This window comes from Methanobrevibacter boviskoreani JH1 (assembly GCF_000320505.1).
In the GTDB taxonomy this organism is placed as follows: Archaea; Methanobacteriota; Methanobacteria; order Methanobacteriales; family Methanobacteriaceae; genus Methanarmilla; species Methanarmilla boviskoreani.
In genome coordinates this window covers 1-57,671 of sequence record NZ_BAGX02000021.1, presented here as the reverse complement: position 1 = coordinate 57,671, position 57,671 = coordinate 1, and the positions used below count along the sequence as shown (strand labels likewise).

The following is a 57,671-nucleotide window of genomic DNA, read 5'->3' as shown; positions in this document are numbered from 1 at the left end:
TAGTATAATAAGGAGGATTAAACTTTATGAAAAGCAATTTAATACCTGGATATGAATTTGAATATACACTTGATGGAGTATTAGCATCAGAATATGATGAACAATTACATAAAAAATATAAAATTAATAGACCATATATTTTACAACATATAGAAGAGCTTGTTAGTTTACCTGATGCTTGTATTCCTTTACTTATGACCCATCATGAGAAGGTACATGAAAGATTTATGAGAGATTTGGATGTTGATGGAAAAGGAACATTAGGTTTATATCAATGGGTTAATCTTTTTGGAAAAATGTATGAATATGACATTGAAGATATTTATGAAGATGATGTCCGTATGGCTTTGGATTTGATTAAAAAATATCCGGAACATAAAGATCTTGTTAAATTAATTGATGAGGAATAAAAAATAAGATGATTTTTGTGCGGGGATAAGTTATGTCTGTAATACTTTTTGGTAATGTTGATGAGGATGAAATATTTTTTTCAGATTTCATAGTGAAAATTGATTATGGTGATAAAAATAAGGGAGAATTTGGGTTTATAGGATGTTCTGATGCATGTAATCGTAGGTTTAGATTGTTTGATAAGGAGGGTAATCTTATTGAAGAGGTAATTGATGATAATCCTTATCAATTTGATTTTCCATATGAAGATTTAAATGAGGTTTTTTCAGAAAACAATAATATTATTTATTAATCCTGCAAAAGCTTTTTTTGTAATTAATAATTAATTTAATTATAATAATTCTATTTTTTTGATTAATGTAGAAAAAAGATGATTAAAAAAAGTTGTGATATGGGGGAGGTATATATTTTATGTCAATGAATGATGAGGAAAATGTTAAAAAAGAGGAAATAATATTTTCAGATTTCATATTAAAAATAGATTATGGGATTAAAAATCATATAAAATTTGGGGAAGGAGGACATGCTAACACAACTCAACGAAGATGTGTATTATTTAATAAAAAGGGTAATCTCATTGAAGAAATAATTAATGACAATCCTTATGTAAGAAAAATACCAAAAGAATGTATTAAATAAATATTATTCCTATAAAATTCTAAATTTAATCTTTTTTGTAATTAATTGTTAATTACAATTTATTTTTATTATTATTTTTTTTGGGTGGTTCTATTTGTCCACCTTATATTATTGAAGGGAAGAATATATATGAAATCCTTTTTTTTGTTTATACTATTATAATGTTTTTCATGTTAAAAAGCTCTTTTTAGGATAATTCTTTTTTTCTTCCCTTCAAACTCCTAATTTTAAAATAAATAATTAAAAACAATTATAGGGTGATTTGCATTGAAATCACTACAACAAATATCACAAAAAAGTGATAAAACCAACGAACTACTTTTTACTGCACCGGTAATGATTCCTGGAGAAGCGGACTGTGATTATAATCGCGGTGAAAAACCTTTTACACCTGAGGAAATCCGTGAAATAGCTGTAGCCTATAAAGACTATCAGATTGTAGACCGTGAACATGAATATTTCCAGACTGGAGAAAAAATTGGTGTTCCTGTTAAATCTTGGAATTAAAATAAGACCATTATAGGATTGAAAATAGTTTATACTTAAATTGAATAATTTGAATTATCAAATTAAAATAAGACATTATATGATTAAAATCATATTCCACAATATATGATTTATAAATCCGATTATTAAAATAATATATTTTTGGATTAAAAGTTTAAAATAAAATTTTAATAAAAAATAAAATTATAATTAAATGGATTATGATAAAATAAGTATATAGAAAAAATAATATAAGTTAAGAAATATTTAATTAAAAATTAAAAAATTATTGGAAAAATTTTAATATTTAATTATTAACCAAATTTTTATAAAATAGTTAAAAAATATAGAAAAAATACCGAGTTTAAATAGAAAATTATATAAATAATTAAAAAAAAGATATAAAACTATAAAAAGGGTGTGAATATGAGACTTAAAATTTTATTGAAATCTAAAAATAATAGATTGAAAATACCTTTTAATTATAATCACATAATATCAGCCATTATTTATAATAAAATTGCTGATTTAGAGTTTTCTAAAAAATTACACTCTTCTAATTCTTACAAATATTTTACTTTTTCTCAAATACATATACATAATTTTAAAATTACAAAACAAGGCTTTTTATCTCAAAATGGGATGATTGACTTTTTAATTTCTTCTTCTGATGATTATTTAATCAAAAGTCTTGTTGAAGGGTTCCTCGATGATTTAACTGTTAACTTCATTGGTGAAGATCTTTTTGTACAGAAAGTAGAATTACTTCCTGTTCCAGATTTTGCAGATAAAATTAATGTTAAAACTTTGTCTCCGATAATTGTAAGAACTAAAAAAGAAATTAAGGGTAATCTAAAAGTTTGGGATCTTGCGCCCGGGGATCAGTTCTTTAGAAATCTTGAGAAAAATTTGATTAATAAATATTTAAAGTACAATGATTTAGATGGAACTGATAAAAAAATTAAGATTTATTCAGAAATGAGAAATGTAAAAAGTAAAAGAATTTCAATTGAAAAAGGTGATAAAAGAACTTTTCATAGGGCTTATATGATGGATTTAATATTGGAAGGAGATAAAGAATTGTTGAAATTTGCATACGATGCTGGTTTAGGCGAAAAATCAGGATTAGGATTTGGTATGATTGATTTAATATAATATGGGTGAATTATTTTATGATTTATGATTTAATCGAATATGGTAAATGGTTATCTGAAAATAATTTAGATGATTTTGGAAAAGATACAAAAGATAAAGATTATATATTATTGGTTAATTTTGATAATTATAATTTTGAACTTGTTGATTTTTATAAGAAAGAATCATTTGATTTTAATAAATATTTTAATCACTCAATTTTTCATAATGATTTTTTTATATCTACAGATCAAAGATTTATGATTCCATCTAAATCACATTTATTAGGTTTATCTCCATTTTTTATAAAATTAGATAATGATTTTTTAAAAAATAAAAAATTTAGTGAAAAAAAATTTATCAATTTTCAAAAAAAAATTGAACGTTCAGTTAAATCTAACAAAAATAATAAAGAATTTAATGCTGTATTAAATAATATTTACAATGATTATAATAATTTTATAAATTCTTGTCCTTTAAATAAGCTTGAAAAGTCATTTTTTTTAAAATTTTTTAATGATTATTCTTATGATAAAATTTCTTCATTAATAATTGATTATTATAGTTTTATTTTGGAAAAATCTGATGAAATTTCTAAAAAGATTATAAATTTAAAGCAATCCGAGGAATTTATAAAAAAAGATGAATCTAATTTTTATTTAGCTTGTTGTTTTAATAATGAATTAGATTTAATTAATGATATATTTATTTTTTATTCAAAGATTTTTAAAAAAAGAGAAGAAAAAATTAAAAATTTTGAGAGGGGGCACTGTTCATTTTGTGGAAAAGAAAGTATAACTTATTCTTCAATAGGAAGTTATGCATTATCTAAATCTTCTTCATTTAATTATTCAAATAAAATGAATAATGCACATTTAAGAATATGTAATGAATGTAATTCTTATTTACGTACTGCAGAGAATAATATTAAGAAAAGTTTAAATGCACCTATAATGATTATACCTAAATCTAAAGGAAATAAAGAGTATAGTTCTTTTACAAAAATATCAAATACAGATAAACCTTCATTTTCAAAAATTAATGAATTTTTAAAAGATAATTCAAATGATTTTAACTATGATTTGATTTTTTACAGTGAAAGTAAAGGCAATACTTATATAATAAATAAATATGTAGAAAATTATCAAGCATTTTTAGTAGAATTTAATAAAAAAATAAAATTATATAATGAGGGTAATTGTTGCAACTATTTATTAAATGAGCCTTTAACTTTTGATATTACTAAAGAAAAAAATTATATAACTAATCTTTTTGACTTAGAATACATTTTTAAATCATTTTTTGTTAATATTAACAAAGAAGGGGTTAAATATCCAAATTTATTTAATTTTTATGATATATACTTAAATGATATTAGTGGAGAGAAAGGTATTTTTAGGGGTTTTGATTCTAAAACAGTGTCAATATTTGTTAAATATATGAATAGTATTTTTAGTTTTATTTATGAATTAAATAGTGATTCTTTAAACAGAAAAATGTTGAATGAAATTGTTTTAAATCTATTACTAAAATATCAAAAGAACACAAATAATGAAAATTCGTATAGAAATTCTATTATCCAAAATTTAAATTATTATTATATGTTGAATAAAGAATTTTTGGAGGATAAAATGTTGAATGAAGACAATATAAAAGAATTAAAAAATATTTTTTCAAAATATAATATTAAGAATAATGACCAGAGTTCAACTGAAGATGAAGAAAAAAAGATTTCAGCTGAGGATGAAGAAGAAATCTTTAAATTAATTGAAGAGGATTGTTCATTAAAATATTATTTATTGGGACAATTTATTTCCTTAATTGACAATTTTAAAAGGAGTAACAACAAAAATGGGGAAGTTTTCTCCAATTTTATTTTAAATTGTAATAAATATAATGTTTTAAAATTATTTGCAACCGAAGTCCTACAAAAAAACAATTATTATATTGAAAAAATGAATAAAAAAGGTAAGTTTATTTTTAAAATATTAGAAAAAGATTTAAACTCATTATTTGATGAAGATGAATTTTATTTTGAAGATTATTTATTATTAATTTTTACAGGATATTATACAGAGAATATATTATCTTCAAGTTATGGTTCTGAATAATCTTATTTCAATTTAAGATTAAACTTTTTAAATTTTTCAATAAATTAATAATATTGGTGAAATGCCATTTAATATAAAAATTAAAATTAAAAAAATATAAGTGATATTATGGAAACTGATAAAGAATATGTTAAAAATTATTATCAAGGAATATATTTAACTGAAACCATTTTAGGAAATCCTAATGGGGATTTTGTAGATAATTCTCCAAGAAACTTTGATGGAGAAATATTTACAACTGATAAATGTATAAAATATAATGTTAGAAAATATATTCATGAATCTGTTGAAGATTTGGAGAATAAAGAAAATATTGTATTTTTCTTCCCAAGATTAGTTAAAGGTGCAAAAAAAGAAGAAAATAAATTTAAAACCCGTGACGATGTATATGAATTTTTTAAAAAAGAAGATAATCCTTTTGAATCTTTAATAAAATGTTCACCAGATGTTAGAATGTTTGGAGGGACATTTAGTTTTACAAAGGATTCAAAACAAATATATGGACCAATTCAATTAACTTATGGTGTTGATATTAACGAAGCACAAATTAAACGTATTCAAATTGGTGCCCCTTTTGCAACAACTACTGGAAAACAAAAAACTAATGGTTCAGAATCAATTGTTGATGATGCAATAATTTCATATGATATAACTATTAATCCAAATGTTTATAAAAATTTATTATTAAAGTCTGATTTAGAGTTATTTAAAAAATCTTTATGGTTTGGAACTAATTTAAGGAAGTCAACAAGTAAAAAAACTGATTCAAAATTATTAATTTTAATTAAATTTATTAACAAAGATAATACTATTTTGAATATTGGAGAATTAAAAGAATTGATTGAAGTTTCTAATAAAAAACAACATAAAGTAAATCATGAAATTCTCAAGTTAAATTGTGATAAACTATTTAAAAAATTAGAAAAATACTGTGATTTTATTGAAAGTATTGATTTATATTATGATTCTGAGGATTTAATTTTGGAATATGGTGGAGAAACTTTAGATGAAAAAACCGATTTTAAATTAAGAGATAAAATTTCATCTAAAGATCCAATTGATTTAATTAAAAATTAAATTAAGGTAATTTGTATGGAAATTATAGAATTAGATATTTGGAGTAAATTTGGTTGTTTTACTAAACCTTTTTCAAATAGTGGTGGAATGTTAACCTATTTTATTCCACCAAAAACTTCTATAATAGGTATGATTGGTGCGATTTTAGGTTATAAATTTGATGATTATATAACTAATAATGAAGGTATTAATACATATTGTATTGAAAAACTTAATGACATTAAAGTTTCAATTCAACCATTATTTCCCCTAAAAACAAAAAGAGTAACATTTAATCAGGTTTCTAATAATGGCATAAGTAATATTAGACAAGATGTTTTAATCAATCCTTACTATAAATTATTCATTGTTTTCCCTAATTCATTAGAATCTGAAAAAAATATATTTTTAGAAAGAATTAAGTCACAACAATCCGTCTTTAATTTATATATGGGGAAAAATGAATTTATGTTAAATTACAAGTTTATTAACGTTTTTAAATATGAAACATTTAAACTAGATAATTCTAATAAGAATGATTTTTTTTCCTCAGGAAATGGAATTTATGGTTCACTTAACAGAAGAGATATAAAAAATGCAGTATTAAAATCTAAAAAAATTAATAAGAAAAAAGTATTATTTTCTGGTGGAAACTCCAAAAAATTAGAAAGTTTTTATGAATATTTTATACATGATTATCCTATAAAAAGAGAAAATTTTGTAGAATTTGAATTTTCACCAATTTCATTTTATTCTATAAATAAAAATGAAGAATGCTATTTCTCGGATATTGAATTAAAAGATAATTGTTTTTTAGAATTATATAATATTGGAGATAAAAAATGGATTTCTTTGATTTAAAATATGATTTTGATTCATCATTTATTAAATTAAATGATGATTTTTTTTATTTTTATGCACATACTAACGAATACCTCATGAATCATATTCAAAAAACATCATACATTTTTGATAATTTATTAGATAAAAAAACTATTGAAGACTTTTATGAAAGATTTAAACAAAAATATTTGATAAATTTTACTTTTGAGGATTTTAATAAAGTTATTAAATATACTGTTTACTTGCATGATATTGGAAAAATTTCATTCAATTTTCAGTTAAATCGCTTAAATAAAAATAATGAAAAAATTTTTAATGAACAATCAACTTTTTTAAAGAAATATTCTTTTGAAGATTATATACCTTTATTATGTAAAACCCATTCAATTGTTGGATCATTAATTTTTTTATCTAAATTTAAGACAATTATTGATGAAAATACCGTAATTCTATTAATATTAGCTTATACAATCTATGGACATCATACCTCAATTAAAGATATTTTAAGTAATAAACATTTTTCATATGACTTAAATGATAGTGAATGGATTACATTTTGTATTATATTATTATATTTGGATTTAGCTAGCAAAGAAGATATCGAAAATGAGAAATTTTCACCATATTATTTTAATCAAATACAAGACAATAATTCAAAATATTTAAAAAATGAAATTGAAGATTATGATAGCACATTATCCTATTTTTATATGTATATTTATTCATTATTGATAGTATCTGATGTTTTTGCTAGTAATAAATACAATATTTCAGTTGAAGAGGTTAAAAAATTAAATTTTAATAATAGAATTACATTAGATTTAAAAAATAAAATGTTTTCATCATTCTACAATAAAAAATATAATAAAAATTTATCATATGATAATTTAATAACTGATTCTTTGGAAAATATTGATAATATTAATGTTTTAAGAAAAAATATGTTATTAGAATCATCTTTTAATTTAATTAAAAGTCTTGATAAAAATAGAGTTTTCTTTTTAAATATGCCTACAGGTGCTGGAAAAACAAACACTTCCATGAAATTAGCACTAGATATAATAAATAATACTGAAATTGATAGAATTATTTATGCTATGCCTTTCATTAATATTATTGAACAAAATTTTGATGTAATATGTGATTCTTATGGATTAACAGAAGATAATGGGGAAATTAGAAAGATTTATTCTGGATCTGAAACTTTATTTTCAGATGCAAGTGATGAATTTAAATATGATATATTATTGAATGATGATTTTTTTAACTACCCTGTAATATGTACTACATTTGTCAGCTTATTCAATAGTATAATTAGAAATGACAAAAAATCTAAATATAAATTATTTGCATTAACAAATTCTGTAATTATTCTAGATGAAATTCAATCTTTACCTTTAAAAAACTGGAATAGTTTATATTATATTATTAATGAATTAGCAGATAAATATAATATTTATTTTATTATAATGAGTGCTACATTACCTAATTTTAATAGATTAATATTAGATTCAAAATCTAATTTAAGATATCCTAATATTTCATTAATAGAAAATCCTTCTATATATTTTAATCATTCATTATTTAAAAGAACAGAAATTAAAAATGAAATTAAATCTTTTGAATTAACATCTGAAAATCATACTGAAATTATTGATTATTTATTAGATATTGTTGAAGAGAATTTTGAACAAGATTATAACAAAGGATTGATGGTTTTTAATACAATTAAATCTTCTAGATTAATATATGATTATTTAAGTGAATACTGTGATGAGTATAACTTTGAAATAGATTTATTGAATTCAAGTTTAATACCATCTAGTAAAAAAGCAATTATTTCAAAAATTAATCATATGAATGAAAATCAAAATAAAAAATATATTTTAATAAGTACACAAAGTATTGAAGCTGGTGTTGATGTAAGTTTTGATTTTGTTATTAGAGATTATGCTATTTTAGATTCTATTGAACAAATTAGAGGACGTTGTAATAGAAATGGAGAATTGACTATTCGTTATGATAATCCCTCTAAAAAAGGTAATGTATATTTAATTAAATTAAATGATTCAAAAAAAGATTATTATGAATATATTTATAATGATGAAGAACAAGAAACAAGAATTAAATCGACTGGAAATTTAATTGAAAAATCAGCTAACTATACTTTTGAAGATATTTCAGATTATTACGACAATGTTTCAGATCTAATTAATTTACATAATAATGAAAATGAATCAAAATTTAATTTTATTGATAGGGATAATATCATATTTTTAAATAATGCAGAGTATTCAAAATTATTAGATAAAGAAACAGGAATACATTTAATAGATAATAATCAAGAACAATTTTCTATTTTCATATGTACTGATTTAAATATATTTACTGAATCTTTAAAAATTGAAGAAAATTTTAATATTTGGAAAAAATTAGAGGATAATAATTTTATTGAATTTTATAAAGAAAATAAAAAGGATTTTATTTTCTCAATTAATGAATTAAGATATATTAAGTATATATCATCTAAAACTAATAAAAAATTGTATCATGAAAATAAAATAATTGGTAAAAATCTGTTGGAATATTATAAATCACTTTTTAAAAATAGAAATAAAAATCATGATTATTATAAACTTATTAAAAAGGAATTTTCATCAATATTATACAAATTCATGATTAACATTACTATTAATAAGTATGATCAATTGTATGAAAAAATAAATGAATGGGACAAATTTAAATTCTTCTATATTTTGGATGAAGAAAATATTGGTGATGGAGAAGAATTTTTTTATTCATTAAATAAAGGATTTAATTTTAAACCTATAATTACTGAAATTTTATAATGATTTACTATGAAATCAATTAATGGAACTCAAATAAATTATTATTTTATTTGTAAAACTAAATTATGGCTTTTTTCCCATAATATTCAAATGGAACAAGAGTCAGATAATGTTAAATTAGGTAAAAATTTACATAAAAACTCTTATAAAAAGGAAAATGAGGTTCTTATTGATAATTTAATTAATGTTGATTTTATTAAGAATAATAATCCAATTGAAATTCATGAAGTTAAAAAAACACAATCTATGAAGAAATCCCATGAATTTCAATTGTTATATTATATTTATTATTTAAAGAATGAAAAAGGTTTAAATAATATTGTAGGTTACTTAAATTATCCAGAAAATAGGAAAAAAATTAAGATTGAACTTACAGATGAAAAAGAAAAAGAATTAAATGATGTTTTAGAGGATATTAATAATATTATTAATTCTAATATTCCAAAACCTAAAAAATCAAGAATATGTAGAAAGTGTGCTTATTTTGAATTTTGTTTCGCTTAAATGAGGAATTTTATGCCTAAGAAAAATTATTATTTATTATCAGAGGGAATATTGAAAAGAAAAGAGAACACCATATATTTTGTTAATCAGAAAGGTAAAAAACCATTACCTATTAATAAAATTTATAGTGTTTATGCTTATGGTCAAATAACTGTTTCATCACAAGTAATTAATCTTTTTGCAAAAGAGGGAATTCCAATACATTTTTTTAATTATTATGGTTTTTATAATGGTAGTTATTATCCAAGAGAATCATTGCTTTCTGGAGATTTATTAATTAAACAAGCTGAACATTATCTTAATTTTAGTAAAAGATTAAAATTAGCTAAACTCTTTGTTGAGGGTTCAGCAAAAAATATTCTTAAGGTTTTATCTTATTACAAAATTGATAATAATATTAAAGATACATTAAAAGAATTAAAGGATGCAAAAAGAATAACTGAAGTTATGAATGTTGAAGGTAGAATACGTTCAGAGTATTATAATTATTTTGATGATATCCTTCCAGAAGAATTTAAAATGGAAGGTAGATCTAGGCAACCTCCTAAAAATATGGTTAATTCTCTAATTAGTTTCGGTAATTCTTTAATGTATTCAACAGTGTTATCTGAAATTTATAATACTCAGTTAAATCCAACTATTTCTTATCTTCATGAACCTTCTGAGAGAAGATTTTCTTTATCCTTAGATTTAAGTGAAATATTTAAACCCATACTTGTTGATAGGGTTATTTTTTATTTGGTTAATAAAAAGATGATTACAAAAAAAGATTTTAATCAGGATCTTAATTGTTGTTTATTAAATGATAATGGTAGAAAAACTTTTGTTAAAGAGTATAATAAACGTTTAGAAAAAACAATAAAACATAAAGATTTGGGAAGAAAAGTATCTTATCAAAGATTAATTAGATTAGAAGCATATAAACTTAAAAAACATTTTTTAGGGATGGAAAAATATGAACCATTTGTAATATGGTGGTAAATAATCTAATTCCCTTGTTAATAAATTAATTTCTAAATAAACTCATAAATTTATTTAAGTAAATAACTTAATCAAACATGAAGTATCAATATAAATAAAATAAATTTAAGTAAATTTAATAATGTGATTATTATGTATGTAATAATTGTATATGATGTTAATGTTGATAGAGTAAATAAAGTTAAAAGTTTTTTAAGAAGATATTTATTTTGGATTCAGAATTCTGTTTTTGAAGGAGAACTAACTAAAAGTGAACTTAAAATAGTTGTTGATGGTTTAAAAAATATTATTGATGAAGATACTGATTCTGTTATTATCTATAAATTAATGATGGAAGAATCTCTTGAGCGAGATGTTTTAGGAATCGAAAAATCTCCAATTGACGAGATTTTATAAACACCTTATATTAATTCAATTAATTTTTTATTAATTAACCATTAAAAAACTAAAAAATTTCAATTATAATAGAATATTATTTAAAATATTTTATGGAAATACATTAATTGATTAATAAATATTCAAATAGAAATTTTTTAATTGAAATTAAATAAATTTTATATCATAAATACATCTTTGAGATAATTAAAAATATGAACATATATTCTTATATTTCCAAGATTATATCAAGAAAGGGTTTAAAAATCAACCGACTTCCAAATATTAAAAATTATTAAAATAAGAATTAATTTTAGGGGAATTTTATGGCTTTACCAAAAGTTGACGACACGTATCTTGAGGTCTTAAATATATCAAGTGATAAAAAGAATACAAACGTACAAAAATTGCAGATATAATTGCAGACCAACGTAATTTTTCAGAAGAAGATATAAAGGATAGATTAGACAGAGGGAAACTTAAATATCAAAACGTATAGATGGATTTGTACACATCTTAAAAAATCTACTCTTATTGAAAGTAAAAAAAGAAGATATGCTTCAATTACTGAAAAAGGATTAAAAATTTTAAATAATTGCCCTGAAAATTTAAACAGAAATATTTTGAAAAAAAAACATTATCCTTAAAATTAATTAATCTAATTTAAAAATAATAATATAATCAAATTATTTTAACCAACTTAAATTAAGGAATTCTTATGGAAGAGTTAAAAGAAAAAATCATTAAATTTCAAAAGGAAAGAGACTGGGAACAGTTTCATAGTCCTGAAAATTTAGCCAAATCTATTTCTATTGAAGCAGGAGAATTATTAGAACATTTCCAATGGAATAATGAATTTGATAAAGAAGAAGTTGCTGATGAATTAGCAGATGTCTTAAACTATTGTATATTAATGGCATATGAATTAGATTTAAATATTGATGAGATTATTCTAAATAAAATGGAAAAAACTGCCAAAAAATATCCTGTTGAAAAATTTAAAGGTATTTCTACAAAATATAATAAGTTATGAGTATAATTTAAAATTAAATGATTAAAGATGAAATTATGTTAGTTTATGAAGCGACTAAAAGTCAATTTATGGATTCAGTAGAATGTGGATCAATAACTGATGAAATATATGATGTTTATAAACAGAAGATAGGTAAAAGTAGTCAATCCCAGATAAGATCTTGGGACAATTCTATGGAGTTTATGTATAAAGTTTTAAATGATGATAACATCCCAGATGATTCTGGAGTTGCTATAGAATTTACTATACCCACAACTTCAAAAAGAATTGATTTTACAATATCCGGAGCAAATAAAGAAGGAAAAGATTCTGTTATTATTATAGAACTTAAACAATGGGAAAAAGCTGAGAAAGTTCAGGGAAAAGATGGAGTTGTGAAAACATTTTTAGGCGGAGGATTAAGAGAAACAACACATCCTTCATATCAAGCATGGTCCTATGCATCATTACTTGAAAACTTTAATGAAACTATTGAAGAAGACGCAATAATATTACATCCATGTGCATATTTACATAATTACAAATTTGATGAAAATGACCCATTAAAAGATGACATATATAAACCATATATTGATAGGGCCCCAATGTATGGAAAAAGAGATACACTTAAACTTAGAGAATTTATAGAAAAATATGTTAAATATGGAGATAAAAATAATCTACTTTATAGAATTGATAATGGAAAAATTAGACCTTCTAAGAAATTACAAAACACATTATATAACATGCTTAAAGGTAATGAAGAATTTGTAATGATTGATGAGCAAAAAATTGCCTATGAAAAAGCTATGGATATGGTTAGAAAATCTTATCTTGATGATAAAAAAAGAGTTTTAATTGTAGAAGGAGGCCCTGGAACTGGAAAATCTGTTATTGCTATAAATTTACTTGTTAATATATTAGGCAATAATAATGAAATGTTAGCATTATATGTAACAAAGAATAGTGCACCTCGTGAAGTGTTTTATAAAAAATTAAGAGGTGGTGATTTTACACAAAGTTACATTAAAAATTTATTTAAAAGTTCTGGATCATTTACTAAATCTAATACAAATGATTTTGATGCATTAATTGCAGATGAAGCTCATCGTTTGAATAAAAAATCAGGAATGTTTCAAAATCAAGGTGAAGACCAAATTAAAGAAATTATTAATGCTGCAAAATGTTCCATATTCTTTATTGATAAAAATCAAAAAGTGACTATGAAAGACCATGGGAGTATTGAGTTAATTGAAAAATTTGCAAAAGAGCAAAATGCTCAAATAGAACATATGAAACTTAAATCCCAATTTAGATGTAACGGGTCTGATGGATATTTATCATGGTTAGATGATGTTTTAGAAATTGAAAATACTGCTAATTATAATTTTTTTGATTTTAATTATGATTTTAGAGTTATAGATGATGTTAATGATTTAAGAGATTTAATCTTTGAAAAGAATAAAATCAATAATAATTCAAGAATAGTAGCGGGGTATTGTTGGAACTGGATTAAAGATGGAAAAAATGATACTAACATACATGATATTAACATAGGAGATTTTTCAATGAGTTGGAATCTTGGAAATTCTTCAACATGGGCTATTGATAAAGATTCTGTTAATGAAGTAGGTTGTATCCATACATGCCAAGGTCTTGAATTTGATTATGTAGGGGTAATTATCGGAAATGATATGCGTTATGAAAATGGCAAAATAATTACTGATTTTACTCAAAGAGCAAAAACTGATCAGTCATTAAGGGGAATTAAAAAATTATATAAAGAAAATCCAAAAGAAGCTTTAAAAATAGCTGACGAAATTATTAAAAATACATATAAAACTTTAATGACAAGAGGTATGAAAGGTTGTTATATTTATTGTGAAGATATGAACCTACAAACATACTTTAAAGAAAGATTAAATAAGGTAATTAAAAATTAAAATTAAAAGAATATAAAAGGAAATAAATATTTTTATTCCCTACCCTTTTTTAGTGATTGAACCATATCGATATTCTTGATTTGTCTAGACAGCAACAGATTTACTGCAAGTGAAACAAAAATCACAATTACAAGTGAATACACAATAGAAAGTGGTGAATATGTGTTTGGATAGTAATAGTTCTCACCTGCAGTATCAAGCATAATCCTTAGAACATATAGACCTAAAGGAACACCTATAACAAATCCTATAATGGATAGGAACAGGTTCTTGGTTAAGAAGATCTTCTGGATAGCCTTTGATTTGAAACCAATGACCTTTAGTGTTGCAAAACTTCTCTCGGATTCAATGAAGGACAACATGCCTAAACTGTATAGGATGATAATGGCCAAAACTAATGAAAATACCAACAATACCCCAACTATAAGATAGAACACGCCGGTCAGCTCATCCCAACTTCTCTCCAGATCATCAACATGGTTGACTGTACTTATACCAGTGAGGTTTTCATCAATGTCCCTATCATAGCTAACCACTGTTGAAGGTGTAAAGTTAATGCCCAGCTCATCAAGTTTATGTGGTGTCATGACCAATCCCTGTGTTGAGGGATCTGCTGATATTCCGGTAACGGTGGAATTGGCCCATTTATCCTGACCATAGATATGCCATTGTATCTTATCACCAACATCCACACCTAAAAGCTCTGCTGATTTAATTGACAAAAGCACACTATTATTGTCATATGAGATTGGATTTTCATACTGATTGTTAGGGGTTATGATACCTGTGGCGTTATAGGACTGCAGTGTCGTAGTTTTCTCGATGCCATTATGTTTAATCTCGATACTTGATGTCATCACCTTTGTTCCATTATACTTATTAACAATAGAATCAATTTGTGATGAGCTTGCATTGTCCTCCAGGACAATCTGGGAATAATAATGGTTGATACCTGTAAACTGCCAGTGTTCCAGTTCATACATTCCATCATTCATACCAAATCCACATATAAGCAGAACCGTACATCCGAGAATACCTACAACTGTTACAAATGACCTTACCTTACTTCTGTTAATATCCCTAATGTTCCATTTAAGATTAAAGCTCAGTTTCTGCCACAGACTTGTTTTATTGATAAACCTTAGTTTTGATATTTTAGGGGCTTTCGGCTCCAGCGCATCTGCAGGTGATTCACGGGTAATGCTATAGATTGCCATCAGCGCGAACAGAACTGACAATACTATGATCGCAATAGGTACCTCTATAAAGCTTATGTCAAAGCCTGGTCCCCAATAGGGCAGGGAATAGAATTCGGACATGGATGGATAGAACAGTTGAGGAAGTAACAATGGGCCTAATATATATCCAAGTATGCTGCCGCTTACAGTAAGTAGCAATGCATAGGACAGATAATGGAATATCAACTTTCTATTTGAAAATCCTAATGACTTCAATGTGCCTATCACTGTTCTTTGATTTGTTATTATACGTGCCATTGTTGTAAGAAGTATTAACAATGCCACAACAACAAATATTATAGGAAACATGTCGGCCATCATCATGTGTTGGTCTATTTCTGATATGACTGTTTTGTGGCTTCCATGATTTTCAATGGATAGGAAGGTATTGTAGTCATCCATGACATCATCCAGGTCATCATGGAACTTTGACGTATTCTCATCTGTTCTGATAAGTATTGTATTATACTGTATGTCATATGGGAATGCCTCATGTGAAAGATATCCGAAGCCCTGGGTTCTGTAGTCAGGGACTATTGACTTTGTAGGTACCTCAAACACATATTCCGGAGAATATCCCGTTCCCCTAACTGTCTTTGTAATCTCGGTTCCATTGAACTTGAGGGTTATGTCGTCTCCTACCTTCAAGTTATGTGCCTTTGCAAACTTATCATCTAACCAGATACCGTCTTCATCACTTAGGTTCAACTTGGAACCTGTAATCGGATAATATTTTGCCACACTATTGTTTTCCACAAACCGCAAGTCAACATCGGGATCATAGCTCATATCCCCCTTTGCAGTTAGAGACAGTTGACGTTCCACACCCTCAACTGATGACATATTGTTAATCTTGTCTACCGAAACACTGTTAAAGCTATCGCCATATACCCATACATTAGCCATGTTTGTTTCATTATAGTAAGATTTTACCTCCTGGTCAAATCCGAATGCCTCTGAGCCTATTCCAACATATATAAATACTGCAAGAAACACCATGAGGAAAATAGCTATAAACTGCAGTTTATGACTAGACAAATCCCTTATTAATTTTTTATATAACATACCTATCAACCCATAAACCAATTTCCTAGGTTAAAACCTCTTCAGCATCAATAGAATCGGCGTTCCCATCATCTAATTTAGTATCGATACTTTCAACAATACCGTTCTTTAGATGTATTACCTTGTCTGCAAGGGATGCGATATCCTCATTATGTGTTACGATAATTACAGTAGTTTTGTTATTCTTACAGATATCATAAAGCAATCCTATAACCATATCACCAGTATTGGAATCAAGTGCTCCTGTTGGCTCATCACATAACAACATGTTCGGATTTTTAACAAGTGCACGGGCAATTGATACCCTTTGCTGCTCACCTCCAGACAACTCAGACGGGAAATTATGATAATGTTCTGTAAGATTCAACTTATCAAGCATGGATTTTCCATCAATCTTTCGGCCAATCACATCACTGATTAGTTCTAAATTTTCAAGGGCCGTTAAGTTTGGAATCAGATTATAGAACTGGAAGATAAAACCGACCTCATGTGCCCTGTATTCCGTTAAGTCATTATCAGAATAGTCTGTAATATCATGATTGTTTACCATAATATTACCAGAGCTTACATGATCCAGTCCTCCAAGAAGGTTTAGTAGTGTTGATTTACCGGAACCTGATGGTCCAAGTATCACAACAAACTCGCCTTTATCTATTGTAAAGTTCAGGTTATTTACAGCTTTTAGAACCTCGTCACCGTTTATATATTCTTTTGTAACATTTTGAAACTCTATAAATCCAGACATCTTTAATACCTCCCATTTTAAAAAAATAAAAAAATAAAAAGAGATACAAATTCAATCTAATTATATGAAAGATTGAATTCAGGTTAATCAAAATTATTTTATGATTTCTAATATATAAAATTTAGGTATACCTAAAAATTTAATTTCTACATAAAGATAGTATGTACAATACCAATAATTGAAGAGGAGATTAAGTCAAAAATAGCTAAAAATTAAAAAAATTTATATTATAAAAGAATATATTCATAAACAACAGTCCGTATTCAAGGGACATTATATAATAAATGTCCTTTAATACTTTTAAAATACTTATTTTTTCTAAAATAATCTAGATAAAAATTTTAAAACTGATTTTTATAAATTTAAGTAAAAATACTGAAATTTAGAGATTATAAATTACATACAAATAAAATATATCCCATAAATTATGAAAATACAAGTTTCAATAATTATAACTTACGTGCAAACAGAATATATCCAGTATGACCATTCATACGGGTTTTAGCACGGACACCCTGTTTTCTAACCTCAATGCCACGTTCCAATTGTTCGAGAATTTCGATATCTGAAAAGCCTAGTTTTTCTGCGGTGTGATATGCCTTCTCAGCCTGTTGGATATATGGTGCATAGACAGCTAGCCATCCGCCTAATTTTAAGGATCTATAAACCTCCCCAAATACCTCATGAGGTTCAGGTAAATCCAAAAATACAAGGTCAATCTCCTCCTCATCAATACCTTCCTTTATATCCTGGTTCTTAATCTCAATGTTCTTAAGACCAAAGTTATTGATGTTCTTTTCTGCAACCTCTGCAAAGTCTTCTCTTATTTCATAGGAGTATACATGGCCTCTCTCGCCTACAATGTTTCCAAAGTTAAGTGCGCTTGCAGCTGCACCTGTTCCTGCATCCACTACCCTGTCTCCTGAGCCGAGTCCAGTATGTGATGTTACTGCACCAATATCCTTCTGATATAATATGGAGCATCTTCTATCCATCAGATCGATGAAGTCTCGTATATTCGGTTTGATGACCTGGAACTCCTTTCCAAGATGGGTGATTAAAGTATCCCCAATTGTTGCTCTTTCCATCTGTTCCTTTTTAATGATTCCTAAGTCACTTTGAAATTCCTGATCTTGAGGAATTAAGTATTTCTTACCTCTCTCATCCATTATAAGTTTCATAATAGCACCTGAAAAACAATATCTTATTATAATAAAACATTAATTCTATTTTTTAAATAAGAATCTAATTTTAATGTTATGTGATGTAGATTCCACAATGAATTTATAGACTATTGATAAATACTGTTTAAATAGATTAAACAATGATTCATTATATAAAATAGATTACCTTATCATATAAAATAAACAATCATTCATCCAATATAATCTAATTAAAACATATCCTGAAAATCAATAGAATATTAATTAATAATTAATTATATTAATTTTTTAAAAACAAAATATTTAAATCTAAACTATATTATATTTTTCAATCCCTTTAAAATAGAAATTTGTTAGCTTATCATATATTATAAAATCAAGTTATAAAATATAAAGTTATATTCTACCTTAAGCCATACATTATTTTCCAAATTATCTTAAGATAAAAAATAGATTAGCTTATCTTATACTATAAAATCAAGTTATAAAATATAAAATTACATTCCACCACCATAAACTTTAGAAAATCAAACCCCCATTAAAGATATAATAATATAATTTAGATTATAAGTAAAAATCAGATGAATTTAAATTAACAATCCCATTAAACCCTAAAAGATTTATAAACAATAATATTAAAAATACAACTATGGCAAATTTTATAAATCATCCTTTACTTAGAAAAGACAAGGTTGAATCAAGGATTTATCAGAAGGTCCTAGCAGCTAATGCACTTAAGAAGGGAAACACCATGATAGTTGCACCAACTGCATTAGGTAAAACCATAGTTGCAGTACTTGTAGCTGCCGATAGATTGAATAATCTGAAAGGTTCAAAGGTACTTGTCCTGGCTCCAAGTAAACCGCTCACTATCCAACATGAGGATTCATTTAGGGAATTTCTCAATGTACCGGTATGTTCCATTACAGGTTCAATCAAACCTGAGGAACGTGAGAAAAGATGGAATGAATCCAGTGTGATATGTGCCACACCACAGACCGTTGAGTCAGATCTGCTTAAAGGAAGATATAATTTTGAGGACGTGTCACTCATCGTCTTTGATGAGTGCCACCATGGAGTCGGATCATATTCCTATGTATATCTTGCAAACAGATATATCCAGGAGAGAGAAAACCACCTGATACTCGCCCTTACAGCATCACCTGGCCATGATAAATCAAAGATAAAAGAGGTATGTGACAATCTGTTTATCCAGGATGTTGTGGTTAAAACAGAGGAGGATCCGGATGTAAGGCCATACTTTAATCCGATTAAAATAGATTGGGTGCCTATTGAACTTGGAAAGGAACTTACAAAGATTCAGGAAGCTTTAAAGAAATCACTTAAAACACGCCTTAAGGCCTTGAAGAACATGAAGGTGATCAACTCCATTACCGTAAATAAAAGGGATATTTTAAAGGCGCGTGGAAAGGTTCAAAATAAAATAGCCACTACAACCAATCCACCTAAGGAGTGTTTCCAGGCAATCTCAATCTTAACTGCTGTAATCAACCTCCAACATGGAATTGAGCTTATAGAAACCCAGGGTGTTGTACCGTTTAACGATTATGTAAACAGGCTTGAGAAAAAGAAAACAAAGGCATCCAAAAATCTTTTTATAGACCATAATTTCCAACGTGCAGTACGTCTAAGCAGAATAGCTGAGGAACACGGCCATGAACATCCCAAACTTAAAAAACTGACCGATATACTTAAGAAGGAATTAGGTTATGACGATGGTCAAACAACCCTTAAGTCCCTAAGGTCTGTTGAGGATTCCAAAAAATCCAGACAGTCCCCAAAAATACTTGTCTTTACACAGTTCAGGGATACACTTGAAATGATTCGCCAAAAATGTGAGGACGAGGGAATCAAAGCCGTAAAGTTCTATGGCCAAGGTACACGTAATGGTGAGAAGGGCCTAACACAGAAACAACAGCATGAAATCATAAAATCATTTAAGGTGGGAACCTATGATGTGCTCCTGTCCACAAGCGTTGCAGAGGAGGGTATTGACATACCTGCAATTGATCTTGTAGTACTGTATGAGCCGGTACCCTCTGAGATAAGAATGATTCAAAGACGTGGTAGAACTGGAAGAAAACATCAGGGTAAAATGAAGGTCCTTGTTACAAAGGGAACCTTGGATGAGGCATATTTCTGGAGTGCAAAACGTAAAGAAAAGAACATGAAACATCAGCTCATTGACAATGAACTGTTCAGCAATCTAAATCTCAATGCAGTTGAGAGAATTGAAAGTGTTAGAAACATAAAGTCTGTAGACAATCTAAATGAGGTCAACAAGGAAGAGGATAAGCTAGACACTAAGAATAGAAGAAAAAAGGTAGTGGTCTATGCAGACTCACGTGAGGGAAACTCAAGGGTCATAAGAAATCTTGACACCATAGGAGTGGATGTCGAGATTAAGACCATGACCGTTGGTGACTATCAAATAAGCGATGACATTATAATCGAGAGAAAAACGGCAAAGGATTTTACAGATTCAATTGTGGACAAACGTCTGTTTAAACAGGCAACATTAATGAGGGAGGAGTTTAAAAAACCATTAATGATTCTTGAAGGCAATGACTTCTATACAGGATTCATTAATCCCAATGCAATACGTGGTGCAATGGCATCCATTGCAATCGATTTTGGAATCAGCATCATACCTACAAGGGGACCTGACGATACCGCCGCAATGATAAAAAGGATTGCAATTAAAGAACAGAAAGGCAAATCCCAGCCAATCCAAATTAGAACCGAGAGAAAACCGGACAATCTATGGGAGCAACAACAGTTCATTGTTGAATCCCTACCTAATGTCGGACCTGTAACAGCCAAGAACCTGCTTAAACACTTCGGATCTGTCAAGGCTGTTGTGAATGCATCTGAAGATGACCTACAGGAAATTGAGGGAATTGGAAAAAGAACTGCAGAAAACATTCATAAGGTCTTAGCATCCAAGTACCTGTATTTTGAAAAATCAGATAGTAAAAATAAGAAGTTGATGTGAAAACTTTGTTTAATATGATAACCAAACCATGAATTTATAAACAATGCTTTATTGATTCCAAATGATGTGTTGAAATATACTTAATGTATGAAAAAAATAAAAAGATCCTTTAGAAAAAAAATAAAAGAGAAAATAGGAGAAATTTAGTATCCGATATTTGCATATGTGCTATATTCCGGGTAAATATTCCAAACACCAAAACCCCACGCACGTTGTGTTGTAGGATCTGCTATTAACCAAATCTTCTGGCTTTTAATCAACACTTGTGTCCATACATGGTTCGGTCCATGACAGTATCTTGCAGGAATTCCTACAGCCCTACATAATGCAACGACTAGATGTGATTGGTCCACACAATTGCCTTTCTTAAGTTCCAAACACTTTAAAGCTCCATAGCGAGTATTTGAATAAAGCTCATATTTAATTTGATATCTGACATAATCATATATCGCATTTGCTTTCTCCGTTATTGTTGACTTGTCTTTGGTTAAATTCTTTGCAAGATCCATGATTTTTTTATTACTCTTCTGAGCAGTTCTTGTTGAAATCAAATACTGATTAGTTGACTCTCCTTTGTAATTAATATTTCCAACATTATAGGACACAACACTAATATTATTATTAGAGGTTGCAGGCAAGTATTCATCATTTCCGCTGAAACTTACTGTAACATTATAGAAGTTAGGAGATAGATTAACGTTTAAATATGCATACCCTCCTTCATCAGTTGCACGGGCATAATCGAATTTACCAAGATATTTATATTTCCAATCCTGCTCTTTAACAAGATAGACCCAGGCATATTTGCTAATTGATATATCTACATTTTGATTTGCAATAGGATTTCCTTTTGAATCTGCAAGTTTTAATTTATAAGTTCTTGGCTCTTTATAAACCATGTATATATTATTTCCGGATATTTGAGTCTTTTCTCTTGTAATGTTCTTCTCAGAAATCATGTTTAAATTAGACTTAAAATTATACCTATTATTTCCAAGAAATGTGCTTCTAATCTCATAGACTCCGGGACCTAATTTGATTTTAATACCGGCTATCCCATCTGAATCTGTAAATACAGGATAGTTTTTATTTAAAATTGTAAATATTAATAGCTGATTTGAAAGGGCTTTACCATTGACATCAGTTAATTCAACTTTAAAAATCTCATCCTCATTATTATAGCCTATAATGTCACCTGAATCCATCTTTACATTAGTTTTACTTGAATTGTTTATACCCTGATTAACATTATCTGATGTTAGATATATCGGGGTGCCTGAGTCATTTAGATCATTGTTTTCTACTGAATCCCTGTCTATAATACAATCAGAACCATTTGAGATTGGAACATATCCAGTTAAATTATTATAGACCAAATAATAATCTAATTTATAGATGTTTAAGCTCTTATTTGAAGATATTGGTTGATAATTATTAGATGTAGTTTCCTTACCTGTTGAATCTACTATGGTTGGCATGTTAGCATAATATTTGAGGTTATATGAATTATATCCATCATGAACCATGAAATTACAATTTTCGGAGAAATCAAAATCATCAGGTAAGATCACAGTGAATTCCTCATCTGCACTGCCATCAGTAGCTTGACTTAAATTAGATGAGGTATTCTGAATATAATTAGAGTCCACACCATCTGCAGTTGAGTTAGTATCATTAACAATATTAACAGAAGAATTATTATTTATATCTGCTGCAGAAACTACATTTAAACTAATAATGATCAAGAAAACCAATAATAGAACTATAGTTTTTCCATGATTAAAAATAATTATCCACCTCGAAAATATGATTATATAAAATTAATATTCATTACATATAAATAGCCAAACCTAAAAAAAAGGATTTTATGAAAACCCGATTTTTAACTTGAAATGCTGCTTAAAATATTTAATTTTGTACTGAATATTCATTTGTTAAATTTTTGTATTTTGATTAATTCTAAAAAAAATAAAAATAAAGTTTTAAGTTAATCAGTCCACCAGAACAAATTACGAAAATCAAGCTTATCTTCTACTTTCTCACCTTTATTTAACATGTCTGTAGATTTGACCACATCGGCAATACAATAGACCCACCAAATAAAGCATACCAACATACAAATACGTGATAGTGTGATATATTCTAAAGAAATAAGATTATTGAATATAAAAAGCAATATCACCTGAATAATCAACATGAAAAATCCTTTCTTTCCAAGACCTAAGTATATCTGGCCTAAACCTGATAATATCACTGAAAGAAAAACAGCTAAACCCCTCTTATGATAGCTTGTAGGAATACTATCTATTTTATCCCCGTTATTTTGACTATTAAATTTATCTATCATATCCTTATTATTCTGATTATTAAAAACAATTATCCTATCTGCAGCCAACTTTGTGCCACATGCGCGGCAATAATTACCGTCTGGATTTTCACATCCGCAGTTTGGACATTTAACCATTTTACATAACACCTGCCTAAAACATTTTTAAAAGTTACTATATACTACTTTATTGGAAGTATAATTTAAATTTTTTAAATAGATTAAAAGGTGAAATATTCCTACCACCAATCTAGATTATGAAAGTCAAGTTTATCTTCTACTTCCATACCCTCGTTTAAAGCTCTTGCAGTAGCATATGCATCCATTAATACTTGAAGCCGCCATATAAAAACAAATGCAGAAATTAAAAAGATCATTAATGGTACCGTAAGATGTAAAACCAAAATTAGAACCAGTATCCCACATAGATTTTAATTTGAACATAAACTTTCTTTGGAAAACCAGGACAAAGTCGACCTACCTGAGATAAAAAATGAAAGTAAAACTGGTTCTATCTCGATATATTGTTTTCCAGGTTTTTTAGAGGACATTACATTTATTTTCCCACCATAAGGATTATCTATCCCAATAGTTTTACCTTCCCTGGAAGTGAACCGATGCATGACAGTATTTCCCACCATCATGATTTTCCCATCTACAATTAGGACATTGAACCATTACATAACCCTATAGAATAGTGAATTTCAAAAATGAATTATGTATGTTTATATTAAAACTAGAATTTATGACTAACATTCTTCAAAAAATTTCCAGATAGATTATTAAATCAAAAAATTTATAATCAAAATATTATAAATATATCCAATAGTTAAGGGGGACTATTTTTAAGTATATAATCAATTTCTATAAAGACAATGAAAAAAATGATTACCAATTGACTATTTTTTAAGTAGAATCCCCCATATCAAATAACAAAGGTGTAGGTAAATGAGCGACGGCTCTTATAAGATTGTAGAAGATGAAATTGGACCTGGTTTTACCTGTGAAAACTGTGGAAGTCAAAGTTTTAAAGTCGAAGGAGATGAATATGTCTGCCAATCCTGTGGAACAAGTTATAGAATAGTTCGAAAACAAGAACCAGTTCAAAATATTAATACAAATCCACAACCACAACAAGCACCAAAGACCATACCGCAACAACAAAAGCAACAGAACACTGCTAACACCGATTCAGATGATGCAGTTGCAGCAGCGTGTTGTTTAGGAATAATTATATTTTGTGTAATAATAGCAATTATTAGTGCCCTTTAAATTTAATATTAATTATTAGAAAGGGAGCGATTAATGAAAATACTTATAATAAATAAATATTGAATCTGGTTTTTACTGTAAAAACCGTGGAACTAAAGTTTTTAAGATTTATTAGGTGATAAAATGGCAATAGATTTATTTAAGGTAGCGAAATATGAGGGTGATGATAAACATTTAGTGTGGAAATATCCATACGAAGACTTTAACACCAAAAGCCAGCTAATTGTACATCAATCACAAACAGCCGCATTCTTTAAAGATGGTAAAATAGCCGATATCTTTGGACCAGGTAAATATGAACTTACATCTGAAAACCTTCCAATATTGAACAATTTTATTAATATTCCAACAGGCGGAGTAAGTCCATTTCACTGCGAATTATACTTCATAAATAAGGCAACTGCATTGAATGTTGAGTGGGGAACCAGTAGTCGTTTTCCGATATTGGATGCCCAGTTCAACATACCAATCAGTGTTGGTGCATCAGGTTCAATGGAAATCAAGGTCAAGGATGACATGAAATTTTTGGTCGAGGTAGTTGGAACCCAGGACGATGTTGATGTTGATAAACTGAAGGTATACTTTAGAAACAAGATGGTTACAAGAATTAAGACCTATCTTGCAAAGCTTATGGAGGAGGTAAGCTATTTCAATGTAACCGCACACCTAGACGAGATTTCAAAAGCGATTCAGGATCGTCTAACTGGAGACTTTGAACAATATGGTATCGATTTAATCAACTTCTATATTACCAATGTGATTATTCCAAAAGAGGATACTGAGAAACTTGAAAATGTGCTTAACAAGAAAATGGAATATGGTACACTTGGATTCAATTGGGCTGATGAACAACTAGCTGATATCTCAAAAAGGTATGCTTCCAATGAGGGAATGGCCTCCAACATGAATGGTATGATTACAGGTATTCCACTTGCACTTGCATTCGGTGAGATGTTAAAGGACAATGTTGGGGAAAACATCAATTCAACCTTTAGTGGTAAATCTCAAAACTTTAACTCCAATCAGAACAACAACGGCAATAATACAAATGACAACAATAATGGAACTAACTCTAACCAGAACAACAATGGTGGATCTGGAGAAGCTACTACTACAATGAAAGAAGGAGAATATGGTTTCTGTAAGGAATGTGGAAAACCTTTAAAAGAGGGAGCATTATTCTGTTCCAACTGTGGAGCCAAGGTAGAAAAAGAGAAAAAATGTAAGAAATGTGGCAATATCCTTGATGAAGGGGACAAATTCTGTTCAAGATGTGGTACAAAAGTAGAATAGATCTAAATAGGGGGACTTTATTATGAATATGGAAGATTTAATATATTTGATCATATTTGCTCTATATGCCGTATGTGGATATCTAAGCTTTGGACCAGGTAACATGTTTATAGTTGCACTGGTCTTTACGGCAATATCAACTGTAATCGTCTTAGTTGTAAACGAATATATTGGACTAGACTTCAACAGTGCACCGCTTCAGGTATTTCTAGCATTATACTTTGCTGTTCAGATTATTGGAAGTCTGATCCTTACTGCATATACCAACTCATTAAATAATTCCATAATAGCTCAGATGATTATACTTGTAGTCTTCGGTATAATAATCATGACACTATATCAGGGAAAACAGTATATTGAAAAGGAAGAGAAGAATAAACAGTGAATGTATCTTGGATACATTTCCATTTCCTTTTCAACTTCAAACCTAAAACAACTTATTTTAACTATTTTTATAAAGACGATTCTTAAAGCATTTACTGATTATAAAGTTGTTTTAAATATTGATGATTAAATTATAGAAGCACCTAATCCTACAGTATAATTAAAACCAAGACTGATTATTTATAATATAAAATTGTTTATTCAATTTAAAAAGAGATAATATATCATTTTAATAGATGTACTAATTTTTCATTCCTATATACAATAGTAAATGTAGATAAACCAAGATAAAAACAATGATTTTATAAAAATTAGATTCTTTATATTATGAAAATATTTAGAAAAACACATCCAAAAGTTAAAAATCATAATTAAAAAAGGAATATAAAAATAGCAAAAACAAAAACAATAGATAATAGCTAAAAATAATTAAAAAAGTAAAATAAGAGCTAAAACAACTAAATAAAAAAAATAGCTAAAAATAATCAAATGAAAAAACTATTAAAAAATATAATTCAATGGAAATTAGTTCCACCAAATTAAGTTTCTAAAGTCAAGGGACTCTTCAACATAAGTTCCCTCGTTAATAGCCTTAGTACATTCATATGCATCAACAATAGCATAGATTGCCCATATAAATGCAAGTATATATCCAATGAAAATAAGGGTTAAAATTCCGAATATTATTTGGATAACAAAGATCTTAAGTCCTTTCTTACCTAAGCCTAAGTATACATGACCTAAACCAACAATAAATAATGATAATATAACGGCAATCGCTACATTTTTATGTTTAGTTACCTGATTATAACCATTGCCATAATTCCTGATTGGGGTCCGGGTGTTCTGATTTGCTGATTGGTTGTTAAATTCCGTATTTATATTCTGATTGGATTGATAGCCCTTACCTGAATCCATGCTTTGAGTATGGGCTATATTGTTTGTTTCCTCTTCAGGAGGCAATTCTGAACCACAGACAGTACAGAAATTACCTTGCTTTACATCACTTCCACAATTCGGACATCTTCGCATCTTTATCTACTTCCCTTAATAGATTAAAGAATTTAATTGTTAAATCCTATTATTCAAATTAACAATATTTATTTAAACTAGTTTTATAATTAATCTTAACTTTATAGAAACTTAAATATAAAATTGTTTATTTAATTTTCAAAGGATTTTACTTGATTTTACATATAAAATGCAATAGAGGGAATTATACAAAATTAGAAATTAAACCGTTAAATTATAAAAATAGCTAAAAAAATATCGATTAATAAAAGCATGTTCATAGTTTAGAAAGTGAGGAATATGGAACTTAGTATTTAATTAAAGTCTTGTCTAAATAGAGATAAACTCCAGAACCAATGATTGTTCACAATGTATAAAACAATTTTAAAGTATTAAACAGAATAAAAAATGCAATATTTGTTTATATAATGTATACAACACCATTAAAGTATCGTTAACAACAATAAATAGTTTTTATAAGGTAAATACTTATACAACCTATAATTTTCATGAAAGAAATTAAGAAGGACATTATAATGGATTATACTTTAATGACTTAAAACGCATACCAAAAAAATAAACTTATTATAAATAAAATGAAATATTCAAATAATGGAGGAAGTTCATATGAAAAAAGACGCTATAATTGATAAATCAAGAATTGAACCAAAGCCTAACACAATTGTATCCTGCCGTAAGGATGGAAAGGATAATGCACTGGTAGTAGGATTTGCATCCAATGCAAGTTTAGAACCATCAATGGTTATGGTCGGTATTGTACCTACCAGATATTCCTATGATATGATAAAGGATACAGGCAAATTTGTAGTCAACATACCTGGAAAGGACTTTGCTGATGAGTTTAATTACCTAGGTACCGTATCTGGTAGAGATGAGGACAAACTAGCAGAGATCAATACTGTCGATGGTGACATTGTAGATGCACCTATCTTAACAGATTGTCCTGTTAACTTCGAATGCACCGTTGTTACCTCTGTAAAGCCAGAAGATGGTACCCATGAATTATTCATTGCCAAAGTAGAGAAGGTACACTGTGATGAGGAGTATCTTGAAGATGGCATAATTCAATGGGATAGAATAGATTTGCTATAATTTTTTAAAGAGATTTTAAGATTCATAGATTTATTTTAATTTTTATCAGATATTAAAATCTTAAATCTCTTTTTATTTAAATAACTTAATTTTTTTATCTAATTTTATTTGATTTGAAAGTGTATGCTTATTCTAAACTTAATTATACCATTTAATTTTCAATTCCAACTATTTTTTACAAAATGAAAATAAAGATATAAAATCACGATTCAAATCAAGATTTAGATTATAAAAGTAGAAAAACAAAATTAAACATCAGATTCAATACTTAACCTATAAAGATAGAAAAAATAAAATCACAACCCCAAGTTCAAAAAGTAGATTATAAAAATAGAAAAATAGGATTAACTTGAAATTCAAAATAGTTTACAAAAATGAAAATAAAAAAAAATTTAAGATTAGTCCTCATATTCAAATTTACCCTCATATTCAAGGCAGCCTTCTTTAAGGCCTTTCTTAATACTGGATACGATACGGGGCCTATCATGCATTATTACAGGGCCGATATGTAGAATTATATCACCAGGCTTTGAATATTTAATACAAAGCTTAGCGCCCTCTTCCATTGTACCTGCAAGAACGCCTTTCGCCTTTTTACCTTCTGCACCATCAAGTATTTCCTGTGCTGCATCCATCTCGATTCTTTGTCTGACCTCATTGAAACCTGTTGCAACTATAACATTTACAAAGTCACCACAGAGCTCACCTACTTCTTTCTTATCCCTTTCAGTTGTTGTATCAAAGTTATCAAGAAGAAGGGTTACCTCATCGTCCTTAAAGTATTCCATAGTAAGTCTCATACCCTCAGTTAGAAACGCTGAATCAAGTATGACCTCACGTCCATTATACTTTCCAATATTTTCCATATGGACTTCAAGACCTTTAAACTTAGATAAGGCGTCAATAATAGGTTCCTCATCTACCCCATATGTAAGTGCTGCGGCGGCTGCCCCTGTTGCATTTTCATAGAAATAGCTTTTCATTTGAAACGGTCCTTTAAAGTCCCCATGGATACTTCCAACACCTGTTTTTAAATCATCCGCATCGTACTTGATTTCAATATTACCCTTGGTTCCAATTCCAACAAAGTTACAGAAAGAGGTATCCCATTCAGGATTCTCCCATCCATAATATAATGTGTCGGCCCTATCGGATCTCTCCTCTATTAAATCCTTTAGGTGGTTACTTGCGATTAAGGTTTCGGAGTTTCTTACAATAAACATCTTCCTTTGGATGTATCTTTCCATAGAACCTCCAAATTCCGATAGATGATCTTCGTGGATGTTTAGGAACAGTCCAACCTTTACATTGATTTTTGGAAATAGGCCTGCAGTTCCATGTGGAAGTTCAAATACACAGATATCACATTCCTCATTCTTGCCATTTACGATTCCGTCCACAATAACCTCACTTACAAGGTTTTGGTTTAGGGATGAACATGACCATACCTTGTATCCTGCAGCCTCAAATATACTTGTTGTAATATAGGTAGTGGTGGTTTTACCCATTGTACCTGTAATACCTATAATATCAAGTGTAATGGCCTCGTTTAAAATGTCTGATACCATTTCATTGGTTATAACCTTAAGGTTCAATTCCTCTACCTTTTTATATGCATATGATGTTTTTGGAAGTGTAGGTGCCATATATACATAGTCGATATCTGTAAAATCCGGTTCGGGATTTCCCAAATCAAGTATTACACCTTCCTTCTCCATCTGCAACAGTCTTGCCTTGAAATCCGGATGGAAGTCCTCAAGTTTCTTTGGATCTGTTACCTCCACATGGTGGCCTAAGTAGTTCAATAATCTTGCAACAGGTCTTCCTGCATTTCCTCCACCTATAATCTTATAATTCATGATAATCCTCTAGTTTTATTTAATATTAATATCTTCAATGTTTATATCTTTAATAGCTAATTTGAGTGTATCTACTCAAGTGTTTAATGAATTAATTATAACTTTAAATATAAATTATTCAAACTGAATTAGGTTTTTAGCCTCATCATATACAACATCGATTCCACTCATATTCGGAACATAGTTTGCTGCTTTAGCTGAGTTTACACCGATGACCTTATATCCTAAATCCTCAATTGGTGCTACAACCATACATGTATCACATACAATATGTCCACCAGCTTCCTCAATGGCTTGTAGGTATCCCATTCTTTCTGCTGCAGCTTTAATGTTTACAGATGTGCAAATCCATAATTCGTTCTTGATTTTCCTATCTTCCACAATTGCTGCAAGATCCTTAATCTCCTCAAGTGATGCGTGTGGACAGCCTAAACATACAAGGTCAGGTACCTCATTTGATGTTGAAAGCTTTGCCTTTGTATCCTCAATATCCTCTTTTGTAATGGTTATGGTCTCTTCCGCATTTCCAATATCCATATTTTTATATTCAGGTGTGATGTTTTCTACTTGGTATAGCGCAACCGCACCTGATGATGCAAGTGCTGCACCTAATGCCTTGAGGTTTTCATTCTTAACCTTCTGATCTTGCAACTTAAAGTATGGTACCCCATCACCTACAACCTGGCCCACTGCATAACCAAGTGCACCGAAGTCAACACCACTAAGCTCGGATTCCACATTCACTACAAGATTTGCCTTCCTGTTTTCATCTAAGTGGAAACCATATAAGGGAGTCTTTCCGACAATGGCTGCTGCAAGAGCACCTGGACCACCTTCACGGTTAGTGCGGGCACCTATAACAGAGTTTACATATGCAACAGCAGATGACTCACTCCAGGATACATGTTCGGCAAACCTTGGAACATTACCAATGAGATAGGGTGTGCATGTACATAATGTTGTGATTCCAAGTTTCCCATATGCATCTACAATATCGTTCTGTTTTCCTGCAAAGAATTCTGAAAAACCTAGCTCCTTCCAATGCTCCAGATCAACACCTGCAGGATTCAATGTTGCCGGAATACTTGCCTTTGCTGACTTGTCAGTTGCCAAATCCTCAAGGTACTCTAAACCTGCCTGGCCTATGGTTTTATAGGATACTCCTGAAACCTGTGCAGAACTGATGTCCACAAATCTCTCTGCCTCATAAATATCTCCTAACGCTATTAAAATATCCATACTTTTTCTAATGGTTTCACCATATTCCCCATTAGACATCTTCTCTTCTTCTGGAGTTAAATACATATTATCACTGAAAATATTAATTATCTAAGTTAGTTTTAAATATGTAAATTATGATTTTTATATTTTTTAGTAGAAATAAATAAATTAAAATGAAAAGAATAATTTAGGAATAATTCCTAATAATGAGAAATTTACTAAATATTGGTTTAAAAAGATTTAAAAAATTATTATTTAATAACCGTAATTTATGATTTTTATATTTTAAATCTTAACATAATTTATAAAAAAAAAGTAAAAAAAAGATGATTATAGAATATAATTTATTAAAAAATGTTAAACATGAAAAGAATTATAAATGAAATTTATAAGAGGCAATAAATCTTTTTTTAGAAGATTCATATAAATTACTACCCTTAAAAATAAAAATAATCTTATAATCTTTCTCAGGTAAATCCTCAGGAGGCACTAGATAAAATCCATCTTTATACTGACAAACTCCACTTGAAACTTTATTTGATAAACTAAAAATTTCAAAATAAACCTTTTCATTGATCAACTCTTTATTTCCAGCTAAAAGTTTGGTCTTGGAAATTAATTTTTTAGGAGTATTTTCAATTTTTACATTAAAACAAGTAGGTTTAAGACTTACTTCAATACATGATTCTAATGAAAAAGGATAATAAAAATCATTACCCCCAAATATAGTTTTAAATTTATATTTCCCAATTGGTAAGTTTAAGTTAGATGTGTAATATCCATTATCATACCGACATTTAAAAATTTTATCAATACCCTCAATACATATAGAAATGTCTACATCGACAATCTCATCATTGCTTTCATCAAATAATTTACATTTAAATAAACTATTTCCAACATAAACATGTTGAATATAGTCAGCTATGAATGAAATATTTGATTTAACAATTAAATCAGCATCCTTACTTGCACCTTCATATATATCATTACCTTTAAAATAAAATTTCAAATCATATTTGCCACCAGGCAAATCAATAGGAGGAATTGTATAAAACCCATCTAAATAATCACATAAACCATCGAATACCTCTTCTCCAAGTTTAAGTATTCTTACTCCAACATCACCATCTTCAATTTCTTCATTATCAGAAAAAAGTTTAGCTTTATAACCTAACTTATCATCATAATGATCCTCAACCAACTCCAAATATGTAGATTTAAGCTTAATTTCAATAGAAAAATTGATAATAAAAGGACTATACAGATGATCACCCTTAAACTTAGCAGTTACATCATATACTCCTGCAGGTAAATTTAAATCAACAGTGTAAAATCCTTTATCATATTGACATTCAAAAACTTTATCAATATTATTAATATAAAGAAAAACAGTTTTATCAATAATCTCCACAAATCTATCTTTATCTATTAATCTACATTTAAACTTAGAATCTCCAACTAAAAAGCTTTTTTTATCAATAACAATATCAGTTTTAGTTTTTTTAATCCATTTCAATCTTTTACTAGACATTTCATATTCACTATTTCCATTAAAACAAAAATCAACCTCGTATTTACCTCCTGAAAGATCAAGTTCAGGCATTACATAAAAGTTATTCACATAATTACAGAAGCCCTCAAAAACTTTTAAAGAGTCTTTAAAAATTTTAACAATAACCTCCTCATTAGGAATCTCTTTACCATCCGAAATAAGTTTAACCTTTAAATTTTCATCTTCTATTACAATGAAGTAAGTGGATTTAATCATTGAATTATTTTTAAGCTGATTTGGCCTAAAAGAAAAATTATGGATTTTATTAAAGGATTTATATTTTTTATTGCCATTAAAATAGAATGTAATATCATAATTTCCCCCAGGTAAACCTGAAACAAAAGCGGTATAGAAACCATTTTCATATTTACAAATGCCACTATGAATATTAGAATTTAATTCAGAAATATTAAAATTAATTTTTTCATTAGGGAGCTCCCCATCTTTTGAAAAGAGTTTAGTTTTAAATATCAAAGATTCTTGATTACGCTCTTCTATAATATCTGTAAAATAGGTAGGTATAAATTCAAAATTATTAATATGAATTCTTTTATTACATGGAGCATATAATTTATAACCTTTAAAATTAAAGTTAACAATACAATCTTTACCCTGTAAATCCATAACGGGAGTTATATAAAATCCCTTTTTATATTTACAAATACCACTATACAATTTATCATCATGTTCTGTAACAGAAAAATAAATTTTTTTATTTGAAAGTTCTTTATTTTCAAAAAAGAGTTTAATTTTATAAATTAATTTATCATGTCTATTTTCATATATAACCTCAAATCGAGTTGGTTTAAGAGTTACATCAATAGAAAAACTATTAAAAGATGGTTTATTTACATAATCACCATTGAATTTAACAATACAGTTATATGTTCCAATAGGTAAATCTAATGGAACTTCATAAAATCCTTTTTTATATTTACATTTAAATGTATCTTTTACACCATTAATAGAAAGAGAAACTTCCCCATCTTTAATTATATTGCCCTTATAGTTCAAAACTTTACATTTAAATTTAAACTTACCAAAAATAAAAGAGCAATTATCTACAATAATACGTGTGTCTGATTCAACAAAGTGACTAATTTTAGTCTGTGATCTTTTATATATCCCATCACCTTTAAAATAAAAAGTTACATTATAAACTCCAGGAGATAATTTAACAGATTTCGTATAATATCCATACTTGTAAGGACAAAAATCATTATAAAGGGTAATTTTATTTAAATGATTATCAATATCAATTCTTGAAATGTTAACATAAACTTCAGCATCAACAATTTCACCATAATCATGGAAAAGTTTAGCCTTAACAATCAAATCGTTATCTTTTATTTGTTTTTCTGCTCTAAAATAAGTAGATTTTAGTTTTTTCATGTTTTTATTTTTAGATTTATATAAATAATTTTTAGAAGTGTTTTGTGAACCCATAATCTCACTCAAATAATTCATTCCAGTCAATATTTTCTAATAATATAAATAAAGATACTTTGAAGAATACAATTTTTGAAATTAAAAAAAATGAAAAATATTAAATTTTATCTTCGTTCAATTTTAAATTACTGTTCTCATCCACAATTATGAAACCATCATTTAATAATGCATTAACACTTGATTCAAGTTTTTGAGACACCCTAGAAGTTAATCTCTTAAAACCTAAATTAATAGAACTTTCTTTAATTAAATCTTCCTTAGATAAAGCCAATTCTATTTTTAAAGTATAAATTATTGACAAAAGAACCTCTTTTGTATAAATCCTATCAATTTCAGGTTTATCTCTATTTCTAACTTTAATTTTACTTAAATCAAAATCTACACCATAATAAAAGTTAACATCTTTTTTAATCTCTTTTTTTGAAATTAAATTAGACAACACTAATGAAACCAAATTTTTAAATTTTTTTGTTGCCTTGTTTCCATTGAAAATTTTTATACGATCATAGATATCATCAATATGAACTGGCCCTTCAACCTTAACCATTCTTAAGATTGAATAATATAAATCAGTATCTAAACTGGAATCATATCTCCAATACGTGTATGGTACAAAGTAGGAATCTTCATCATCATTCAAATCATTATTAGGTTCAATAGTTACATTAATATCAAAATCTGGAGTTACTTCTTTTTTTGTATTAATTGTATTCTTGTTTTTATAAGCATATTCTACAGCATTTAATAACCTTTTTTTAGCAGAATCTCGTGCATGATACCAATCAGTTGACCATATTCTATATAATTTCCATCCTAAACCTTCCAAAACTTCTTGTCTCAATCTATCCCTATCTCTTGCAACTTTGGAAGAGTGATACATGGCACCATCACATTCAATTCCTAAAATATAATTGTCAGGATTATGATTATCAACAACAGCTAAATCAATTCTATAATTTGCACACCCTACTTGTTTTTCAACTTCATATCCATTATCAACTAAGAAGTCATATACTGATCTTTCAAAATCAGAATCAAAATCATTATCTAAGAGGTAACTTGATGGTAACTTACCTGTTTCAGCAAAATAGAGATAATCTTTAAAAATTTTAACTCCTTTAGAGCGTATTTTATCAACAGCCATATCAGAAGACTTGAAATTTGAGAAAATTACACATTGTTCCCTTGCCCTAGTTATAAGTACATTCAGCCTTCTTTCTCCACCATCTCTATTCAAAGGTCCAAAATTTAGTCTTAGTTGACCTAAACTATTTTTACCATAACCAACACTAATCAAAATAATATCCCTTTCATCACCTTGTATATTTTCTAGGTTTTTTACAAAAAATCCTTCCTTACCATCCTCATTAAAGTATTGTTCAAGTTCAGGATGTTGCTTGAGTTTGGTTTCTAATACATCCATAATAACCTGTTTCTGTTTAATACTAAAAGTTCCTATACCTAAACTCTTTGAATTACCATATTTTCTAAATGAATTAAATGCATATTCTACTACATCCTCAGCTTCTTTAATATTTTTTGATCCTTTCTCATAAACAGTATTTGGATTATACATAAATTTTAAGCCCAAATCATCTGAATTTTTAACAGGTGACGGAAATACATATAACTCATTGTTATAAAATGCATAATTTGAAAATTCAATTAAGGATTGATGTCTACTTCTATAATGCCATCTTAAAACCCTACGCTCAAAGGAATTTTCACACAAATGAAGAATACTCTCTAAATCTTTAACATTGTTGAGGTCCTCATCCTCATCATCAATATCCAATGAAGACTCAAAGAACCTTGTTGGTGGTAGCTGTTTAGTATCACCCATAACAATGTAATGTTTACCCCTCATCATTGCGCCAATTGCATCAGATACCTCAACTTGACTAGCTTCATCAAATATTACATAATCAAAGTAAGATTCAAAAATTTCAGGAGGCAAATATTGAGCAATAGATACTGGACTCATCATAAAACAAGGCTTAAGCAATATTATAGCATCAAGAGCATTTGAAAGTAATCGTCTAATAGACATTAAACATCTTTTTTTAGAAAATTGAAATTTTAAAATACCCATTGGAGAACTTTTAGACCATTTTCTATTAATGTTTGGTCTTTTATTAGCTAGAGCCTCTTTAACTCGATATCTATTTAATTTTAAAGTATTTTGATCTAATTCTTTAAATTTTTCAATTTCTTCCTCATGAGTTTTATAATTAAACTCTTCCAAACACTTCTCATCATCAAAAATATCTTTTAGAGCATTATTAGCAAAGTTAAAAAGAAATATACTTTCAAACATGTCAGATTTTATTTTATCTTCTTTAATAATATTAATTAAATTCTCAGTGAATTTATTAGAATATTTATTACAACAATCAACAAACAATTTTAACGGATGTAATTCATCTACATTATTACGTAATGTCACAATTAATTTATTAAAATCATTAAGATCAACCAAATTCAAGTTTGAAACCTCTAATTTATTAGATAAATCTATCTTATCATTTATATTATTAAAATTTTTAAATATTTTAGATTTACATCTTTTAATTCCATCAATATTCTCATTTAAAATTGAAAAATCTCCATTATTAACAAAGTCCAAAGTTGTATCATTGAAAAATCCAGAGTTATAGTTATCATTAAATTCTTTGATTATTTTAAATTCTCTGAGCAAAGTTTCAGACGAAGATTTATAAGAATTCCATAAATCATTAAAATAATATTTACCTTTAGAATCATAAGATTTAATAGTATCTAACAAGTAATTAGCTTCAATTAAGGTATTATGTTTAGAATTAAAAACATTACCAATAATCTTAAACTGATAATCCTCCAAACTATCCCTAATACCCTCCAACTCAGAAACACAAGAAGAATTCTCATCAACAATATGATTCAACAAGTTTTTAAGACAAACCAAACGATTAAATTTACAATTAAAAACATTACCAATAATCTTAAACTGATAATCCTCCAAACTATCCCTAATACCCTCCAACTCAGAAACACAAGAAGAATTTTCAGTGTAAATTTTGTTTAAAAATTCACTAGCCTCGGAAATACTGTTTAAATCATTGATTAAAGATTCGACATTAGTATTAATTTTGTAGTTAGATAATTTTTTAATAATATTTTCTAAATTTTTAAACCATTTTAACAAATTCTCAGATTCAACAACAATTTTATTATCATCAATATTAGATTTAGCATAAGCTAAAATTTTATCCCTTAAAACAGTTAATTTTTGGTTTAATGATAATAAAGTACCTAAATCCTCAACAATTTTATCATCAGAGACTTCCTCAATATAATATCCATGAAATTGTTTTGAAATCTCTTTAAAATTACTGTTAAACTTTCTTTTAATTAAAGAATCTTTACCTTCCTGAAAATATTTAAATTTACCACGGATGTTAGAATCTTTTAATAGAGGGTATAAATTAGAACTTTCAATTGATTCTTTATTCTCTTTAAAGTTAGAAACTAATTCTTCGAAGTCATTGATGTCTGTAATTTTAGTATAATCTAAATATAAACCATCTAAATCATTTAATAAATTTTCTGCATTTATTTTCATTGAATTTAAATTTAATCTTAATACATCCTTATCAATACCCTTAGTTCTTATTTGGAACTTATCAATATCCTTTAACAAACTATCAAAAGATCCAGATTTAAAAGCATCAAAACGACCAACAATACCATCAAACACATCACAATCAACAAAATAAAAATCAAATCCAGAACCAAGAACACCAGACAAATCATCAACACTAGACCTTAAACCATCCAAATCAACATCCAAACCAAAACTATCCAAATCCAAACCCTTAGACTTAACACAAAAATCTGAAATCCTATCAACAACAGAAACTAAATCATCCTCACCATCTAACAACCTATAATCAGAAACACAACTATCAAAATCACCAATATCAAAAGAATCAGAACTAAAAGAATCAGCCTCATCAATCAAAGAACCAATATCATCAACAAGACCCTCAGAACCAACATCCAAACCAAAAACACCAACATCAGACTGAAACTTACCAATATCCTCTAATAAACTCTCAAAAAATCCAGATTTAAAAGCATCAAAACGACCAACAATACCATCAAACACATCACAATCAACAAAATAAAAATCAAATCCAGAACCAAGAACACCAGACAAATCATCAACACTAGACCTTAAACCATCCAAATCAACATCCAAACCAAAACTATCCAAATCCAAACCCTTAGACTTAACACAAAAATCTGAAATCCTATCAACAACAGAAACTAAATCATCCTCACCATCTAACAACCTATAATCAGAAACACAACTATCAAAATCACCAATATCAAAAGAATCAGAACTAAAAGAATCAGCCTCATCAATCAAAGAACCAATATCATCAACAAGACCCTCAGAACCAACATCCAAACCAAAAACACCAACATCAGACTGAAACTTACCAATATCATGGATAATTTCTGGTAAATACTCATCTTCAATTAATTTTAAATTAGGTTTAAGAAGTTCTATTTTTGCAATAGAATTATCGATATCAAAATTTTCAAACTTAGTTATCCCTATTAAATTATGAAGGTTTTCACTGAATTCACTGAATTTATTAGAATAATTAATTAATGATTCGAGATTTTGACCAATTTCATGATAATCAGATGAATTCAATTCCCTAAAATTAGTATCTAACCACAAATTATTATGATATGGACTTATTTGGTCATAATTTATTTTGATTTCATTTAAATTTTCAACAATAATCTCACGATCTTCTTTAGTTAAATTAGAAACAGAACCAACATCAAATCGATATTTTTCCTGATTATTTTTGTCTAGTTTTTGATTATTTAATTCCAACATACCCATTAATTCATAGTAAGTTAAACCAGTTTTTCCATAAGAAGAGTGTAAGATGTTTACATAATTATTTAAATCTGTTTTAACCTCATCTACCTTATTAAAAATAGATTTATCATTAATTTTGACTGAATCAAGCTTAGTAACCCTCTCTAACTCATTCAAAAAATCTTTTTTATTAGTATTTCTTCCATAAAGCTCTAAACAACCATCACCTAAACCTATAGAATCTAATTTAGATTTAACAACCTCTAATGCTGCTTTTTTCTCACTTACAAAAAGAATTTTTTTATCATTTGCCATTAATTCTGCAATAATATTTACAATAGTTTGAGATTTACCAGTACCAGGAGGTCCCTCAACAACTAAATTTTTATTACCCTCTGTTACTTCTTTTAAAACTGAAATTTGAGATGAATCAGCATCAACAACATTAAAAATATCAGATGATTTCATTAAGCTTACTTCTTCCTCATAATCATAACCATAATCTTCAAAATCCCTATCTGATTCATCAACTTCAAATAATGTTTTTATAGAATTATTTTTAATATTACCCCATCGACTTAAATCCAAATCTTTATACATTACAAACTTTTTAAAATCAAAATTATCCAAATAAATATCATTTACAATTCTCCAGTTAGAAGTTTTAGAGTTAATAATATCTTGAATAGATTTTAAATAATTGTTTAATTCATCCTTAGACTCCAAATCATCAAAAGAAGGTAAATCTATACCTTGATCTTTAAGTTTAACCTCTAATGAAATATTATACTTAACCTCTTCTGAGTTCCAGGAAACTCTATACGGGGAGGATACAGAATCCCTTTTGATTTGTAAAGGAATTAAAATAAGAGGTGCTTTGTATTTACTTTCTTGATAACTAACATCAGTCCATTCTAAAAAACCAAGAGCAAGATAAAGGTTATTATAACCCCTTTCCTCGATGGAAGTTTTACTGCCATCATATAATCTAGACAGTTTTTTTCTAAGTTCATCCTTATCATAATCTGTTTGTAAGTATAAATCTTTATGAGATTCTTTAATAAATGAATTGATTTCCCATGTATCATCTACTGAAAAATCATCATCAATATTAGAATTAGACAAAAATTCCATTGTTTTTTCATTAGTAACTAATATACCATATAATTCAGCTATATTCTCATCAACAACTTTAATAGATTTTTTACGTGGTCTAAAATTTAATAAGTTGTTTCTTAAATTCATATCTAATAAATTAGTTCTTAATGATTCAATCTGTTTTTTTATGTCTACAATATCATTAACTTCCAAAAGCATCCCCCTCATATTTGTAATTTTTAATAATAAAGGTTAAGTTTTAAAAATGTAAGGTTTTATACTTATAATCTATGTTAATTAATATTTTAAATTTTCTAATAAAAAAAATAAAAAAATAAGGAACTATTTAAATTATTAAATGTAATATCTTGTTTAAAATCAACAATTTTAAAAATAAATTGCAATTAAAAATCTAAAACTATTCCATCTACAAATTATACTTTTATTATCAAATCAAAGTAAAACAAGTATTTAAAAAGCTTTTTAAGAAACAAATATAATTCTTAAAATAAATTAAATATAATATAAATCCACATTTTATAAAAATAGACAAATAATTAAATTAAAATAAATATTGTTTAATTTATAAAATTAAATAATATTCAAAAATAAAAAAAAGTAGAGTAGTTAAATAGAATTAACTATTTAACTATTGTTTTCAAGTTGATAGGCTATGGCCTGATCAACCAGATGTAAGAATTCGTCTTTAGCCCCATATGGAATCATGGCACCGGCTGCTATATCATGACCTCCGCCCTGGCCACCAAAGTTGGAGGAACATTCGTTAAGTGCCTTACCAAGATTGACACCACGTTCAATCATTGGCCTTAAGGTTCTGCCTGAGACCTTTATGTCCTTATGCAATCTGGACAGGCCCAGTACAGGCTTGTTCTCGTCAAAAAGACCAACGGTCAGGCCTACACTTGCGATGGTTCCCATGACTTTCTTAATGATTTGGTCTTCACTATAGAGATATTGAATAGTGTTAAGCTGTACAGCTCCCTCTTTTTTAACCCATTCCATACCTTTAATAAGTTGAGATCTGTAATTGTTTCTAAGTTTCAGTGCAGTGTAAAGTGCCTCTCCACGTTCACCTAAGGCTAAACTTAAACCCAGACCATATTTTTTGTTTTTTCCACATGCATCAAGAATATCCGAGAAGTCCTCTAAATCCTGTAGGTAGGATATCTCCTTAGGAGCAGTGTATACCTCAGATAGGATTTTAGGATTGATCTGGATTAAGGCATCCTTTAAGAGGTCCTGTTCCTCACCACTTAAATCAGTGAACTTAATTCCATAGGACAATCCTAACTGTTCCAAGAACTGTTGAGAACCTTCAAGATCCCCTGTCAAGCCTGGAAGAGCAGGTTTAAAAGTGTATGCCAATGATTTATAAACTGCCTCTGTTGATTTTGATGCAATCTTAAGTCCTTCATGTATCTCCACAGTACCGGACTCAATAGCATCCTGTAGAATCAATTTATTCATGCCCATAAATCCATCTTCACCTTGCATGTCACCGAATGCGCCTACAAGTGCAAGGTATGCAAGATGCTTCTTATCCAAATCACGTATGCAGAGATAAGTGGAACCTGCCCCACTTAGCTCCCTGCTTCCGTCCACACCGAATAGATGGGGATTCACATGAACAATATTGTCTCCAGTCTCAACATCTGCAGGTTGATGATGGTCTGCAATAATAATGTCTGCCTTAAAAGAGTTTAGTGGTTTTAGACATGCGCTTCCCATATCACAGAATACGAAAAGCTCATAGTTTTCCTTTTTCAAATCATTGATAACATCCATCTGAAGTCTGGAAACTATGGTAACATGAAACTGACCACCTTCTTCCTTAATGGCATTAGTTATTACACCAGCAGCAGATAAACCATCAGCATCATTGTGTGAAATAACCCTTATAACATGGCCTTCATCAATATGCTTCTTAAGCATATTGCAAGCTTCAGCAGATCTATTTAACAAGGAGTGCTGCTTGTGTTGGGTCATATCTCCAGCCTTCAGGTAATTGACCATCTCTTACGTAATATTTACCTAATCTTCTGATTCTTGATTCAACGATTATTAATCCTCTTTTACTGTGTAAATCCTTAGGGTTTTCTGCCATGTGATCTCTAATGTTAACTGCTCTTCTGATTAAGTTCATTAAGTCTTCTGGATAGTCACCAAATTCATCGTTTCTTTTTAGGATTTCGGTGATTTTAAATCCGGTAACTTCCTTAACACTAGGAACTCCATATTGGTCCCTTAAGATAATACCTATTTCACTGGAGGAGTTACCTTCCTTGTGTAATTTTACGATTAAATCTTCGATTTCTTCATCAGAATACATTACCCATTCAGGTCTTGCCATAATAATACCTCATATAATTTTTTTAAATTGTAAGTTTTTTTAATGTAAATAAAATTAAGAAATAATTAGACATTAATCTTTCAATAATTTGCCCAATGATTAAAGATCTAATAAATAGATTAATTCATAACTACAATAGCAAATAGACATGTAAAACGATATACATTCTGAAATAGCTAAATATTCAAATAGTATTTTACTGGTTAAAAAAAATATTGAACTAACTAAAGTGTCTACTACAATAATATCAAAACATAGTATTCACTAATAAGTTTTAAAATATTAATTCATAACAGAATTTACTCATCAAATTCACTGAAATATCATACTCAATAAGCATTTACTCATCAAATTCACTGGAATACCATTGAATAAATTTAGTTAAAGAATTTCTTCTATGAGAAAACTTGTTCTTCTCCTCGGTTGTAAGTTCACCGAATGTCTTGCCTTCGGATTCCACATAAAAAATTGGATCAAAGGCAAAACCTAAGTTTCCTCTTTCTTCTGTTGAGATTAAACCATCGACTTTGCCTAAAAAGATCTTGGGCTCAGAATTGGGGGTACAAAACCCAATAACTGACCTGAATTCGGCAGTTCTATCGTCGACGTCCTCCATTAATTTTAGGATTCCCTTATTTCCTAATGTGTCCTGAACATAATGTGAATATGTTCCCGGAAATCCGTTAAGTCCATTAATGAAAAGACCAGCATCTTCAACAATCACAGATTTACCTAATTCTCGACTGGCATATTTTGCACCGAAAAGAGCCACTTCCCCAAGTGTTCCCTGAGGTTCCATGTACCCTAAATCAATATGCTCAAGTTCGATATTATAATTTTTAAATATATTCTCTGCTTCTATAACTTTATGTTTATTCCCAGTAATAAATGTTATCATAAAACCACTTCGTTTTCATATAAATTCTGAAATTGAAAAAAATAAAAAATTGAATTTTTAAATAATAATAGCTAAAACTTAATAGTTGGACATTGATTTAAAAATTAAAGAAATCAATACCTAGATAAAATGTTAATGTGTATAACGACCTCTATGTTCGATTTCCTCGATTTTGTCCCTAATATCGTCTGAGTTATCTGAGTATTCAAGGTATGACTCTAGAATCCAGTTAAAGGTTTCAAGTGCCACATCGTAGTCAACACTTTTTATTGATTTTTTAAGTACAAGCAGATCATCGGCTTTATCCTCTATAAGGTTTGAATAATATGACAATCCAAAGTCAATGAAAACCAGTTGGTTGTTATTGTCAATCAACATGTTGGAGGTTGTTAAATCCCCATGGATAATATCAAGCTCATGGATATCTGCAATATATTCACCTATCCTATATGACAGCTCCTTCCTCGCATCATCTGTAACATCATCGATTATGTCCTTAACAATCCTACCCTCAATCTTTGACATTGTAATGGATTTGTCCACAAGGTCGATGTCATATAGAATCGGGGTTATAATACCTGAGGCCTTTGCATGTGACAATATCTTTGCCTCTGACTTTGTTCTGAGTTTTCTGATTTTGTTATCAATCTCTGGAATCCTATATGCCTTCGGAAGTCTTTTCTTAACCACCACATCTATAGGATCAAATCCCTCAAAACCGTCGAACCACTGCGATTTTACAATGTCAGATTCCGCACCCTTTGCAAGTAAGTTATCAGGTAAGCTGATTCTATTGTTAATGTCCTTTACCCATGGAACATCCACCTCATCGGTCCTGTACCTTTGGATGACATTGGTGTCCCCCATCCTCATGGTTCCATAGTATTTGCTTGTCAGAAGTCCGAGCCATGCAATCATCGCACCATTATCACCACAGTATTTCATGTCAGGCATATAGAACCGTGCATAGTGCTGCTTTGCCATTGTATCCAACATCTCACGTAGGTGTGAATTTGCAGCTACACCTCCACACAGCAATACCTCATCCCTTTCCGTATGTGATAGCGCCCGTTCTGTAACCTCAACAAGCATTGAAAAGGCAGTCTCCTGCAGGGAGTAACATACATCCTCAATGGCTGCACCGTTTTTATATGCCCGAAGTGATGCGCTTAAAAGACCTGAAAAGGAGAAGTCCATTCCTTTAACCGTATATGGAAGTGGAATATATGAACCTTTCTTTGCAAGTTTTTCAATTACAGGTCCACCAGGATGTCCCAGTCCTGTTTCACGTCCAAAATGATCGAGACAATTTCCAACTGCAATATCCAATGTCTCTCCAAATATTCTGTATCGTCCTGACTCATATGCGATTACCTGGCTGTTACCACCACTGACATACAAGGTTACAGGGTTTGTCGCATCGGTTGTAAGTTTTCCAATCTCAATATGTCCTATACAATGGTTAACCCCAATGATAGGTTTGTTGATTGACAGTGCCAAGGTTCTTGCAGAGGTTGCAACTATTCTAAGTGCAGGTCCAAGACCAGGACCTCTGGAAAATGACACAAGGTCTATATCATCAAAGCCTAGACCTGCCTCATCTAAAGCCTGGGGTATTAATTTTGGAATCCAGTATGCATGATGCTCTGCCGCTTCACGTGGATGGATTCCCCCTTCCTCCGGATATAACTGATTACCACAAATAGCCAATATTTCTCCATCACTGTTGACTATTCCTACACCTGTTTTCTCTGCGGTTCCTTCAATTCCTAAAGATATCAACTAAGAGTCTCCTTATAAAGATAATGATTATAAAATAAAAATGATTGTAAATTAAAAAATACTTAAATTAAATCAAATAAGCTTAATAAAAACTTAATTAAAGGTTAATTTATAAAAGTATTATTCAACCAAACAAAAGTCCAATTACTTTTAGAATACTAGTTTATAAAATTGCTATTCAACCAAACAAAAGTCCAATAACTTTTGAAATACTATTTTATAAAAGTATTATTTGCTTTATAATATTGATTATTATACTTATATATAATTTTCATACTATAAGAAATTTTTAAAAAAAGGATATAGATAAGTGATATAATGGTAGATGGTCTTAAAACCTATGGAAACGAAGAAATAAACAAGAAATTTGAAGGAAAAACACCTGTTTTTATATGCACAATAGCTACAACCGACACATCAAAGATACATGGAATCAGCGGTGCTGGAGCTAGTGAGGAACTTAACATGTATACCCCTGCAGCAGATGTTGAGATAATGAAATATGGGGCACCCCACTGTATGGAAGAGATTCCGGAAACAGTCTCCGAGGGAGAGGCGGCACCTACACCTTCAATGCTTACAAAGGCATGCCTCGATTTAACCGGATGTGACCTTGAGGTAGTGGATGCAGGCTGTGAAATAAGACCAGACCTAGATTGTTATACCTTAAGCAATTCCCATGGAGGGGACATAAGCACTGGAAAGGCAGTTGAGAATCCTAAGGAAATATATGAAAAGGCCTTAGAGATTGGTAAAAAACTAAGTGAAAGATACGATTATCTTGTAATTGGTGAAAGTATTGCGGCAGGAACAACTACAGCCCTTGGAATCCTGAAAGCCTTAGGCTATGATGCGGAGTATAAGGTAAGTGGAAGTATGCCTTACAATCCACATGAGCTAAAACTTAAAACCGTAAATGAGGGTCTTGAAAAGGCGGGAATTAAACCTGGTGACGTGGAGGTATTTGATGCAATAGCTGCGGTAGGAGATCCCATGATGCCTGCAGTTGCAGGTATGACAATTGGAAGCAGCAAACCTGTTGTACTTGCAAGTGGTACCCAGATGTCCGGAGTCTGTGCCGTTATAAAAGCCATCAAACCTGATTTTGACTTTACAAATGTCTGTATTGCAACAACCAAATTTGTTGCAAGGGACGAGACAGCAGATATCTTTGACATCACAAAACAGATTAGTGAGGACATTACCATAAATGCTGTAGATCCTAAATTCGAAACTGCAAACCATGGTGGTTTGAACAATTACCTTGAGGGATTTGTAAAGGAAGGTGCAGGTGCAGGTGGAGCAATGTTTATGGCTCTTATGGAAGGTAAAACTATTGATGAGGTACTTGACAGTATTGTTAAAACCTGCAGCAAATAAGAAAAGTATTTTTTAAAATTCAATTTTTAAATATTAATTAAATTACTATTTTTTTTAAAATTTTACATTATCTTGGCCAGTGAATACTTTTTTAAAGCTTTATTTTTCAAAATACTATTTTTCTAAAGTATTATGTTTATCTTAGCTAGTGTATACTCTTAAAAGCTTTATTTCTTAAATACTACTTTTTTTAAAAATCTATGCTGCCCTTGGCCAGTACATAATAATAAATACACCGACAAGTGCAATACACATACCGATTATATCGAACTCATCAGGTTTTACATGGTCTATCTTCCAGCCCCAAAGTACTGAAAGCGCAATGAATATTCCACCATATGCTGCATAAACCCTTCCAAAGTTTGCAGGTTGAAATGTTGGGACAATTCCATATAACACAAGCAGGATAGCACCTAAAACCGCAAAGGTAAATGGCCTGCCTTCCCTAAGCCAGGACCATATAAGATATCCTCCTCCAATCTCGAACAATCCTGCTACAATGAAAAAAATCAATGATTTTACAGTATCTATTAACATGTTTCACCAAACCTATTTTTTTAATATATTAGAAAACTACTACATTTCATTTAATTAAATAAACATCCATATGACTAAATTAAATCTTTATAACTAAATTATAACTGAATTAAATATATTTTAACAATCTAATGATATACTTGGATTCTAAATGAACATTATAATTTATTTATAAAGTTATAATATATAATTTTGGTTTACCTAAAAATAATAGGATTTTAAAAAATCTATTAGACACTAATTTTCCAAATGCCAAATGAATATAACTGATAAAAATCAGAGAAATGAAACCTACCAAATATCCAAATAATGAAATTGATAAAAATTTATAAAATAAGATTTATTAAAAATACCTAAAAAATAGAATCATAAAAAACCTATACGATAAAGAATCTATTAAATCAAAACTATAAGCAAATATTTTAATATATTTTATGTTACACTAATTTTAGAAAAAACTACTTTTAAAATAATGATATGGATTTATAAATAATAGTGTTTTGAGTTAACAATTGTATATGTAAATATATAGTTATTAAAGTTTTATGTAAAAAGGAACTATTACGAAAATAGAACAACTAAATTCTTTAAGATTTGAAATAATAATTGCCATGAAATATCAATAAGATTTAAAAAATAAACCAATTATCCCATAATAGATTAAAACACTGAAAATGGCTTTTATAATAAGTCATAAAAACGACAAATAGGATTAAATATAAAAAATAGCTTTTATAATAAAAAAAGTCCTGAAAACGATAGTCTTAAAATAATAAAAAAAGATTAAAATATGAAAAATAGTTAATATAGAGTTAAACTCTATATTACGCTCATATTAGACAATTATCTAATATTATATACCAAACCTATTGACCTGCTATCAAATATGGTTAGGAAAGGCTGTACAACTAAACTATTGAATAAAACAAATAGAAGTATAATAACCAAACCAATAACTGATACAGTATCAATACTTGCAAATATTCCTGATATTGAACCTACTCCTAAAAATATTAGAAAGATCAATAAGAGCACCGCAAATACAATAAGCTCTATTACTCCCTCAATGATTCTTAAACCTATATAGAATCCGAAGTATCTTAACCAGCCTATTGAAGACAAGGTATTAAAGATACCCTCAAAATCAAATGCAGATTTAAAAGAATCATTCTGTGCAATATTAGGAATTGCCACCATTGAAAACATGTCCAACACAATAAACAATATGACTGAGATAATGACGGCAAGAATCTTCACACCCATATTGTTAGTAAATTCTGAAGCCAGATAGAATATGACAACAGGAACAACAAGGTAGATTAACTTAACGACAATAACCTTTAACCCATCTATAAACATATCCTTCCAGTTACCAAACTTAGGTAAAGGCTCATCACCATTAATCATACCATTGGTAGCAACCTTGATGACCCTATAGGAATATCCCTCTATAAAGAAGATCGGAATAAATATAAAACTGAATAGGGTAAATATTCCTAACTTCAATATGGAATCAAAATCCTTAGAGGCATATTCCAAAGAATCCTTATAAATATCTAAAATCATTTTTATCCCCTTAAAAATGGAAAAAACTATTCGTCTATCTTAAAAACATCCTCAATATGTTCACATCCCAATACCTTAGAAATCTTATAAGCAACTAGAAGAGAGGGGTTATACCTATTGTTTTCTAACGCATTGATTGTCTGACGTGAAACACCAACCTGATCCGCTAAATCCTGTTGACTTAAATTTAATTCCTTTCTTAAAACCTTAATTTCTGTCTTCATGATAAAAACCAACAAAAATCTTTAGTTTTTTTAAAATTAAAAATTTAGAAGAAGAATAAACTTCCAACTAAAATTATTGCACCTACAATCCAACAGTAGTATGCGAATATGTCTAAGCTCTTCTCTTGTATCAACTTAAGCAATACTTTTATAGCAAATAAACCTGAGATAACAGCTGCTAAAAATCCTAATGTATAAGGTATTACATTAGTCGCAAATCCTGCACTAATACCATTCATTTCAACAAGTGCTGCTCCTAAGATTGCTGGAATTGATAAAATAAAACTGAATTTAGCTGCAAATTCTTTGTTTAATCCTGCAAGATAACCGAATGCAATTGTTGTACCTGATCTTGAAAGACCTGGTAGGATAGCACATGCCTGACCTATTCCCATAAATACGGAATCCTTTAAACTTAAGTTTTTAAGATTTACATCACCGTTAGTATGTCTTTCTGAGTAGTATAATAGGCAACCAGTGATTAATAAGAAGAATGCTGGAAATGTTACACCACTGAATAATGAACTTACTAAATCGTTAAATAATATTCCTACAATACCGACAGGAACACTTGCTGCAATTGTATACCATGCTAATTTTTTATATGGGTCTTCCTGAATACCCTCTCTGAATTGACCCCTAAATAAATCAGCAATACTTTTAAAGAATGCAATAATCATATTGATTATATCAGGTAAAAAGAATCCGACAACAGCGACCAATGTTCCTAAATGTAAAAGAACATCAAAAGATATATTATTGGAATTTAAACCAAAGAATGTCTGTGCAAATACAAGGTGTGCAGAACTACTGACCGGTAAAAACTCTGTTAATCCCTGAACGATTCCAATAATAATTGCAACTATAATATCCATAGATTAAAAATCCTCCTAGAAATTTCGATAAATAAAATAAAATTAAAAATGTAAAAAATATTTTACATTCTATAGTATATATTTATACTATTTATACTTTTTGAATATTAGAATTTAAATAAAAAAAAGAAAAAGATTGGATTAAATTATTGATAAATTTAATCTACAGGTGAAAACCATCCATATCTATCTTCAACTTCACCATTTACTATTTTAAAGAATTCCCTTTGAATCTTTTCAGTGACAGGTCCACGTTTACCCTCACCTACAATACGATGATCCATTGAACGGATTGGAGTAACCTCTGCAGCAGTTCCTGCAAAGAACATTTCATCTGCAATATATAATAAATCCCTTGGTAAAGGTAGGACATTTACCTCATAACCTAAATCTCCTGCAAGTTTAATTACAGAGTCCCTTGTAATACCTTTAAGTAATGAGCTTGATAATGTTGGGGTGTAAATCTTACCGTCTAAAACTAAGAATACATTTTCACCAGGACCTTCAGCAATATTACCATTTACGTCTAAAAGTAATCCTTCATCGAATCCGTTATCTTTAGCTTCCATGTTTGCAAGTTGGGATAACATATAGTTAGCTCCAGCTTTAGCAATATTTGGGAAAGTACTTACAGCAGGTTTTCTCCAGGAAGAGACACCAATGTTTACACCATTAGCCATACCTTCTTCACCTAAATATGCTCCCCATTCCCATACTGCAATAGCTACATTTACAGGACAATTTACTGGTGAGACACCTAACTCTTTATACCCCCTATATACAATAGGACGAATATAACATGCAGTTAAATTATTAGCTTTAATTGTTTCCTTAATAGCCTCACAGATTTCTTCTTGGGTAAATGGAATATCCATCTTATAGATTTTTGCAGAATCAAACAATCTTTTTACGTGATCCTCCAATCTAAAGATTTGAGCTTTACCGTCAATTTCATATGCTCTTATTCCTTCAAATACATCTGTTCCATAATTTACAACATGAGATAATACATGGATTTTAGCATCTTTCCAGTCAACTAATTCTCCATCCATCCAAATTTTTCCAGATTCATCAAATGCCATTTTATCCTTCCTTGTTTTCTTAAAAATTGATAAATACTTAGATATCTTCCAGATCTAACTCTAAGTCTTAAAATTATTAATAAAAATACATTTATGTAAAACACATTTTTAAGCCAGAAGATATTCTGAAAATTATTAAAATATAAGGATTTTCTTATAAATTGAATAATTTAAATTGGTATATTATTACATTTATATAATTTAATAATCATTATATTTATAATATTATAATTAGAATATATAATGAAACCAAAACATTTATATACTAGTAAGTGCAAACTATTGTATGTTGTATTATACTTTTATGGTTCCGTGGTCTAGAGGTATGATATCTCGCTTACAACGAGAGGATCACGAGTTCGAATCTCGTCGGAACCACTACTTTTTATTTTAAATTTTTTTTATGATTTCTATATTTTACATACTGATTTTAGGTCTGTTTTTTAAATTTTAATTGATTATAAGCTTTTTTTAAGGGTTATTGTCTACTTTTAGAGTTATTCCATTTGAGCTACTTTTTAATATTATAAATAAATTAATAAAATGATTAAATAAGTTAAAAATAGTGAAAATGCTAAATTAGATTAAAATAGTGAAAAAATAAATTTAAATCTTGAAATAAATTAAAAATAGTGAAAATAAATAAATAGCCTAAAAATAGTAAAATGATTAAAAATAGCCAAATAAAAAAAACATTGAAATGTTTTTTAATAAAAATGATTAGATTATGAAATCTAAATGAATATAATCAATATAATCAGTATTATCAATGAGACGAAGAAGACAATACTTCCCTTTATTAGAACAGATGCCCCATCCTTATCAACCAAGAACACCAATCCATAGGATAATATTAAAGAAGCGGCCATCTCGATTAGACCGATAATACCACTACTCATTCCGCCTAGAATAGCTAGAATATAGGTTAAGAGATATGATACAATTACAACCAATAATATTAAAACAATTGGATTGCCTAAAATAGGTGCCAAATCTGTGGTTTCCTTCTTACTTTCAACCTGATTAAGTTTAGAGGATAGGTTAATAGACCTTGATTGCCTTCTTTCAACATTCCTGTTTGGTCTTGTACTAGGAGCCCTGGAAGATCTTGCATTGTTATTGTTATTTCTAGGGGAACGTTTTAAAAATGATAATCTGGATTTTTTAGGTTCATTTCTCTTTTTTTCCTCTGTTTTATGTAGATTTCCCTTGGTGGAATTTGCATAAGAACTTGAATACATATCCGGTTGATAGTTGGCTAAGGCAACCTCCTCATAATATGCATCATCATAGACATCACCATCATTATAGTCGGAATAGGCGATGCTTGGATTTGCATCATAATCATCTACATATCCATTGTAGTATTGATCCTCATAATATTGGTCAGATGTGTCATCAACAACCTGTGTTTCATCATCAGTAGTATCAGGCTCTTTATTCTTCTTGGAATATTTCTTAGCAAGACTAATTAGATTATCCCTATCAACAAGCTTAATGTTTTTACGTGAGGCATAATTTCTAGCCTGGGGAGAAAAAGTAGAACTTGTAACAACAGCTACCTTGGAAGCTTTAAGACTTCTACCTACCATTTCCATTTCTTTAAGAATGTCAATTCCTACTTCCCATTCTTTGTCATAATTTTTACAAGCAACAACTACTCCAAAATCACCCATCTGGGTTGGAAGAACAGCATATATATCCACTACCTTTTGAGAAGTTTTAAAATTCTTATAAACTTTAAAACCTGATTCTTCCATGACTTTAGCAACAAAATTGACTAATTGAGGCTTTTCCACAATTTCACCTAATACCATTTTAAATAAAGCTTAAACTACCATAGTTTCTAAACCCTTTATGGTAATTATTAAAAAACTAAATCCTAATAAAAATATGTTTATATCTTTTTATATATCTTTTGATTTTAAAAAAATTCACTATATATAAAACAATTTTTTTATGGGATATGTAAAAAAAACAAATAGCCAAGTGAGATTTTAATGAAAATATAAAAGATATTGCAAATAAGCCCCGTTTCAGATTTGAAGTGGATATCCCAATTTAAAGATAAAATTTAGCCAAATATAAAAAAATATTTTTATAAGATTCTATCAATCTAAGTATATGAAGAAAATATTACTATGCAATGATGATGGAGTAAGTTCAAGTGGAATATTAGCGGCAGACAAGGCTGTATCTAGTTTAGGTGAAACAATAATCGTGGGACCTTCAACACAGCAAAGCGGCATCGGTCATGCGATAACCCTTTTTGAACCACTTAGAATTAAAAAACTGCCACTTAGAAATGGAAAAATAGGATATGCAGTATCAGGAACACCTACAGATGCTGCAATTATGGGTGTATTTCAGTTATGCGATGAGAAACCGGACCTATGTATTTCCGGAATCAATATTGGATATAATCTGGGAAAGTCAGAGCTTACAACCTCCGGAACACTGGGCGCCGCTATGGAAGTGGCATCATATGGAATACCAACCATTGCCGTATCCCAGACAGTGGACGACCAGTCTGCAAAATTTGAAAACGGAAGAATAAACATTGACTTTGATTTTGCAGTTAAAACACTTAATAAAGTTGCAGGATATGTTATGGAAAATGGTATGCCTGATGGCATTGACCTTCTAAACCTCAACATACCAACAAATCCCGTATCAGATGAAATCAATATTACAAGGTTAACCAATAGGATGTTCATACCTGAGGTGGAGACAAGATATGATCCACGTGGAAAGCCCTATTATTGGATTGACAGTACAATAACCGATAATGATAAAGAAGGTAGTGATGGATACTGCATTAAAAAAGAGCATAAGGTTTCACTTACACCTTTAAGTCTTGATTTAACATCAGATGTTAGTGAAACCAAAAAATGGGCAGATAAGATAAACAAAGATTAACTTAAACTGTGACTCATAGTAATATTTTTTAAATTAGTTATGGTAGTTAAGGTTAATACCTATTTGATACTTAGTATAAAAAAACATAAGAATCCGATATTAAATAAACAATCAAAAATAAGTAGATAATATAACAATTTGACATGAAAATAAACTAGTGGTAAAATAATTTAATAAAATTGATTCAAGTAAAACAAAAAATAGGAAAATACCATCTAAATAGCCAATAAAACAAGATAGCCAATACACAAATAAAAAATAGAAAAATACCGCCTATAACTAATAAAATAAGATAGCCAAATACACAAATAAAGAATTAAAAAATAAAATAGGTTTATTTTAAATTAAGATCTCTTAAAATAATATCTCTTTCTTTTCTTAATTCTTTCAATTTTTTCTCATCAGGATTTTCTTCTTTTTCTAATATTGCTATTGTATTTGAAATAGCTTGTAAATTACTTTCTGCTAAATTAACAGCCATATTAAACCCTCACTCATTTTATTAAAATTATAAATAAACATAGATAGATTCTAGAATTTTACTAAAATACAATAATAGGTTTAATAATCAATCTATTTAAATCTTATTTATAATACCATAATCAATTTAGAATCTATTTTAAAGTTGATATAGATTAATTATTAAAAAGATTTTTTAATAAAAATTTAAAAAAATCTATAAATAACAGTAATAACAAAAAATATATTAATACTCAATCAAGAGGAATAATATATGAACAATAAGGAATTTCAAGTAAACAAAGAATTTCTACAATTTAAAGGTAAAGACGTACTTGTAGAACTTAAAAACAATGAAGAATATGAAGGTAATGTAGTAACCATCGATAACTTCTTAAATACCGTCTTAAAATTAGAAGATGGAAACCTAAAAGTTATTAAAGGTGAAAAGATAGTTTTCATCTCAATAAAAGAATAAATTTACAATAATAATATACTAATTTTATAAAAAAATTAGTTAATTATTATAATCTTAACCAAATACTATTTTTAAAGTCAACATTAATTCAATGAAATAAAATCTGATTTAAAATACTGATTATACTACTTTTTAAAGATTTTATAAGATTTAAATTATCCAAAACATTAAGATACTATTTCTAAAAACTATATCAGTAATTAAAATAAGTTAAATAATAAAATACTAATTTTTAAAGATTAAAACTAATTGAATCTATAAAAGATAAAATTTAATCTAAAATATTAAAATAATAATTCTAAAAGTTTTTAAACAGATAAATCATTAGCTTATTGAATTTATCTATCTAATCTAAAAATAAAACATAAAGGATTTATAATTTTAATAATCAACATCAATACCTAAGATGTTTTTCTTACCATTATAGATATCACGTGCTATCTGAGCTGCTCCAATGGCTCCGGAATCAGCGGAGATTATTTTAATATCATACCTGTTCTTTAGATATTTATTCAATTTCTCCTCAAAATCAAAAGGCTCCTTCATAGAACCTAGGGAACCTGTTAGAACAATTCCGTCTATGTCATTATTAGAAATACCGATTAAACCAAATATTTCCATTGCAATCGTCATGACCATTGAGTCAACTGCAAGTACTGCCTTCTCCTCACCTTCCTCATATTGCTCCAAGAGATCTCTCTTCATATATGCAACCTTGTCATCGATTCCTGCAATCTTTACCGCACCTGCATGTGAGAAACATTCGTTGGCAGTTCTCTTTCCCTCATCGATATCCCTTATCATCTCAAGATCTATTGGTCCGTGAACAAATCCCATGGCACCTAAGCATGCGTCAATAGCTCCCCTTATCTTACCATCCTCCACAAGGATATCGACACTGTTAGAGCTTAAATCACAGACAATCATGTTCTTCAAGCCTGTTTCCTTAACTGCATTGTATACGATTGAAACCTTTTCAGGACTTGCCTGGTGGGAATAAGCCGCGTTAAACAGTTTATCAAGGGACGGGGAATTTTTGTGTAGACCTGGAATAAGTAATGCAGGAATATTTGACTTTTCAATCTCGGAATATACAGATGTGCCTCCACCTGTAACCTTACCTGCACCTTCCATAGACAATATTCCCCTATTTTTAACCTTGTCCATAGGGGTTATCTTATTTATTCCATCACCCATTGAATATGTGACAATCATTAATTTAATATCGTCCAAACTACAACGTTTTGAAATCTCCTCTATAGCACTAACCCTTCCTGCCTTAGTATCCTCACGTGACAATTCAAAGACATCTAAAACATTACCATCATCGTCTAGAAGGGCAAATGTTATACCTGTTGTTCCATGATCCATTCCTATAAATACCATAATCTCATCCTAAAAAAATAATAAAACTTATTTTAGTAAGCTGTATAAAAAATAAATCCTTTTAAAAATATTTAAAAAAAACTTAAAAATTCTATTATAATTAAATATAATTTTATAATAAATATAGGTATTGAATGAAAATTACTAAAAGTTTAATAATATTTAAGAATAAAGAATATATGTTAACTTAAACTAGTTAATTTTAAAGGGATTTAAAATGGTAAAAAAAAGTGCGAATATTAAAAATAATGAAGAGAAGAAAGGTCTTAGAGAGAATCTGAAATCAATGGACTCTAAGACTATTGTAAAAAATGCATCAATTATTATGATAATTGTGATTGCAACTGAGGTTGTTGCTACATATGCAACCAATGGACCAATAGGTGTTCAGAATATTATGAGAATACTTGCTATGGTTTTATCTTTAATTGTTGCACTAACAGGTTCACAGTTACCGGTTAGTAAACAAAGAATGGGCTTATATATTATGGCAGGTATATTAGCGATTATAAGCTTTGGACCAGTTGCAATAGTTATTGGTATCTTCTACATATACTCCGGATACAGGGTTAAAGGAGAAATGGAAGAGTTAGAAAATTAATTCTTAAATAAAACTTTTTTTATCATTTTTAAACTAAATTTTTAATACTATTTTTACAACCTTTGATTTTAGATTTTAA

Annotated in this window: 48 protein-coding genes and 1 tRNA gene; 25 read left to right on the top strand and 24 right to left on the bottom strand. The window is 28.8% G+C overall.

Translation table 11 applies throughout. From position 1 onward, the window contains the following. Positions 1-26 precede the first annotated feature (26 nt). From ON24_RS05990 to ON24_RS05925, 15 genes are all read left to right on the top strand, one after another. A complete protein-coding gene (locus ON24_RS05990) occupies positions 27-410 on the top strand; it encodes a hypothetical protein (protein ID WP_040682293.1) in 384 nt (127 codons plus the stop codon). 32 nt (positions 411-442) lie between these two features. Then, positions 443-703, top strand: a complete 261-nt coding sequence (locus ON24_RS05985) for a hypothetical protein (protein WP_040682292.1) — start codon at positions 443-445, stop codon at positions 701-703. Positions 704-822: 119 nt separating this feature from the next. Then, a complete protein-coding gene (locus ON24_RS05980; RefSeq protein ID WP_040682291.1) occupies positions 823-1,050 on the top strand; it encodes a hypothetical protein in 228 nt (75 codons plus the stop codon). 267 nt (positions 1,051-1,317) lie between these two features. Beyond that, positions 1,318-1,557, top strand: coding sequence for an XkdF-like putative serine protease domain-containing protein (locus ON24_RS05975; protein WP_040682290.1), 240 nt, complete (start codon positions 1,318-1,320; stop codon positions 1,555-1,557). Between the two features lie 405 nt (positions 1,558-1,962). Next, positions 1,963-2,691 (top strand): CRISPR-associated endoribonuclease Cas6, encoded by a 729-nt coding sequence (gene cas6 / locus ON24_RS05970; protein WP_040682289.1) that lies wholly within the window; start codon positions 1,963-1,965, stop codon positions 2,689-2,691. Positions 2,692-2,801: 110 nt separating this feature from the next. After that, on the top strand, positions 2,802-4,781 hold the full coding sequence (locus tag ON24_RS05965; protein WP_152411893.1) for a hypothetical protein: 1,980 nt from the start codon (positions 2,802-2,804) through the stop codon (positions 4,779-4,781). Positions 4,782-4,889: 108 nt separating this feature from the next. Beyond that, positions 4,890-5,858 (top strand): type I CRISPR-associated protein Cas7, encoded by a 969-nt coding sequence (locus ON24_RS05960; protein WP_040682287.1) that lies wholly within the window; start codon positions 4,890-4,892, stop codon positions 5,856-5,858. Positions 5,859-5,873: 15 nt separating this feature from the next. After that, positions 5,874-6,698 carry a CRISPR-associated protein Cas5 gene (gene cas5 / locus ON24_RS05955; protein WP_040682286.1) on the top strand — a complete coding sequence of 275 codons (825 nt, stop codon included), beginning with the start codon at positions 5,874-5,876 and terminating at the stop codon, positions 6,696-6,698. After that, positions 6,680-9,529: a CRISPR-associated helicase/endonuclease Cas3 gene (locus tag ON24_RS05950; protein WP_040682285.1), complete on the top strand. Its 2,850-nt coding sequence runs from the start codon at positions 6,680-6,682 to the stop codon at positions 9,527-9,529. Before cas5 ends, ON24_RS05950 begins: the two co-directional genes overlap by 19 nt. Positions 9,530-9,538: 9 nt before the next feature. Beyond that, positions 9,539-10,033, top strand: a complete 495-nt coding sequence (gene cas4 / locus ON24_RS05945) for a CRISPR-associated protein Cas4 (protein WP_040682284.1) — start codon at positions 9,539-9,541, stop codon at positions 10,031-10,033. 12 nt (positions 10,034-10,045) lie between these two features. Further along, positions 10,046-11,014, top strand: coding sequence for a type I-B CRISPR-associated endonuclease Cas1b (gene cas1b / locus ON24_RS05940; RefSeq protein ID WP_040682283.1), 969 nt, complete (start codon positions 10,046-10,048; stop codon positions 11,012-11,014). Positions 11,015-11,146: 132 nt separating this feature from the next. Further along, entirely contained in the window at positions 11,147-11,410 is a 264-nt protein-coding gene (gene cas2 / locus ON24_RS05935; RefSeq protein WP_040682282.1) for a CRISPR-associated endonuclease Cas2, read from the top strand. Between the two features lie 464 nt (positions 11,411-11,874). Next, positions 11,875-12,036, top strand: coding sequence for a winged helix-turn-helix domain-containing protein (locus ON24_RS09550; RefSeq protein ID WP_081585247.1), 162 nt, complete (start codon positions 11,875-11,877; stop codon positions 12,034-12,036). Positions 12,037-12,107: 71 nt separating this feature from the next. Continuing rightward, positions 12,108-12,422, top strand: a complete 315-nt coding sequence (locus ON24_RS05930) for a nucleotide pyrophosphohydrolase (RefSeq protein WP_040682281.1) — start codon at positions 12,108-12,110, stop codon at positions 12,420-12,422. Positions 12,423-12,457: 35 nt separating this feature from the next. Then, positions 12,458-14,344 (top strand): DUF2075 domain-containing protein, encoded by a 1,887-nt coding sequence (locus tag ON24_RS05925; protein ID WP_050553576.1) that lies wholly within the window; start codon positions 12,458-12,460, stop codon positions 14,342-14,344. Positions 14,345-14,376: 32 nt separating this feature from the next. Here ON24_RS05925 and ON24_RS05920 read toward each other — a convergent pair whose 3' ends face one another. The 3 genes from ON24_RS05920 to ON24_RS05910 all read right to left on the bottom strand — a co-directional run bounded on the left by ON24_RS05920 (position 14,377) and on the right by ON24_RS05910 (position 18,573). Continuing rightward, positions 14,377-16,647, bottom strand: coding sequence for an ABC transporter permease (locus tag ON24_RS05920; RefSeq protein WP_040682280.1), 2,271 nt, complete (start codon positions 16,645-16,647; stop codon positions 14,377-14,379). Between the two features lie 25 nt (positions 16,648-16,672). Further along, the gene (locus ON24_RS05915) at positions 16,673-17,392 is read right to left on the bottom strand and encodes an ABC transporter ATP-binding protein (protein WP_040682279.1); all 720 of its coding nucleotides are present in this window, start codon (positions 17,390-17,392) and stop codon (positions 16,673-16,675) included. A gap of 449 nt (positions 17,393-17,841) precedes the next feature. Beyond that, on the bottom strand, positions 17,842-18,573 hold the full coding sequence (locus ON24_RS05910; RefSeq protein ID WP_040682278.1) for a tRNA (adenine-N1)-methyltransferase: 732 nt from the start codon (positions 18,571-18,573) through the stop codon (positions 17,842-17,844). A 631-nt stretch (positions 18,574-19,204) separates the two neighbouring features. Here ON24_RS05910 and ON24_RS05905 point away from each other — a divergent pair. Then, a complete protein-coding gene (locus ON24_RS05905) occupies positions 19,205-21,571 on the top strand; it encodes a DEAD/DEAH box helicase (protein ID WP_040682277.1) in 2,367 nt (788 codons plus the stop codon). Between the two features lie 143 nt (positions 21,572-21,714). Here ON24_RS05905 and ON24_RS05900 read toward each other — a convergent pair whose 3' ends face one another. From ON24_RS05900 to ON24_RS05890, 4 genes are all read right to left on the bottom strand, one after another. Then, positions 21,715-23,316: a transglutaminase-like domain-containing protein gene (locus ON24_RS05900; RefSeq protein ID WP_040682276.1), complete on the bottom strand. Its 1,602-nt coding sequence runs from the start codon at positions 23,314-23,316 to the stop codon at positions 21,715-21,717. Positions 23,317-23,558: 242 nt separating this feature from the next. After that, the gene (locus ON24_RS05895) at positions 23,559-24,035 is read right to left on the bottom strand and encodes a zinc ribbon domain-containing protein (RefSeq protein WP_040682275.1); all 477 of its coding nucleotides are present in this window, start codon (positions 24,033-24,035) and stop codon (positions 23,559-23,561) included. A 101-nt stretch (positions 24,036-24,136) separates the two neighbouring features. Continuing rightward, complete coding sequence (locus ON24_RS09325; protein ID WP_160162416.1) at positions 24,137-24,301, bottom strand: hypothetical protein; 165 nt, start codon at positions 24,299-24,301, stop codon at positions 24,137-24,139. Between the two features lie 27 nt (positions 24,302-24,328). After that, positions 24,329-24,541: a hypothetical protein gene (locus tag ON24_RS05890; protein WP_040682274.1), complete on the bottom strand. Its 213-nt coding sequence runs from the start codon at positions 24,539-24,541 to the stop codon at positions 24,329-24,331. A 304-nt stretch (positions 24,542-24,845) separates the two neighbouring features. Here ON24_RS05890 and ON24_RS05885 point away from each other — a divergent pair, with 304 nt between their 5' ends. The 3 genes from ON24_RS05885 (at position 24,846) to ON24_RS05875 (ending at position 26,847) form a co-directional block, all read left to right on the top strand. Further along, entirely contained in the window at positions 24,846-25,169 is a 324-nt protein-coding gene (locus ON24_RS05885; RefSeq protein WP_040682273.1) for a hypothetical protein, read from the top strand. Positions 25,170-25,292: 123 nt separating this feature from the next. Then, positions 25,293-26,462 carry an SPFH domain-containing protein gene (locus ON24_RS08980; protein WP_050553575.1) on the top strand — a complete coding sequence of 390 codons (1,170 nt, stop codon included), beginning with the start codon at positions 25,293-25,295 and terminating at the stop codon, positions 26,460-26,462. Positions 26,463-26,484: 22 nt separating this feature from the next. Next, positions 26,485-26,847 carry a hypothetical protein gene (locus tag ON24_RS05875; RefSeq protein ID WP_040682272.1) on the top strand — a complete coding sequence of 121 codons (363 nt, stop codon included), beginning with the start codon at positions 26,485-26,487 and terminating at the stop codon, positions 26,845-26,847. A gap of 524 nt (positions 26,848-27,371) precedes the next feature. Here the strand turns inward: ON24_RS05875 and ON24_RS09230 are convergent. Further along, positions 27,372-27,878 carry a TM2 domain-containing protein gene (locus ON24_RS09230; protein ID WP_016357715.1) on the bottom strand — a complete coding sequence of 169 codons (507 nt, stop codon included), beginning with the start codon at positions 27,876-27,878 and terminating at the stop codon, positions 27,372-27,374. 606 nt (positions 27,879-28,484) lie between these two features. Between ON24_RS09230 and ON24_RS05865 the strand changes: the two genes are divergently transcribed. Then, entirely contained in the window at positions 28,485-28,970 is a 486-nt protein-coding gene (locus ON24_RS05865; RefSeq protein WP_040682271.1) for a flavin reductase family protein, read from the top strand. A 398-nt stretch (positions 28,971-29,368) separates the two neighbouring features. On the opposite strand, the gene ON24_RS05860 is transcribed toward ON24_RS05865, so the two are convergent. The 8 genes from ON24_RS05860 to ON24_RS05825 all read right to left on the bottom strand — a co-directional run bounded on the left by ON24_RS05860 (position 29,369) and on the right by ON24_RS05825 (position 46,085). Then, entirely contained in the window at positions 29,369-30,829 is a 1,461-nt protein-coding gene (locus ON24_RS05860) for a Mur ligase family protein (protein ID WP_040682270.1), read from the bottom strand. Positions 30,830-30,943: 114 nt separating this feature from the next. Next, positions 30,944-32,134 carry an aconitase X gene (locus tag ON24_RS05855; protein ID WP_040682269.1) on the bottom strand — a complete coding sequence of 397 codons (1,191 nt, stop codon included), beginning with the start codon at positions 32,132-32,134 and terminating at the stop codon, positions 30,944-30,946. A gap of 289 nt (positions 32,135-32,423) precedes the next feature. After that, the gene (locus ON24_RS05850; RefSeq protein WP_152411892.1) at positions 32,424-35,063 is read right to left on the bottom strand and encodes a hypothetical protein; all 2,640 of its coding nucleotides are present in this window, start codon (positions 35,061-35,063) and stop codon (positions 32,424-32,426) included. Positions 35,064-35,151: 88 nt separating this feature from the next. Continuing rightward, positions 35,152-41,247 carry a DUF4011 domain-containing protein gene (locus ON24_RS08970; RefSeq protein WP_050553574.1) on the bottom strand — a complete coding sequence of 2,032 codons (6,096 nt, stop codon included), beginning with the start codon at positions 41,245-41,247 and terminating at the stop codon, positions 35,152-35,154. A gap of 432 nt (positions 41,248-41,679) precedes the next feature. Further along, entirely contained in the window at positions 41,680-43,017 is a 1,338-nt protein-coding gene (locus ON24_RS05840) for a single-stranded-DNA-specific exonuclease RecJ (protein WP_081585245.1), read from the bottom strand. Further along, a complete protein-coding gene (locus ON24_RS05835) occupies positions 43,007-43,405 on the bottom strand; it encodes a 30S ribosomal protein S15 (RefSeq protein ID WP_040682266.1) in 399 nt (132 codons plus the stop codon). The genes ON24_RS05840 and ON24_RS05835 overlap by 11 nt, the downstream gene beginning before the upstream one ends. Before the next feature lie 340 nt (positions 43,406-43,745). Next, a complete protein-coding gene (locus ON24_RS05830) occupies positions 43,746-44,303 on the bottom strand; it encodes an XTP/dITP diphosphatase (protein ID WP_040682265.1) in 558 nt (185 codons plus the stop codon). A gap of 132 nt (positions 44,304-44,435) precedes the next feature. Next, the gene (locus tag ON24_RS05825) at positions 44,436-46,085 is read right to left on the bottom strand and encodes a bifunctional N(6)-L-threonylcarbamoyladenine synthase/serine/threonine protein kinase (RefSeq protein ID WP_040682264.1); all 1,650 of its coding nucleotides are present in this window, start codon (positions 46,083-46,085) and stop codon (positions 44,436-44,438) included. Between the two features lie 318 nt (positions 46,086-46,403). Between ON24_RS05825 and cobT the strand changes: the two genes are divergently transcribed. Beyond that, positions 46,404-47,465: a nicotinate mononucleotide-dependent phosphoribosyltransferase CobT gene (gene cobT / locus ON24_RS05820; protein ID WP_040682263.1), complete on the top strand. Its 1,062-nt coding sequence runs from the start codon at positions 46,404-46,406 to the stop codon at positions 47,463-47,465. Positions 47,466-47,663: 198 nt separating this feature from the next. Here cobT and ON24_RS05815 read toward each other — a convergent pair whose 3' ends face one another. The 5 genes from ON24_RS05815 to ON24_RS05795 all read right to left on the bottom strand — a co-directional run bounded on the left by ON24_RS05815 (position 47,664) and on the right by ON24_RS05795 (position 51,749). Continuing rightward, entirely contained in the window at positions 47,664-48,002 is a 339-nt protein-coding gene (locus tag ON24_RS05815) for a YnfA family protein (RefSeq protein ID WP_201415763.1), read from the bottom strand. 843 nt (positions 48,003-48,845) lie between these two features. Beyond that, positions 48,846-49,568, bottom strand: coding sequence for a DUF4013 domain-containing protein (locus tag ON24_RS05810; protein ID WP_040682262.1), 723 nt, complete (start codon positions 49,566-49,568; stop codon positions 48,846-48,848). 26 nt (positions 49,569-49,594) lie between these two features. After that, a complete protein-coding gene (locus ON24_RS05805; protein WP_016357698.1) occupies positions 49,595-49,792 on the bottom strand; it encodes a helix-turn-helix transcriptional regulator in 198 nt (65 codons plus the stop codon). A gap of 44 nt (positions 49,793-49,836) precedes the next feature. Next, positions 49,837-50,667: an undecaprenyl-diphosphate phosphatase gene (locus ON24_RS05800; protein WP_040682261.1), complete on the bottom strand. Its 831-nt coding sequence runs from the start codon at positions 50,665-50,667 to the stop codon at positions 49,837-49,839. Positions 50,668-50,825: 158 nt separating this feature from the next. Further along, complete coding sequence (locus tag ON24_RS05795; RefSeq protein WP_016357696.1) at positions 50,826-51,749, bottom strand: branched-chain amino acid transaminase; 924 nt, start codon at positions 51,747-51,749, stop codon at positions 50,826-50,828. A gap of 306 nt (positions 51,750-52,055) precedes the next feature. Here ON24_RS05795 and ON24_RS05790 point away from each other — a divergent pair. Further along, positions 52,056-52,127 (top strand) — tRNA-Val (locus tag ON24_RS05790). A gap of 356 nt (positions 52,128-52,483) precedes the next feature. Here the strand turns inward: ON24_RS05790 and ON24_RS09545 are convergent. Continuing rightward, positions 52,484-53,548, bottom strand: a complete 1,065-nt coding sequence (locus ON24_RS09545) for a restriction endonuclease (protein WP_040682305.1) — start codon at positions 53,546-53,548, stop codon at positions 52,484-52,486. Positions 53,549-53,873: 325 nt separating this feature from the next. On the opposite strand from ON24_RS09545, the gene surE reads away from it, so the two are divergent. Beyond that, complete coding sequence (gene surE / locus ON24_RS05780) at positions 53,874-54,668, top strand: 5'/3'-nucleotidase SurE (RefSeq protein WP_016357694.1); 795 nt, start codon at positions 53,874-53,876, stop codon at positions 54,666-54,668. 334 nt (positions 54,669-55,002) lie between these two features. Here surE and ON24_RS09420 read toward each other — a convergent pair whose 3' ends face one another. Further along, a complete protein-coding gene (locus ON24_RS09420) occupies positions 55,003-55,149 on the bottom strand; it encodes a hypothetical protein (protein ID WP_016357693.1) in 147 nt (48 codons plus the stop codon). Positions 55,150-55,401: 252 nt separating this feature from the next. Here ON24_RS09420 and ON24_RS05775 point away from each other — a divergent pair, with 252 nt between their 5' ends. Then, complete coding sequence (locus ON24_RS05775) at positions 55,402-55,605, top strand: LSM domain-containing protein (RefSeq protein ID WP_016357692.1); 204 nt, start codon at positions 55,402-55,404, stop codon at positions 55,603-55,605. A gap of 381 nt (positions 55,606-55,986) precedes the next feature. Here ON24_RS05775 and ON24_RS05770 read toward each other — a convergent pair whose 3' ends face one another. Beyond that, entirely contained in the window at positions 55,987-56,991 is a 1,005-nt protein-coding gene (locus tag ON24_RS05770; RefSeq protein WP_040682260.1) for a methanogenesis marker 12 protein, read from the bottom strand. A 217-nt stretch (positions 56,992-57,208) separates the two neighbouring features. Between ON24_RS05770 and ON24_RS05765 the strand changes: the two genes are divergently transcribed. After that, on the top strand, positions 57,209-57,592 hold the full coding sequence (locus ON24_RS05765) for a hypothetical protein (RefSeq protein ID WP_040682259.1): 384 nt from the start codon (positions 57,209-57,211) through the stop codon (positions 57,590-57,592). Positions 57,593-57,671: the final 79 nt, after the last annotated feature.

Coding starts and splice junctions, on each gene's coding strand:
- ON24_RS05990 (WP_040682293.1), top strand. CDS start 27: ATGAAAAGCAATTTAATACCTGGATATGAATTTGAATATACACTTGAT.
- ON24_RS05985 (WP_040682292.1), top strand. CDS start 443: ATGTCTGTAATACTTTTTGGTAATGTTGATGAGGATGAAATATTTTTT.
- ON24_RS05980 (WP_040682291.1), top strand. CDS start 823: ATGTCAATGAATGATGAGGAAAATGTTAAAAAAGAGGAAATAATATTT.
- cas6 (WP_040682289.1), top strand. CDS start 1,963: ATGAGACTTAAAATTTTATTGAAATCTAAAAATAATAGATTGAAAATA.
- ON24_RS05960 (WP_040682287.1), top strand. CDS start 4,890: ATGGAAACTGATAAAGAATATGTTAAAAATTATTATCAAGGAATATAT.
- cas5 (WP_040682286.1), top strand. CDS start 5,874: ATGGAAATTATAGAATTAGATATTTGGAGTAAATTTGGTTGTTTTACT.
- ON24_RS05950 (WP_040682285.1), top strand. CDS start 6,680: ATGGATTTCTTTGATTTAAAATATGATTTTGATTCATCATTTATTAAA.
- cas4 (WP_040682284.1), top strand. CDS start 9,539: ATGAAATCAATTAATGGAACTCAAATAAATTATTATTTTATTTGTAAA.
- cas1b (WP_040682283.1), top strand. CDS start 10,046: ATGCCTAAGAAAAATTATTATTTATTATCAGAGGGAATATTGAAAAGA.
- cas2 (WP_040682282.1), top strand. CDS start 11,147: ATGTATGTAATAATTGTATATGATGTTAATGTTGATAGAGTAAATAAA.
- ON24_RS05930 (WP_040682281.1), top strand. CDS start 12,108: ATGGAAGAGTTAAAAGAAAAAATCATTAAATTTCAAAAGGAAAGAGAC.
- ON24_RS05925 (WP_050553576.1), top strand. CDS start 12,458: ATGTTAGTTTATGAAGCGACTAAAAGTCAATTTATGGATTCAGTAGAA.
- ON24_RS05920 (WP_040682280.1), bottom strand. CDS start 16,647: ATGTTATATAAAAAATTAATAAGGGATTTGTCTAGTCATAAACTGCAG.
- ON24_RS05915 (WP_040682279.1), bottom strand. CDS start 17,392: ATGTCTGGATTTATAGAGTTTCAAAATGTTACAAAAGAATATATAAAC.
- ON24_RS05910 (WP_040682278.1), bottom strand. CDS start 18,573: ATGAAACTTATAATGGATGAGAGAGGTAAGAAATACTTAATTCCTCAA.
- ON24_RS05905 (WP_040682277.1), top strand. CDS start 19,205: ATGGCAAATTTTATAAATCATCCTTTACTTAGAAAAGACAAGGTTGAA.
- ON24_RS05895 (WP_040682275.1), bottom strand. CDS start 24,035: ATGGTTAAATGTCCAAACTGCGGATGTGAAAATCCAGACGGTAATTAT.
- ON24_RS05890 (WP_040682274.1), bottom strand. CDS start 24,541: ATGATGGTGGGAAATACTGTCATGCATCGGTTCACTTCCAGGGAAGGT.
- ON24_RS05885 (WP_040682273.1), top strand. CDS start 24,846: ATGAGCGACGGCTCTTATAAGATTGTAGAAGATGAAATTGGACCTGGT.
- ON24_RS08980 (WP_050553575.1), top strand. CDS start 25,293: ATGGCAATAGATTTATTTAAGGTAGCGAAATATGAGGGTGATGATAAA.
- ON24_RS05875 (WP_040682272.1), top strand. CDS start 26,485: ATGAATATGGAAGATTTAATATATTTGATCATATTTGCTCTATATGCC.
- ON24_RS09230 (WP_016357715.1), bottom strand. CDS start 27,878: ATGCGAAGATGTCCGAATTGTGGAAGTGATGTAAAGCAAGGTAATTTC.
- ON24_RS05865 (WP_040682271.1), top strand. CDS start 28,485: ATGAAAAAAGACGCTATAATTGATAAATCAAGAATTGAACCAAAGCCT.
- ON24_RS05860 (WP_040682270.1), bottom strand. CDS start 30,829: ATGAATTATAAGATTATAGGTGGAGGAAATGCAGGAAGACCTGTTGCA.
- ON24_RS05855 (WP_040682269.1), bottom strand. CDS start 32,134: ATGTATTTAACTCCAGAAGAAGAGAAGATGTCTAATGGGGAATATGGT.
- ON24_RS05835 (WP_040682266.1), bottom strand. CDS start 43,405: ATGGCAAGACCTGAATGGGTAATGTATTCTGATGAAGAAATCGAAGAT.
- ON24_RS05830 (WP_040682265.1), bottom strand. CDS start 44,303: ATGATAACATTTATTACTGGGAATAAACATAAAGTTATAGAAGCAGAG.
- cobT (WP_040682263.1), top strand. CDS start 46,404: ATGGTAGATGGTCTTAAAACCTATGGAAACGAAGAAATAAACAAGAAA.
- ON24_RS05815 (WP_201415763.1), bottom strand. CDS start 48,002: ATGTTAATAGATACTGTAAAATCATTGATTTTTTTCATTGTAGCAGGA.
- ON24_RS05810 (WP_040682262.1), bottom strand. CDS start 49,568: ATGATTTTAGATATTTATAAGGATTCTTTGGAATATGCCTCTAAGGAT.
- ON24_RS05805 (WP_016357698.1), bottom strand. CDS start 49,792: ATGAAGACAGAAATTAAGGTTTTAAGAAAGGAATTAAATTTAAGTCAA.
- ON24_RS05800 (WP_040682261.1), bottom strand. CDS start 50,667: ATGGATATTATAGTTGCAATTATTATTGGAATCGTTCAGGGATTAACA.
- ON24_RS05795 (WP_016357696.1), bottom strand. CDS start 51,749: ATGGCATTTGATGAATCTGGAAAAATTTGGATGGATGGAGAATTAGTT.
- surE (WP_016357694.1), top strand. CDS start 53,874: ATGAAGAAAATATTACTATGCAATGATGATGGAGTAAGTTCAAGTGGA.
- ON24_RS09420 (WP_016357693.1), bottom strand. CDS start 55,149: ATGGCTGTTAATTTAGCAGAAAGTAATTTACAAGCTATTTCAAATACA.
- ON24_RS05775 (WP_016357692.1), top strand. CDS start 55,402: ATGAACAATAAGGAATTTCAAGTAAACAAAGAATTTCTACAATTTAAA.
- ON24_RS05770 (WP_040682260.1), bottom strand. CDS start 56,991: ATGGTATTTATAGGAATGGATCATGGAACAACAGGTATAACATTTGCC.
- ON24_RS05765 (WP_040682259.1), top strand. CDS start 57,209: ATGGTAAAAAAAAGTGCGAATATTAAAAATAATGAAGAGAAGAAAGGT.